This is a genomic window from Candidatus Pelagibacter sp. HIMB1715 (assembly GCF_052047595.1).
GTDB lineage: Bacteria > Pseudomonadota > Alphaproteobacteria > Pelagibacterales > Pelagibacteraceae > Pelagibacter.
The window spans coordinates 56,525-114,195 of the sequence record NZ_JBNAJY010000015.1; the positions used below are offsets into that span (position 1 = coordinate 56,525).

The window sequence follows — 57,671 nt, forward strand, 5'->3', positions numbered from 1 at the left end:
CACTTACACAGTAATGGACAACAATGTTCTTACCGCTGTACCTTTATTTTTATTCATGGGCTACCTTGTTGAAAGAGCAGGAATTGTAGCTAAATTATTTTTTGCAATTAGATTAGCTGCACACAAACTTCCAGCATCAATGGCAGTTGCAGCTTTAATTACTTGTACATTATTTTCGACTGCGACAGGAATTATTGGTGCCGTTGTAACTTTGATGGGATTATTAGCTTGGCCAGCTATGGTTAAAGCAGGTTATGACAAAAAATTTGCATCAGGAATAATTTGTGCTGGTGGATGTTTAGGAATTTTAATACCACCAAGCATTATGTTAATTGTTTATTCCGTAATAGCTCAACTATCACCCTTAAGACTTTTTGCAGCAGCAATATTTCCTGGTTTACTTTTAGCAGGTCTTTATATTGCGTATGCAGTGTTTAGAGCGTGGCTAAATCCATCGATTGCTCCTAGACCTCCAAAAGAAGATATTCCGCCAACTGGTGAAATTCTAAAAGAAGTTTTAGTTTCTTTTGTTCCTCTGTTTGGTTTAATTATGCTTGTTTTAGGAACTATTTTAGCAGGTATTGCAACTCCAGCTGAAGCAGCTGCAGCAGGAGCTTTTGGAGCAATTCTTTTATCCTGGTTTTATAAAACTCTTAAATGGCAAAACTTTAAAGAGTCTGTTTTTTTAACTGCTAAGACAACTGCAATGATTATGTGGTTGTTTATCGGTTCCTGGACTTTTTCATCAGTATTTTCTTATTTAGGTGGACACGAAGTATTTGAGCATTTCTTTACTTCTATAAATATTACTACGTGGCAGTTTTTAATCATCACTCAAATAATCATTTTCCTTTTAGGATGGCCTTTAGAATGGACTGAAATTTTGATTATTTTTGTTCCAATATTCTTGCCATTGTTAGAGGTATTTGGTGTTAATCCGTATTTCTTTGCAATGTTAATTGCTTTAAATTTGCAAACTTCTTTCTTAACTCCACCAATGGCAATGTCAGCCTATTATTTAAAAGGAGTTCAAAAATCTAATGTAGAACTTTTGGATATATTTAGAGGAATAATGCCTTTCTTAGCAATTGTAATTTTTGCAATGTTTTTAATGTACATGTTCCCAGGAATAGCACTTTGGTTGCCGGAAACTTTATTTGCACAATAAAAAAAAATGACAGATGTTTTTTCGTTAAAAGTTGAAGAACTTGCTGGAAAAATTAAAGATTCTCAAATTACTTCAGTAGAGTTGTGCAAAATTTATATCGACAGAATAAACAAATTTGAAAAAGACGTAAAAGCATGGGCGCACTTTGACAAAAAACTTTTATTAGAAAAAGCAGCAGAGGCGGATGATCATAGAAATTTAGGAAAACCTCTTGGCCCACTTCATGGAATTCCTGTTGCAGTAAAAGATATTGTCGGAACTCTTGATATGCCTACAGAATGTGGAACATCAATAAGGAAAGGTAAATCATATTCTCAGAATGCAGAAATAGTTGATTTATTAATTTCAGCTGGTGCGATTGTGATGGGAAAAACAGCAACATCTGAATTAGCTTTTTTAGGTCCCCCAAAAACTACAAATCCTCATGATTATTCTAGAACTCCAGGTGGATCATCTAGTGGATCTGCTGCAGCAGTAGCTTCTTTTATGGCTCCGCTTGCAATTGGTTCTCAAACAGGAGGTTCGGTTATAAGACCTGCATCTTATTGTGGAGTTGTTGGTTATAAGCCCAGTTATGGATTAATAAGTAGAAATGGAGTTCTTAAAACATCTGAAAAATTAGATCACATTGGTGTTTTTGGAAGATCGGTAGAAGATGTTGCTCTTCTTGCTAAAACTTTAATCAAAAAAGATAATTATGATACAGCAACAGTTCATTACTCTAGTGATGAAATGTTAGTAGAAACAAAAAAAGGACCTTTGTTTGATCCTAAATTTATTTTTTACAAAACTGATCATTGGAAGCTTCTTGGAAAAAAATCAAGAGAAGCATTTGAATACTTTATAAAATCATTCAAAAATAATATCGAAGTTTTTGATACACCTTCGTACTTTAAAGATATTCATAAATACCATCAAATAATTCATGAGACAGATTTAGCTAATAATTTTTCACTCTATTATAAAAAATATAAGAAAAAATTATCTAAGTATATGCAAGATGCAATTTCAAAAGGTAACAAACATTCCGCAAAAGAATATGCAGAAGCTATAGATTTTATGAAAAGAAGTTATGAATCTTACAAGGAAGTTTTTGAGGATTATCATGGAGTTTTATCCCCATCTAGTCCCGGAGTAGCACTGAAAGGTTTAAAAAGCACAGGAACGGCAGAATTTAATAAAGTATGGTCTTATTTAGGTACACCTTGTATATCATTACCTATACTTCAAGGTGAAAACAATTTACCTTTAGGTGTTCAATTAATTGGTGCAAAATATGATGATCAAAGATTTTTAGGTGTTGCTAATTGGTTAGAAAAGGAATGTAATAATTAAATGCAAAAATTTACAACATTTTTAGGTTCTCTTCTTGCAATTGCTTTTTTAGTAGGGCTTGCAACAACGTTGACTAGATCATCGATGATTGGATTTTTTGATGTTCTTCCTGTTTATATTTTGATGGGTGGAGCAATCTTTATGATGGTTTACGAAGCGTTTTTCGATAAAAAATAATTTTTCTTAATATACAATTGTCTAATCAAAATAAAAATTTATTAGCTTTATCTCTTTTATTTATTCAACCAATATTTATGGCATCTAATTTAATTGTTGCTAGAGGTGGTGTTGAGTTTGTGCCCCCAATTTCATTGGCTTTTTGGAGGTGGACGTTTGTATTTTTACTTCTTTTACCTTTCACATATTCATCATTAAAAAAAAATTTCAAAGTTGTTAAAAACGAATACTCAAAATTATTTTTTCTAGGAGCAATGGGATGTGGAGTTTGTGGGGCTTTTCCTTTTTTAGCAGGTAAAACGACAACTGTTACAAATATGGGAATTATTTATACCTCATCTCCTATTTTTATAATTATAATTTCTGCAATATTTTTTAAAGAGAAAATTAATTTATTAAAAATTATTGGTTTGATTTCGTGTTTAGTTGGAGTTTTAGCAATTATTATTAAAGGAGATTTAAATTTACTTTTAAATTTAAATTTCACCATTGGAGATTTATGGATGTTGGCAGCTGCGATCGGCTGGGCCTTATATTCGATTTATTTATTTTACTGGAAATCTCAATTATCGATTTTTACTAGATTTTCTATGATATCTTTTTTTGGTGCAGTAAGTTTATTTCCATTTTATTTGGCAGAAGAAATTTATTTTGAACAAACTATATTTAATTCTGATTTTTTATTGTGGACTATATTTGCAGCCGTTTCACCAGGAATTATAGCATTTACTTTATATACTAAAGCTCAAGAAAGCTTAGGAGCTTCACTTACTGGTTTTACTTTGTATGTATTTACTATCTATGCAGCAATTTACGGATTTATATTGTTTGATGAAAATTTAGAAACATTTCATTATATTGGTACTATACTTGTTTTTATTGGAGTTTACTTAGCAAAGAAAAATTATGATACCAAAACCTAGGAAATTAATTTTGCAAATTATATTTTGGATCTTAGTTATATATTTTATTTTACTAGCTTATCTTTTTATATTTCAAAGAAATCTAATGTATCATCCTCAGGAAAATAATTATTCAGGAGATAAAATAGAAGTAGAAATAGAAAAAGTTCAAATTCAAACAGCAGATAACATTAGCCTTTTAGGATGGTTTCATAAAAAAGATTTGAAAAAATTTAAGACCGTTGTTTATTTTCATGGAAATGCAGGAAGCCTAGAAAATAGAATTCATAAATTAAATCATTTTAAAAATATGGATGTAAATTTTTTAATTATCGCTTGGCGTGGATTTAGTGGAAATTTAGGAAAACCATCTGAAAATGCTTTATATGAAGATGGAAAAAGCGCAATTAACTGGCTTAAAAATAAAGGTTTGAGTGACAGTGATTTAATAATTTATGGAGAGTCGCTTGGCACAGGAATTGCAACTGAGGTTTCTCAAAATAAAAAATATGCTGGTTTAATTTTAGAAACACCTTTCACTTCAATGATTGCTGCAGCTAAGAATTTTTATCCATACATTCCTGTCTCTCTAATATTGAAAGATAAATATAAAAATGATGAAAAAATAAAAAATATTAATATTCCAGTTTTAGTTATGCATGGCGAAAAAGATCAAATTGTACCTTTTTCAATGGGAAAGAAGATGTTTGATTTAGCAAATGATCCAAAGTCATCTTATTTTACCAAACATGACGATCATATGATGGAATTTGATAATAATATGGTTTTCCAACTAAGTTCATTTATAAAAAGTTTAAATTAAGCCACAATCAAAACAATTTTATTCCAAAAATTCTAACTAATTTCTAATCATGAAGAAATTATTCATTTATATTTTTTTGACTTTTCTTATTTCAGGAACTTCTTTTTCTAAAGAAAATTTGTCTTCAATTGAAAATTTATTTTTTATTGATCAAATGAACTCGCATGATGAAAATTTTGCTTTGTATTTTAAACCAAGAGAAAAGGCTATATTAGCAAAAGGGGAAGTAAGTAATTACATCAATGATTACCCTAAAGATCTCTATATATATGATTATAAAACAGAAGTATCATCACCATTGATTTCTTATGAATGGTTTCCAAGAAAAGCAAAAAATTTTTTAAAGGAATATAATTTTCCAGTTTTTCCAGATGATTTTGCTTATTATCTATTAAAGGATAACAAAACATTGGTAATGATTAGTGCTGTTAAAAGTTTAAAAGTAAATTTCAAATACGATATTCTTGAAAAGAAATTAGATTTATATCCAACTAATGGAAAGTTTGATTTCATTATTTCCTCTATTGCAAAGGACTGCGGACACTACAAATTTAAGGACAATTATAGATGTAGTTTCTATAAACCTTTAATATCTAGTAATTTAATTAAGTAATTTGTGTAAAGGCATCAGCAAATTTTTCAGCTTCAAAAATTTGCAGATCATCTTCCTTTTCACCTAAACCAAGTGCAATAATTGGTATTTTATACTTTTTGGCTACAGCCAGAAGTATTCCTCCCTTAGCTGTTCCATCTAATTTTGTCATCACTAAGCCAGTAATTGGGATAATTTTATTAAATTCTTCAACTTGATTTAAAACGTTTTGGCCTGAAGTTGCGTCTAAAACTAAAATCACATCATGAGGTGCACTTTCATCTATTTTTTTTGTAACGTTTGCTATTTTTTTATATTCTTCCATTAGGTTTTTTTTATTTTGCAGTCTTCCAGCAGTATCAATTAAAACTTGATTAAAATTGTTTGATATAGAAGTTTCTATTGCCTTATAGGCTACAGATGCAGGATCAGATCCTTGTGAAGATTTTGTAATTTCAACATTAGTTTTTTTTGCCCAATTTTCTAATTGCTCTATAGCAGCAGCTCTAAAGGTATCTGATGCTGCCAACATAACCTTATTTCCATTTTCTTTTAATATTTTACTGATTTTGCCAATAGTTGTTGTTTTGCCAACACCGTTAACTCCGGATACTAAAATGGCATTAAGTTTTTCTTTATTTTTAAAAAATTCATTGTTTTCTAAAGGTTTCATAACTGAGATAATGTAGTCTTTAAGAATATTATTTATCTCAGCAGTTAAATCTTTGTTTGGATCTATTTTTGTTTTTGAGATTATCTCTCTAATTTCTGAAGCAGAAGCTACACCAACGTCTGATTGAATTAAATAATCTTCAATTCTGTCTAAAGTTTTGTCATCAATTTCTTTTTTGACAACTATATCTCTTAGGCCCGATGTAAAAGCTGAAGCACTTTTTTTAAATCCTGATTTAAATTTTTCGAAAATTCCCATTAAATTTCTATATCGATTTCTTTTATATCAGAAACAGGACCTTTCATGTGGATACTATTTTTTTCATCTATAGATATCGTCAATCTTCCAGTAGAAAATTCGATGTTAACTTTATCGCTAGCAAGTCCAGCCTGCTTAGCAGCAAAGGCAGTAGCACAAGCTGCAGTTCCACATGCTTTTGTCAAACCAGCTCCTCTTTCCCAAACTTTTACCTTTATTAACTCTTTATTTATTATTGTAGCTATTGTGACATTACATTTTTTTGGAAACAGTTTGTGGTTTTCTATTTCTGGGCCAATTTTTTCTATATCGAATTGTTCGTTGTCTTTTACAAAAAAAATTATATGAGGATTTCCCACATTAACAGCCGTTCCTCCAAAAAATTCATTATTATTTGAATCAACAATTTTAATATTTAAGTTTTTAGTTTCTAATTCTTCAGATAATGGAATTTCATTCCATTTAGTTCTGCCCAAACCAATTTCAGTAGATACTAATTTTTCTCCTAAAATATGAGATTTTAAATGGCCAGATAAAGTTGTTAATATAATCGTGTCTTTATTTTTTTCTTTTCCTAATAACTCAGCCACACACCTTGTACCATTTCCACATGCACCAGAAACCCCACCATCAGAGTTAAAAAATTCTATTGAAGCATCGTATTCTTGGTCTTTATTAATTAATATAAGTTGGTCGCATCCTATAAAGTTTCTGTCACAAATTTTAATTATTTGGTCTTTGGTAAGATTTGTAACTTTTTCTCTATTATCAATAATTACAAAATCATTGCCTAAACCGTCCATTTTAAATGCTTTAATATTCATAATTAGATATTTAACTTATTTATTGACTTTTTGAACCTCTATTATAGGTTGTTGCCGTTTCCGCAAAAACATTAACTTTGCGGTGTCTTTGGAAACAAAGAGATCGACACTAGTCAGCGAGAGTTCGCCCACTAGTGCGTTACTGCTATGCGTAACAAAAAAATATATGTTTGAAAATTTAACAAATAAATTTGAAGAAATTTTTTCTTCTTTAAAAAAAGCACCCTCTCTGAATGAAGCTCAGGTAGATGAGGGCTTGAGAAGTATTAGGCAAGCATTGCTTGAGGCAGATGTTTCTTTAGATGTTGCAAAAGAATTTGTTGAAAACGTAAAACCTAAAGCTTTAGGACAAGAAATCATAAGATCAACCTCTCCTGGAGACATGGTTGTAAAAATTGTCTACGATGAGCTAGTAAACTTATTAGGTTCTAGCAATGCAGATATAAATTTAAATGCTGTACCACCAGTTCCTATGATGATGGTTGGTTTGCAGGGTTCGGGTAAGACAACTTCTACTGCAAAATTAGCTAAATATTTAGAAGATAACAAAAAGAAAAAAGTGATGATGGTCAGTTTGGATATTTATAGGCCAGCAGCACAAGAACAGCTTAGATCTTTAGGTGAACAGAATAATATTTTGACACTTCCAATTATTGAAGGTCAACAACCAACTGATATTTGCCAAAGAGCAATGAGTGCAGCAAATCTAAATGGAGCAGATATAATTTTGTTTGATACAGCTGGTAGAACTCAAATTGATTTACAAATGATGAGCGAAATCAAACAAATTGAGAGCATAATTAATCCAGCAGAAACTTTTTTAGTAGCGGACTCTCTTACAGGTCAAGTTGCTGCCTCAGTTGCAAAAGAGTTCAAAAACACAGTTAACTTATCTGGAATAATATTAACTAGAGCTGACGGTGATGCAAGAGGTGGAGCTGCCGTGAGTATGAAATATGTATCAAATGTTCCAATAAAATTTTTGGGTATAGGGGAAAAAATAGAAAATTTTGAGGTATTTCATCCAGATAGAATAGCAAATAGAATTTTAGGAATGGGGGACATTGTTTCTCTTGTAGAAAAAGCTGCTCAAGATTTAGGTGAAGAGAACATTAAAAAAGCTGAAGAAAATTTAAAAAAGGGTCAATTCTCTATGGAAGATTACCTTTCTCAATTAAGACAAATGAAAAAAATGGGAGGCATTGAGGGAATCATGTCTTTTATGCCGGGAGTATCTAAAATTAAATCTCAGATGGATTCAGCAGGGATTGACGAAAGTATTATAACAAAAAACGAAGCTATTATTTTATCAATGACAAAAAAAGAGAGACAAAATCCAAAAGTAATTGATGGTTCAAGAAAAAAAAGAATTGCTAATGGCTCTGGCACAGATCCAGCCACTATCAATAAATTGCTTAAGCAATTTAAAATGATGTCTGAAATGATGAAAAAGATGTCAAAAGGAAATCTGAAAGGTATGTCTGATCAAGGGATACCACCAGAGCTATTTAATAAACTAAAATAATAAAATAAGGAGAACAAATGTTAAAACTTAGATTATCAAGGGGAGGCTCTAAAAAGAGACCAGTTTACAAAGTTGTTGTAGCTGATAGTCGTTTCCCAAGAGATGGAAGATTTATAGAAAAAGTTGGTTTTTTTAACCCACTACTTCCTAAAGATAAAAAAGAAAGAGTAGGTCTTGAAGCTGAAAGAATTAAATATTGGCTAGGTCAAGGCGCTAAACCAACAACAAGAGTTGCAAGAATTTTAGGTGAAAATGATTTAATCCCTATGCCAGCAGCTGGAAATAATCCAAATAAAGCTGTTCCTAAAAAAGAAAGAAATAAAAAAGAGGAAGATGGTGCAGAAGCCCCTAAAGCTCCAGCAGCAGAAGCAGCTCCAGCAGCAGAAGCAGCTCCAGCAGCAGAAGCAGCTCCAGCAGCAGAAGCTCCAAAAGAAGAAGCTCCAGCTGAGGAAAAAAAATAAACTGAGGACAGTATATGTGGCAAGCTCAAGTGTTTACACTTTATCCAGATATTTTTCCTGGTCCTTTGTCTAAAGGTCTATATGGAAAAGCAATGTCTAAAAATATTTGGAATTTAAAAGTAGTAAACATTAGAGATGCTGCTGATGATAAACACAAAACTGTAGATGATACTCCTTATGGAGGTGGTTCAGGTATGTTGATGAAAGCTGATGTATTAGCAAAATCATTAGATCAAAATAAAAATGAGGGAGAAAAAATATTATATTTATCTCCAAAAGGAAAAAAATTTGATCAAAATTACGCTAAAGAACTATCAAAGGAAAAATCGGTTTCGATAATTTGTGGACACTTCGAAGGAGTTGATGAAAGAGTGTTAACCACGAGAAATATAGAAGAAGTTAGTATTGGAGACTTTATTTTATCAGGAGGAGAGTCAGCAGCATTTGTGGTGATTGATAGTATTTTGAGACTTTTACCCGGTGTTCTGGGAAATGAGAATTCTACGGTAAACGAAAGTTTTGAAAATGGATTATTAGAGTATCCTCAGTTCACAAAACCTCAAATTTGGGAGGAAAAAGCGGTTCCAGAAGTACTTTTGTCAGGAGATCACAGTAAAATTAAACACTGGCGTTTATCTCAATCTGAGGCTATAACACGCGTCCGAAGACCAGATTTATGGGAAAAATATAAGAAGAATTAATTTGATAAATATAACTATGAAAACAATTGAAGAGATAAATCAACATAACGTTAAAAAAATACTTTCAGAAAAAAAGATACCTGAATTCTACCCTGGAGATGTAGTTAAAGTAGGTGTTAGAATTACAGAAGGAAAAAAAGAGAGAATTCAATATTTTGAAGGCGTTTGTATTGCAAAAAAAAGCAGAGATTTAAACTCGTCTTTCACAGTTAGAAAAATTTCTTTTGGTGAAGGTGTTGAAAGAACATTTCCACTTTATGGAACTCTAATTGACTCAATTAAAGTTATTAGATCAGGAAAAGTAAGAAGAGCAAAATTATATTATCTAAGAGATAGAACAGGTAAATCAGCAAGGATTGCAGAAAAAATTAGAAAAAAAATTGGTATTGATGTTGATGCAAAACCTGAAACAGTTACTGAAGAAAATGTAGCACCACCAACAGAAGCTCCAAAGGAAGAGGCTCCTAAAGTAGAAGCAGCATCAGCTGCAGAAGCTCCAAAAGAAGAAGCCCCTAAGACAGAGGAAGCTACTGCCGAACAATCAACAGAAAGTACTTCAGAAAAAAAATAATTTTTTTTTCAATGTCCACTACTCTTTACGATAAAATTTGGAATGATCATTTAGTAGATCAGCAAGAAGATGGAACAGCTTTATTGTTTGTCGATAGACACTTAATTCATGAAGTTACTAGTCCACAAGCTTTTGAAGGTTTAAGAAATTCAAATAGAAAAGTTCGTCATCCTAATTTAACTTTAGCTGTTGCTGACCATAATGTTCCAACGACAGATAGAACTAAAGGGATATCAGACCAGGAATCGAAAATACAAGTTGATACATTAGAATCAAATTGTAAGGAATTTGGTGTGCAGCTTTTTGGTATGGATGATAAACGACAAGGAATTGTTCATATTATTGGACCAGAACAAGGCTTCACTCAACCAGGAACAGTTATTGTATGTGGAGATAGTCATACTGCAACTCATGGAGCTTTTGGATCATTAGCTTTTGGTATTGGAACATCTGAAGTTGAACATGTTTTAGCAACGCAAACACTCGTTCAAAAGAAAGCAAAAAATTTTAGAATTAATGTTAATGGAACACTTCCATTAGGAGTAACATCTAAAGATGTAATACTTCAAATCATCGGAAAGATTGGTACTGCAGGAGGAACAGGTTGTGTAGTTGAATATGCTGGAGATTTAATAAGATCTTTGAGTGTTGAACAGAGAATGACTATTTGCAATATGACCATTGAGGGTGGTGCAAGAGCTGGATTAATTGCTCCAGATGAAAAAATATTTGAATATTTAAAAGGTAAACCCATGTCTCCAAAAGGAGAAAATTGGGAAAAGGCACTTGAATACTGGAATAGTTTAAAAACAGATGCTGATGCAAGTTTTGATAAAGAAATAAATCTTAATGCAAATGATATTTTACCAATGATTACTTGGGGGACTTCACCTCAAGATGTAATTACAATCGATGGAAAAGTACCAAATCCTCAAAATGAAAAAGATGAGGATAAAAAGAACTCAATTGAAAGAGCATTAAAATATATGGGACTAACACCTGATATGGCAGCAACTGATATCAAGATAGATAAAGTTTTTATTGGAAGCTGTACAAATGGAAGAATTGAAGATTTAAGAGAAGCTGCCAAAATCTTAAAGGACAAAAAAATATCATCTCATGTAAATGCCATTGTAGTTCCCGGATCAGGATTAGTTAAAGAACAAGCTGAGCAAGAAGGTTTAGATAAAATATTTGTAAATTCGGGATTTGAATGGAGAGAGCCAGGCTGTTCTATGTGTTTAGCAATGAATGCAGATAAATTAAAACCAGAGGAAAGATGTGCATCTACTTCAAACAGAAACTTTGAAGGAAGACAGGGAAGAGGCGGCAGAACCCATCTAGTAAGCCCTGGGATGGCAGCTGCAGCTGCAATCTCTGGTAATTTAGATGATGTAAGAAAGTATCAAAATTAAATGCAAAAATTTAATACATTAAAAAGTATTCCAGCTTATTTACCAATCGTAAATATCGACACAGATATGATTATTCCTAAGCAATTTTTAAAAACAATAAAAAGAACTGGACTTGGAAAAAATTTGTTTTTTGAAATGAGATATGACGATAATGGAAAAGAAATTAATGATTTTGTATTAAATCAGGAACCATTTAATAACTCAAAAATTTTAATTGCAGGAAACAATTTTGGATGTGGTTCATCAAGAGAGCATGCCCCATGGGCATTGTTAGATTTTGGAATTACTTGTGTAATTAGTTCAAGTTATGCTGATATTTTTTATAGTAATTGTTTTAAAAATGGAATTTTACCAATAATTCTCGAAGAAGAAAAAATAAAAGAACTTTCTGAATACGCAAATAGAAAAGAGGAAATTTCTGTAGACTTAAATGATCAAAAAATTATTTATGGAAACAATGAAATTAAATTTGAAATAGATCCATTTAAGAAAAAATGTTTGCTAGAAGGATTAGATGACATTGCTCTTTCTTTAAAAAAATCTGACAAAATTGAAAATTTTGAAAATCAATTAAAAGATAAAAAACCTTGGATTTTTAATGATTAAAGTTAAAAAAAGAAAAATTCTATTATTACCAGGAGATGGTATTGGACCTGAAGTAATTGGAGAAGTTAAAAAAATAATTAACTGGTTCAATGATAAAAAATCCTTAGACTTTGAAATAGATGAAGATCTTGCTGGTGGATGTTCTTACGATAAACACGGTACACCAATAACAGATGAAGTTTTTTATAAAGCTTTAGAGAGTGAAGTAGTTATGCTTGGTGCAGTGGGTGGACCCAAGTGGGATAATATTGAGTTTTCAAAAAAACCTGAGAGAGCTTTATTAAAATTAAGAAAAGAATTAAAATTATTTGCAAATTTGAGACCTGCAATATGTTTTGAACAATTAGTTGGCGCATCAACACTTAAACCAGAGGTGGTTTCTGGTTTAGATATAATGATTGTAAGAGAATTAACAGGTGGAATTTATTTTGGTGAACCAAGAGGTATTAAACCAATAGAAAATGGTGAAAGAAAAGGAATAAACACTCATACTTATACTACTAGTGAAATTACTAGAGTTGCAAGAGTTGCTTTTGATCTTGCTAGAAAAAGATCAAACAAAGTTACCTCTTGTGAGAAATCTAATGTAATGGAAGCTGGACAACTATGGAAAGAAGAAGTTCAGGAACTTCATGAAAAAGAATACAAAGATGTTGAGCTAAGCCATATGCTTGCAGATAACTGTGCAATGCAATTACTTAGAAATCCAAAACAATTTGACGTAATTGTTACTGATAATTTATTTGGTGATATGCTTTCAGATCAAGCTTCAATGTTAACAGGATCTTTAGGATTATTACCTTCTGCATCTTTAGGTGCAAAAAATAAAGATGGTGAAATGAGAGCAATGTATGAACCCATACATGGTTCAGCTCCTGATATTGCAGGAAAAGGGCTAGCAAATCCAATAGCAACAGTATTAAGTTTTGCAATGGCTTTAAGATATTCTTTAGATCTTGATAATGAAGCTGATGCTTTAGAAAATGCAGTACAAGCTGTGTTAAATGATGGTCTAAGAACGAAAGATATCCTTTCTGAGGGTATGAAAGAAGTATCTACTTCGCAAATGGGCGACGCGATAATTTCAAAATTGCAATAAACCTCTAAGTATTCTAAGCTTTTCAAATGCCAAGTTATTCTGCACCTGTAAAAGATATGATGTTTCTCTATGAAAAATTAAGAGATAATAAAAATTATAATGATCTTGAAAGATATAATGAAGTTAGCTCAGATTTGGTTAAAGATATTTTAGAAGAAGCAGCTAAAATCAATCAAAATTTAATTTTACCACTTGCTAAAGCAGGCGATGAAAATCCAGCAGTTCTAGAAAATGGTGTAGTTAGAACACCACCAGGATACAAAGAAGCTTATCAGAAATATATTGAGGATGGATGGACTTCATTGTCATGTGATCCAAAATATGGTGGTCAAGGAATGCCAAAAACAGTAAGTGCTTTTTTTGACGAAATGCTGTCCTCTGCGAGTTTATCTTTTAAACTTTATAGTGAATTAAGTATTGGAGCATACAATTGTATTAATCATCACGCTACTGATGAAATAAAAGATAAATATTTACCTAAAATTGTAGAAGGTAAATGGAGTGGCACGATGTGCTTAACAGAACCTGTTTGTGGTACCGATTTAGGTTTACTTAAAACAAAAGCAGTTAGTCAATCTGATGGAACTTATAAAATAACTGGCCAAAAAATTTTTATCACATCAGGTGATCATGACTTAACAGAAAATATTGTCCATTTAGTCTTAGCAAGATCTACCGACTCTCCTCCTGGAACAAAAGGAATAAGTTTATTTTTAGTACCCAAGTTTTTAGTAAATCAAGATGGATCGGTTGGACAAAGAAATGGTATTTCAACAGGATCTATTGAAACAAAAATGGGAATTAAAGGTTCGGCAACTTGTGTCTTAAACTTTGATGATGCAACAGGATACATGATTGGTCCTAAGGACAAAGGTTTAAATGCAATGTTTACCATGATGAATCTTGAGAGAATTGTAGTCGGTATTCAGGGATTGGGTATTTCAGAAATTGCTTACCAAAATTCACTTGCTTATGCAAAAGAGAGAAAACAAGGAAAAACTAATAATTCTAAATCTACAAATGGTGCAGATTTTATTATTGACCATGCAGACATAAGAAGAACTTTATTAAACATGAAATCAATAATTGAGGGAGAAAGAGCTTTATGCTTTTGGTTGTCTCAACAAACTGAAGTTAGTCTTCATCATCCAGATGAAAAAATTAAACAGGAAGCTTCTGATTATGTTTCTTTGATGACACCTGTAGTGAAATCTTTATTTACTGATTTAGCTATGGAGATTACGAGTGATGCCATGCAGATTCATGGAGGGTACGGTTATACCAAAGACCAAGGTATTGAACAGTTATATAGAGATAATAGAATTACACCGATATATGAAGGAACCAATTCAGTTCAAGCTGCTGATTTAGTATTTAGAAAATTAATAAATAGAAATGGTGATGTAATTTCTAAATTTTTAGAAATGATAAAATCTGAATGTGAAAACAAACATGAAAAAGTAAAATCTTTTACAAAAGATCTTACATATTATCTTGATATTTTATCAAAATTCACTGGTTGGATTGTAGACAAAAGTAAAATAGAAAAAGATGATGTTTCTGCAGCTGCAAATGACTATTTAAAAACACTTGGTTATATTTCGATTGCTTTTTCATGGATAAAAATCTTAGAAATCAGTTTTAAAGATTATGAGGAAAATAAAGAGTTTTATTCAGATAAAATTAATACAGCCACATTCTACTTTGAAAAAGTGTTACCAAGAGCAGAATATCATTATAAATCTGCAGTTTCAGGTAGTTCAAATATAATGAAATTTAAATTTAATTAGTAATGAACCACTACGATATTAATCTAGATAAAAATAATGCAAATTATGTTCCATTAACACCACTAACATTTTTGCAAAGAGCTAAAGATGTTTATCCTGATTATGAGGCTATAGTATATGAGGATAGAAGTTATACTTGGAATGAAGTTTATAAAAGAGCAGTGAAATTTGCTAGCGCACTTTCTAAAATTGGTATTCAAAAAGGAGATACAGTATCTTTTTTAGCTTTTAATACTCCTGAAATTTTTGAGGCACACTACTCAGTTCCAATGACAGGAGCTGTTTTAAACACAATAAATATAAGATTAGATGCTAATACAATTAATTATATTTTAAATCACAGTGATGCGAAGGTATTGGTTGTAGATAGACAATTACATGTAGAAGTAAAAAAAGCTTTAAAAAATTTAAATAAAAAAATCACTGTTATAGATATTAACGACAAACATGCTGATCAATCGAAATTGGAAAAAATTGGAGATTTAGAATACGAAAGTTTTTTAAATACTGGAGATGAGAATTTTGATTGGAAAATGCCTGATGATGAATGGCAGGCAATATCTTTAAGTTATACTTCAGGTACAACTGGCAACCCTAAAGGTGTTGTTTACCATCATAGAGGCGCGTATTTAATGTCCACGGGAAGTACTGTTGCCTGGAACATGCCTAATCGTTTAAACTTTTTAACAGTTGTGCCCATGTTTCATTGTAATGGCTGGTGCTATCCATGGACAGTTCCAATGTTAAATGGAAGAACAATTTGCTTAAGAAATATTGATGTTAAGAAAATTTTTGAGCTTATTGATAAATATGACATTACTCATTTTGGAGGAGCACCAATAGTTTTAAATATGATAACTGGAGCTCCCGAAAGTGATAGAAAAAAATTAAAGCATAAAGTTTATGTCTTAACTGCTGGAGCACCTCCCCCAAGTATTATTTTTAAAAAAATGAAATCTCTTGGATTTGAAGTTATGCATGTTTACGGTCTTACAGAAACATATGGTCATGTTACACAATGTGCGTGGAATGATGGATGGAATGATTTAGATGAAGATAAACAAAATGAGATTAAAGCAAGACAAGGAGTAAGGTATCCTAATACAGAAGGAGTAACAGTTTTAGATCCAGAAACGATGAAAGAAGTTCCTAAAGATGGAAAAACTATCGGAGAGATCATGATTAGAGGAAACGTAGTAATGAAAGGTTACTTTAAAGACAAAGAAGCTACCAATAAAGCAATGAAAGATGGATGGTTTCATAGTGGCGACTTGGCAGTTATGTTTCCTGATGGATATGTAAAAATTCAAGATAGATCTAAGGATATTATTATCTCAGGGGGAGAAAATATTTCATCAATAGAAATTGAAAATACCTTATCTAAACATCCTTCAGTTTCAATAGCAGCAGTAGTTGCTAAACCAGATGAAAAATGGGGAGAAGTACCTTGTGCTTTCATCGAGATGGTTCAAGATAAGCCTGTTACTGAAAAAGAATTAATTGATTTTTGTAAAGAAACTTTGGCTGGATTTAAAGTTCCCAAAAAGGTCGTTTTTTGCGAACTACCTAAGACATCAACTGGAAAAATACAGAAGTTTGAACTGAGAAAAAAAGTTTAGGAATCTAATTGATATTTGAAATCGAAAATAAAAGTATTTTTGCTTCAGACAATGGCAAAGGTATAGATAAAAACAGAGACACCATTGTTTTTCTTCATGGAAGTGGCTTATCCCATATTGTTTGGTCATTAAGTGAGCAATTTTTTTCAAATAATAATTTCAATGTATTATCTATTGATTTACCAGGACATGGAAATTCTGAGGGGCCATGTTTAAAAACTATTGAGGAAATAGCAGAATGGTTGGAACTTGTATTTGATGCCTTAGATCTTCAAAATTTAATTTTAGTTGGTCATTCACAAGGATGTTTAGAAATACTTGAGTATTCCCATAGATACAAAGATAGACTAAAAAAAATAGTCTTTGTAGGTGGATCTAACAAAATGCCTGTTCATCCTGATTTGATTGAACTTGCGGAAAATGGAGATTCTGATGCAGTAAAGTTAATGATGAAGTGGGGATATGAAGGCTCAAAAAAATTTATAGGTGGAAATCCAGTTGAAAGAATTATTCAATCTCCAAAAGATATTAGTGAAATACTTGCTGTAGATCTTATAGCCTGTAATAATTACAAAAATGGCTCAACCGCAGCTAGGTCAATTGAGGTTCCATCAATGTTTGTTTTTGGTTCTCTAGATAAAATGGTTAATTTAGAGTCTGGAAAAAAATTCTCTCAATTGATTAAAAATTCAACTATTCATGTAATCGAAGGATGTGGGCATATGATTATGATTGAAAAAGCATTTGAAATGCGGGACAAGGTTTTAGAATTTTTAAATAAATGAAAAATTATTCAATAGCAAAATCTAGAAGACTTAGAAGTACACCATATACTTCAAGAATAGAAAAACAAGGTGTAACAGCTTATACAATCTATAATCATATGTTGCTTCCAGCAGCGTTTGGATCTGTAGAAGATTCCTATCATCACTTAAAAGAGCATGTTCAAATTTGGGATGTCGCAGCAGAGAGGCAAGTTGAAATTTCAGGAAAAGACTCAGCTAAATTAGTTCAATTAATGACTTGTAGAGACTTATCTAAATCTAAAGATGGTAGATGTTATTATTGTCCTATTATAGATGACCAGGGTGGATTAATTAATGATCCTGTTGTGCTGAGATTAAGTCAGGAGAAATGGTGGATATCTATTGCAGACTCTGATGTAATTTTATTTGCAAAAGGATTAGCAATTGGAAATAAATTTGATGTGAAAATCTTTGAACCAAATGTAGACATCATGGCTGTTCAAGGTCCAAAATCATTTAAGTTAATGGAAAAAGTATTTGGCGAAAAAATAACTAAATTGAAATTTTTTGGATTTGATTATTTTAATTTTGAAGGAGTTGACCATTTAATTGCACAATCAGGTTGGTCTAAGCAAGGTGGTTATGAAATTTATGTTCAAAATACTGTGTCTGGTCAAAAGTTATATGATCATTTATTTGAAGCTGGTAAAGAATTTAATGTTAAGCCTGGATGCCCTAATTTAATAGAGAGAATTGAAAGTGCTCTATTATCATTTGGAAACGATATGGATAACAATGATAACCCGTTTGAGTGTGGTTTTGATAAGTATGTTAACTTAGATAGTGATGCAAAGTTTTTGGGTAAGGAAAAATTAATCAAAATAAAAGAAGAAGGAATTACTAAAAAATTGATGGGTATAAAAATTGATATTAATGAAATCAGTGTAACAGGTTCTCTAGATTTGACAGATGAAAACAACAACCTAATTGGAGAATTAAGATCTGCTTGCTATTCACCTCACTTCAAAAAAGTAATTGGTATAGCTATGATGCAAAAAGGATACTGGAATCCTGAGCAAAATGTAAAAGTTGTTGTAAATGGACATAATTGCGCTGGAAAAGTTTGCGATTTACCTTTCATTTAGTATAACAACCCCATCATGAATATAGCTATAGTCGGAGCCACGGGCAATGTTGGAAGAAAAATACTAGAAGTACTTGAGAGGAAAAATTTGCCTATTTCAGAAATTTTTTTAGTTGCATCTGAAAGAAGTGCGGGTTCAAAAATTAATTTTAAAGGAAAAGACATAGAAGTTGAAAATTTAGAGACTTTTGATTTTTCAAAAGCAAAAATTACTTTTTTTGCAGCAGGTGGAAAAATTTCAGAAGCTTATGCCTCAAAAGCAGCAAGCGAGAGCATTGTAATAGATAATTCTAGTTTTTATAGAATGGACCCCGATGTTCCTTTAATTGTACCTCAAGTAAATGCGGATGACTTAAAAAATATAAAAAAAAATATTATTGCTAATCCTAATTGCTCAACTGCACAATTAGTCTTACCATTAAAACCAATCCATGATTTATTTAAAATAAAAAGAGTAGTTGTAGCTACATATCAATCAGTATCTGGTGGTGGTAAAGCACCAATGGATGAATTAGTAGAACAGACTAAGTTAGCACTAGAAAACAAAGCAATTGAATCAAAAAATTTTACAAAACAAATTTCATTTAATTTAATTCCACATATTGATGTATTTGCTGATGACGGATACACAAAAGAGGAATTAAAAATGACCAATGAGACTAAAAAAATTCTAGATCAAAATATTGAATTATCAGCAACTTGTGTAAGAGTACCAGTTTTAGTTTCTCATTCTGAAGCAGTAAATTTAGAATTAGAAAAAGAATTTACAATTGACCAAATTAAAGAATGTCTTGAGAAAATGGAAGGCTGTAAAGTTATTGATGAGAGACAAGATGGTGGATATTCAACACCACTTGAAGCGGCTGGAAAAGATGAGACATTCATTTCAAGAATTAGAGAAGATAAGACTAAAAAGAATTGCTTAAATATGTGGATTGTCTCAGATAATTTACTTAGAGGTGCAGCTTTAAATGCAGTTGAAATTGCCGAAACATTAATAAAAAATAATTTTTATGGAAAGTAAAAGACCTCTTTCTCCTCATATACAAATTTATAGATGGCACATATCCTCACTAGTATCTATTTCTCATAGAATAACTGGAATAATAAATATCTTAGCAATAACTTTAGTTTGCGTCTGGGTTTCTTGGCTAATTTTAGGAGAACCAAAATATGATTTGATAAACTTTTTTTTTAATTCATTTCTTGGAAAATTTGTTGCAATAGGGTTAACGTGGTCTTTTAGTTTTCAGATACTTAGTGAAATCCGACATATAATAATGGATATGGGTTATGGCTATGAACTGAAGACTACTCGTATAACAGGTTTGATGGTGATCTTTGGTTCATTGATTTTAACTATTTTATTTTACTTTATTGGAAAAAACTTTTTTTAATATGAATTTAGCTACCAAAAAATGGATGTTTTTAAAATTATCATCAATAATTTTAGTCCCTTTAATGTTTTGGTTTATAATTAATTTCATATCAGTTTATGATGGAGATTATTCTGAAGTAGTTAGTTTTTTTTCAAACAAAACAAATAAGTTTTTATTTAGTATATTTTTAATTTTTGCTTATTTTTTTTCTGCACTAAGTATTAGTGAGGTTTTTGAGGACTATATTTCTAATGAAAAAACCAAATATGTCGCAAACAGACTTCTCTATATTTCTGCTATAATCATCCCATTATTAACAATAATAATTTTACTTAATCTAAAATAATGAGCGCTTATAATATTATAGATCATGAATATGATGTAGTTGTCTTAGGAGCTGGTGGATCTGGCTTGAGAGCCGCTGTTGGATTAAGCGAAGCTGGATTGAAAACAGCCTGTATTTCAAAAGTATTTCCAACTAGAAGCCACACATCTGCTGCACAAGGAGGCATCTCAGCTGCACTTGGTAACATGGGAGAAGATGACTGGAGATGGCACATGTATGATACAGTTAAAGGTGCAGATTGGTTAGGAGATCAAGATAGTATTGAATATTTATGTAAAGAAGCTCCAAAAGCAGTTTTAGAGCTAGAAAAATATGGAGTTCCATTTAGCAGAACTGAAGAAGGAAAAATATATCAAAGACCTTTTGGTGGAATGACAAAAAATTATGGAAATGGAATTGTGCAAAGAACATGCGCTGCTGCAGATAGAACTGGTCATGCAATTCTTCATACGCTTTATGGACAAGCCTTAAAACATAACACTGAGTTTTTTATAGAATATTTTGCATTAGATCTCTTAATGAAAGATGGAGCGTGCAAGGGATTAATTGCGTGGAATTTAAACGATGGAACAATACATAGATTTAGAGCACACACTGTAATAATAGCCACAGGTGGATATGGGAAAGTCTATTATTCAGCTACATCTGCGCATACTTGCACTGGAGATGGAAATGCAATGGTATTAAGAGCTGGATTGCCTCTTCAAGATATGGAGTTTGTTCAATTTCATCCAACAGGAATTTATGGTCATGGCACGTTAATAACAGAAGGTGCTAGAGGTGAAGGTGGTTATCTAACTAACTCTAAGGGCGAAAGATTTATGGAAAGATATGCTCCAAATGCAAAAGATTTAGCATCAAGAGATGTTGTTAGTAGATCAATGTCTATTGAAATAAATGAAGGAAGAGGAGTTGGAAAAGATCAAGATCATGTTCATTTAAACTTAAGTCATTTAGATAAAGATATTATTGAAAGTAGACTTCCAGGAATTACTGATGCTGCAAGATTATTTGCAAATGTAGATGTAACTAAAGAGCCTATACCTGTTGTTCCAACAGTTCATTATAATATGGGTGGTATTCCAACAAATTACAAAGCAGAAGTTTTAACTGTTAATGGTTCAGAAAAAACTGTTCCAGGTCTGATGGCTATAGGAGAAGCAGCATGTGTATCTGTTCATGGTGCGAATAGACTTGGCTCTAATTCATTAATTGATTTAGTAGTGTTCGGAAGAGCAGCAGCAAAAAGAGCAGCAGAATTGGTTAAACCTGGAACTCCTCATGAAGAGTTACCTGAGTCTGAGACACAAAAATGTTTAGATAGATTTGATAAGTTAAGAAATGCAGATGGAAATAATAGTACCGCAGAACTTAGACTTTCAATGCAAAAAACAATGCAATCTAAATGTGCAGTATTTAGAACAGAAAAAAATTTAAAAGAAGGCGTTGATGATATTAGAAAAACTTATGATGGAATGGACTCTATTTCTGTTAAAGATAGATCTTTAGTATTTAATACTGATTTAGTTGAAACTTTAGAATTTGATAATTTAATTAGACAAGCAGTAACAACAGTAGAATCTGCTTATCACAGAAAAGAAAGCAGAGGAGCTCATGCCAGAGATGATTATCCAAAAAGAGATGATGATAAATTTATGCAACACACTCTTGCTTGGTGTGATGGAAAAAATACAAAAATTAGTTATAGACCAGTCCACAAGTCAACTTTGACAAATGATGTTCAATATTTTCCACCACAAGAGCGGGTATACTAATGGTACAATTGAATTTACCAAAAAATTCTGAAGTCAAAAAAGGTAAATATTTTAAAGATAAAACAGGCTCTAAAAATCTTAGAAGAGTAAATGTTTATAGATGGGACCCTTCTACTGAAGAAAATCCAAGAATTGATACTTATGAAGTTGATATGGATAATTGTCCTTCAAAAGTTTTAGATATTTTAAATAAAATTAAAAACGAAATTGACCCAACATTAGCTTATAGAAGATCTTGTGCTCATGGAGTTTGCGGTTCTTGTGCTATGAACATGGGTGGCAAAAATGGTTTAGCGTGCACAACTCCACATTCGGAAATTGATGGAGATATAGACATATATCCGCTACCGCACTTGAAAGTTAAAAGAGATTTAATTGGAGATTTGGATGGTTTGTATAAACAGTATCAATCTATTGAACCTTGGTTAAAAAATAATTCAAAAAAAGAAACAACAGAAATTTATCAATCTCAAGAAGATAGAGCAAAACTTGATGGCGCTTATGAATGTATTATGTGTGCATGTTGTTCAACATCTTGCCCAAGTTATTGGTGGAATGGAGATAAATACTTAGGTCCAGCAGTCCTTCTACAAGCTTACAGATGGATCGTTGATAGTAGAGATGAAGAAAGAAAAGCAAGATTAAAAAAAGTTGCTGATGAATTAAAACTTTACAGATGTCATACTATTTTAAATTGTACAAATGCTTGTCCCAAAGGCCTAAATCCAGCAAAAGCAATTGCAGAAATTAAAAAAATGTTAGCTACGGCCAATGTTTAAATAGACTATTAAGTTTTTTTGATTTAAAAGACCGTATTCATGAAATTAATAGAGCACTTCGTTAATGGAAAAATAATTCCAGGTTCATCTGATAGAAAAGGAAAAGTATTTAATCCTGCAACTGGAGAACAAGAATCTGAGGTTAGACTTGCAAGTAAATCTGATTTAAATCAAGCTGTAGAAGCAGCTAAAAAAGCATTTGAAACTTGGTCTGCGAAACCTCCCTTACAAAGAGCAAGGATAATATTTAAATTTAAAGAATTAATAGAAAAAAACTCTGATGAGTTAACAAAGCTAATAGTATCAGAACATGGAAAAGTTTTTGAGGATGCTAGAGGATCTTTAACAAGAGGGCTTGAGGTAGTTGAGTTTGCTTGTGGAATTCCTCATTTGTTAAAAGGTGAATATTCAGAAAATGTTGGAACAAATGTTGACAGTTGGTCAATGAGGCAACCTTTAGGGGTAGTAGCTGGAATCACTCCATTTAATTTTCCAGCAATGGTACCAATGTGGATGTTTCCAATAGCAATTGCTTGTGGGAATACATTTATATTAAAACCTTCAGAAAAAGATCCTTCATGTGCAATTAGATTAGCTGAGCTACTAAGTGAGGCTGGATTGCCAGAGGGAGTATTTAATGTAGTTAATGGCGATAAAGAAGCTGTTGATGCAATTTTAGTAAATAAAGATATTAAAGCTGTAAGCTTTGTTGGATCCACTCCAATTGCAAAATATATCTACGAAAATTCAGCTAAAAATGAAAAAAGAGTACAAGCACTTGGAGGTGCAAAAAATCACTTAGTAGTCATGCCAGATTGTGATTTGGATGGTGCAGTAAATGGATTGATGGGTGCAGCTTACGGATCTGCAGGTGAGAGATGTATGGCTCAATCTGTTGCTGTTGCTGTTGGAGATATTGGTGATGAACTAGTTTCAAGACTTTCAAAAAAAGCAGAGGCCTTAAAAGTAGGACCTGGTATGGATAAAACTTCAGAGATGGGACCTCTGGTTACAAAAGAGCATTTAGAAAAAGTAAAAAGTTATGTTGATTTAGGAGTTGAAGAAGGTGCTAAATTAGTTGTCGATGGAAGAAACTTAAAACTTCAAGGTTATGAAAACGGATTTTATATAGGTGGTTGTTTATTTGATCACGTTAATAAAGACATGAGAATTTATAAAGAAGAAATTTTTGGTCCAGTTCTATCTGTAGTTAGAGTTAAAACTTTTGAAGAGGCTGCAAAACTAATCAATGATCATGAATACGGAAACGGAGTAAGTATTTATACTAGAGATGGTGATGCAGGCAGAACATTTGCTAGTAAAATTCAAGTAGGAATGGTTGGTATCAATGTTCCAATTCCAGTTCCTATGGCCTTTCATAGTTTTGGTGGTTGGAAACGATCATTATTTGGAGATAGTGGCATGCATGGCATGGAAGGAATAAAATTCTATACTAAACTTAAAACTGTAACATCACGATGGCCTTCAGGTGTGCGTACAAACGCAGAATTTGTAATGCCAACAATGAAATAAGAGGAAATAAATGAAAAAAATATCTTTAATTGGCGCAGGCCAAATAGGTGGAACACTAGCACATTTAATTGGAATAAAGGAGCTTGTTGATGAAGTTGTTTTATTTGACGTTGCAAGTGGAATAGCTAAAGGAAAGGCTTTAGATATAGCTCAATCATCATCAGTTGATGGATTAAATGTAAAATTATCAGGTACAGACGATTATAAAGATATTAAAGATTCTGATGTTATCATAATTACAGCAGGAGTTCCTAGAAAGCCAGGAATGAGTAGAGATGACCTTCTTGGTATAAATTTAAAAATTATTAAACAGGTAGCTCAAGGGGTAAAAGAAAACGCACCGAACGCCTTCGTAATTTGTATCACCAACCCTTTAGATGTGATGGTTATGGCGTTTCAAAAGTTTTCAGGTTTGCCTGCAAATAAAGTTGTCGGCATGGCAGGAATTTTAGATAGCTCAAGATTTAAACTGTTTTTATCATTAGAGTTTGGTGTGCCTGTAAGAGAGATTGAAGCAATGGTTATGGGTGGTCATGGAGATACTATGGTTCCAATGCCAAGATTTACAAAAGTATCTGGCAAACCTTTATTGGATCTTGTGAAAGAGGGAAAGATCTCTCAAGAGAGAGTTGAAGAAATTAATCAAAGAACTAGAGACGGCGGAGCAGAAATCGTCAAGTATTTAGAAAAAGGTTCTGCTTTTTATGCACCTGCAGCATCGGGAGTTCAAATGGCTGAATCATATTTAAAAGATGAAAAAAAATTATTACCTTGCGCAGTGCAGTTAAATGGTGAGTACGGAGTAGAAAATGTTTATGCTGGAGTACCAGTTGTAATTGGTAAAGATGGAGTTGAGAAAATTGAAGTAGTGGATTTAGATGAAAAAGAAAACAAAGAGTTTATGCACTCTATTGATGCTGTAAAAGCTCTTTGGGAAGCTGCTTCTAAAATAGATCCAGATCTTTCAAAATAATAATGAACATTCACGAGCATCAAGCAAAAGAAATTTTAAAGAAATATGGAGCAATAGTTCCAGCAGGATTTTTTTCAACAAGTGTTGATGACTTGATTGAAAAAGCAAAAAATTTAAAAACTGAAAAGTATGTTTTAAAGGCCCAAATTCACGCTGGTGGCAGAGGTAAAGCTGGAGGAGTTAAAATTCTTAATACACTTGAGGAATTAAAAAATTCAGCAAATGAGTTGCTTGGAAAAACACTTGTAACTCATCAAACTGGACCAGAAGGAAGAGAAGTTAAGCGATTATATGTTGAAGAATCCTCTAATATAGAAAAAGAATTCTATTTATCATGTTTAGTTGATAGAGCGAGCTCAAAGATTGCATTTATTTCAAGTGATCAAGGTGGAATGGATATCGAAGAAGTAGCAAGCTCAAATCCAGAAAAAATTATTACAACTAAAGTTGATATAGCTGACGAAATATCAGATGCAGATTGTGAGTCAGTAATTAAAATTTTTGATTTGAACAGTGATGCAAAAGATCAGGCAATTTCATTAATCAAATCAATTTATAAAATGTTTATTAGCACAGATGCAAATATGGTTGAGGTAAATCCTTTGATTTTAACAAAAGAGGGAAAGATTGTTTGTTTAGATGCGAAAGTTAATTTCGACTCTAATGCATTATTTAGACACCCTGAAATACTAGAATTAAGAGATCTAAATGAAGAAGATCCTACTGAGATTGAAGCTAGCAAACATGATTTAGCTTATATCAAGTTAGATGGAAGTATTGGATGTATGGTTAATGGTGCAGGTCTAGCGATGGCAACTATGGATATCATAAAATTATACGGCAAAGAACCAGCTAATTTCTTAGATGTAGGAGGTGGAGCCTCAAAAGAAAAAGTTTCTGCAGCATTTAAAATCATTCTTTCAGACAAAAATGTTAAGGGAATTTTGATAAATATTTTTGGAGGAATAATGAGATGTGATGTGCTTGCACAAGGAGTGGTGGACGCTGCAAAAGAAATTAATATTAGCGTACCTTTGGTAGTTCGACTCGCAGGGACAAATTTTAAAGAGGGAAAAGAAATTTTAGATAATTCGGGTTTAAAATTAATTTCAGCAGAGAACTTAGATGATGCTGCTAAAAAAATTGTTGAGGCTATTAAATAAATGTCAGTCTTAGTTAATAAAGAAACAAAAGTAATTTGTCAGGGTTTTACAGGTGTACATGGAACTTTCCATTCAGAGCAAGCAATAAAATATGGAACAAATTTAGTAGGAGGTGTTACTCCTAAAAAGGGAGGTCAAAAGCATTTAGATAGACCTGTATTTAATTCTGTGGCTGAAGCTAAAGATGCAGTTGGGGCAGATGCTACTATGATTTATGTGCCTGCAAAATTTGCTGCAGCAGCAATTATAGAAGCTATCGATGCGTCTGTTGAATTAATTGTTTGCATTACCGAAGGTATCCCAATTCAAGATATGCTTAAGGTTAGAAAAAAATTAGATGGATCTAATAGCAGACTTATAGGTCCAAATTGTCCTGGAATTATAACTCCTGATGAATGTAAAATTGGAATTATGCCTGGTAATATTCATAAAAGAGGTTCAGTTGGAATTGTATCTAGATCTGGAACTTTAACATACGAAGCGGTTGCTCAAACTACTGAAAATGGATTAGGACAATCAACATGTATTGGAATTGGAGGAGATCCAATAAATGGTACAAATTTCATAGATTGTTTAGATCTATTTTTAAATGATGAAGAGACACAATCAATTTTAATGATTGGCGAGATAGGGGGTTCTGCAGAAGAGGAAGCAGCAGAATTTTTGAAAAACCATAAGATTAAAAAACCAACAGTTGGATTTATAGCTGGAATTACCGCGCCGCCAGGTAGAAGAATGGGGCATGCAGGTGCAATTATTTCTGGAGGTAAAGGTGGTGCAGAAGATAAAATAAAAAAAATGGAAGAATGTGGAATTACAGTCGCAAAATCACCATCAATAATTGGTAAAACTTTATTTGATAAACTGTCTAATTGAAAAATATTTTTTAGAGGGATATATTAAATAAAAAGATGTCATCATCAAAAAATCTCGATTTCGAAAAAAATTCATTTTTACATAAATCGAATAGTGCATTTATTGAGCAAATGTACTTAAAATTTATCAACAAAGATAAAGATCTCCCCGAAAGTTGGTTAAATTATTTTGAAGGAATTGGTGATGAAATAAAAGTTATTGCAAATGAAATAAATGGACCATCATGGGGACCAGAAAAAACAAAAATAAATATTGATGAGCTTCAAAAGAAAATAGATGAAAATGAAATTACTAATTTAAATAATGAAAAAATAGATACTTCAGAAAAATTTAATTTTCAATTACTTGCAGATTCTAACAAAGATTCAATAAGTGCTGTTGCCTTAATCAGAGCCTACAGATTAAGGGGGCATTTGTTAGCTGATCTTGATCCTTTGGGAATGAGAGAATCTGAATATTTAGATGAACTTCATCCAGAGTTTTATGGTTTTAAGAAAGAAAACTATGAAAGAAAAATTTTCTTAAACGGGGTGATAAATAAAAAGTATGCCAATATTAAAGAAATTTTAAAATTTATGAAAAAAACCTATTGTGGAAAAATAGGTTATGAGTTTATGCACATTTCTAATCCTGACGAAAGAAAATGGTTTAGAGATAGAATTGAGCAAGATGATAAAGCTCTTCAGTTTACTAAAAATGGTAAGGAAGCAATTCTAAATAAATTAGTTCAAGCAGAAGGTTTTGAAAAGTTTTTAGCAACTAAGTATGTTGGTACAAAAAGATTTGGATTAGATGGAGGAGAAAGTTTAATTCCTGCACTTGAGCAAATAATTAAAATTGGTGGTCAACAACAAATTAAAGAGGTTAAAATTGGAATGTCTCATAGAGGCAGACTAAATGTTTTAGCTAATGTTTTGCAAAAATCTTATAAAAGAATATTTAATGAATTTGCTGGTGAATATAGTGACGATTCCGAGGATAGTGCTGGTGATGTAAAATATCATCTTGGTGCATCTTCTGATAGACAATTTGATGGAAATTCTGTTCATGTTAGTTTGACAGACAATCCATCTCACCTTGAAGCAGTAAATCCTGTCGTTTTAGGACAAACTAGAGCAAAACAATTTTTTCATAAAGATAAGGAAAGAAACAAAGTTATACCAATACTAATTCATGGTGATGCAGCATTTGCTGGACAGGGTGTTGTAGCAGAATGTTTTGCTATGTCAGGACTACCAGGACACAACACGGGTGGAACTATTCATATAATTGTAAATAATCAAATTGGTTTTACAACGAGTCCTCGATTTGCAAGATCATCACCTTATCCTTCTGATGTTGCTAAAATGGTTGAGGCTCCAATTTTACATGTTAATGGAGACGATCCAGAAGCAGTTGTTTATGCAACTAGAATAGCTACAGAATTCAGATTAAAATTTAATAGAGACGTTGTAGTAGATTTAATTTGTTACAGAAGGTTTGGTCATAATGAGGGGGATGAGCCATCGTTTACTCAGCCATTGATGTATCAAAAAATTAAATCTCACCCAAGTGTATATAAAATTTATGGAAATAAACTTGTTAATGAAAAATCAATTACTCAAGAATTATTAAACCAAAATGTTAAATCATTTAAAGATTTATTAGATGATCAATACAAAAGTGCAAAAGACTACAAGCCTAAAATAGAATGGTTTGAGGGTACATGGTCAAGATATAAACCTGAGAAAGGAAAAGATAAAAGAGGAATATCAGGTTTTGATGAGGAGAAATTAAAAATAATTTCAAAAAAAATAAATACAGTACCATCAGAAAAAAATATTCATAAAACTATTAGTAAAATATTAAATGTGAGAAGAGACTCGATTGAAAAAGGAGTGGGAATTGATTGGTCTTCAGCAGAAGCTCTTGCATTTGGATCTTTGTTAGTTGAAGGATATCCAGTTCGTTTAGTTGGACAAGACTCTGGTAGAGGAACTTTTAGTCAAAGACATTCTGTACTAAGAAATCAAATTGATAATTCTAGATATATTCCACTAAATAATATTGTCAAAGGTCAAAAGCAATTTGAAGTAGTTGATAGTTTTTTATCTGAACTTGCTGTTTTAGGTTTCGAATATGGTTACAGTTTAGTTGAACCAAACACTCTAACAATTTGGGAAGCTCAATTTGGAGATTTTGCAAATGGAGCTCAAGTTGTGATTGATCAGTTTATAGCTTCAGGTGAGAGAAAATGGAATAGAGCATCAGGCCTTGTAATGTTATTACCTCATGGATATGAAGGTCAAGGTCCTGAACATTCATCTGCTAGATTAGAAAGATTTTTACAGTTATGTTCAAACGATAATATGCAAGTTATGAATTGTACAACTCCAGCCAATTATTATCATGCATTAAGACGTCAGATGCATAGAGATTTTAGAAAACCACTAATTATAATGACTCCAAAGTCATTACTCAGAAATAAATATTGTGTTTCTAACTTAGAGGATTTTAACAAACAAAATACTTTCCATAGAGTTTTGTGGGATCATGCGATCGATCCAAAATCAAATGGTTTTATTAAACTTAAAGAAAGTTCTGAAATTAAAAAAGTTATCTTGTGCTCAGGCAAAGTTTACTTTGATTTACTTGATGCTAGAGAAAAATTAAAAAGAGATGATGTAATTATGTTTAGAATAGAACAACTTTATCCTTTCCCGGCAAAAGCTTTAGTAAACGAACTTAAACCTTATGCCAAAAATGCTAAATTCTTTTGGTGTCAAGAAGAGCCAAAGAATATGGGAGCATGGTTTTCAGTGAGAGATTATATTCAATGGACATTAGATACTTTAAAGGCTAAATATAATGAAATTTCTTATATAGGAAGAAGCCCTGATGCAACTCCAGCAACTGGATATGCAAAGAGGCATAATTCTCAGCAACAAGAAATAATTAGTAAGGTGTTTGGTTAAATTATAATGAGTGAAAAAATAGTAGTTCCAGTACTTGGTGAAAGTATTACAGAAGCAACAGTTGCAAAATGGTTAAAAAAAACTGGAGATACGGTTGAAGCTGATGAACCAATTGTAGAACTTGAAACTGATAAAGTTAATTTAGAAGTTCCATCACCAATAACTGGTGTTTTAACAGAAATTAATTCACAAGATGGTTCTACAGTAGAAGTTGGAGCATTATTAGGCTCTGTTTCAGAAAATGGCGCAGCAAAAGTGACACCAACTAAAAAGAAAGAGGAACCTAAAAAAGTCGAAGAAACTCCTACTGAAAATAATGTAATAAAATTAGATACAAATAAAAAAGAACCAGAAATTTTTGAAGATAAAAAAACAGAAATTCAAAAACCTAAACCCTTAGTTTTGACAGAGGAAGTAGCACCAAACCCAGAACCAGTAAGAGAGAATAGAAATGATACTTTGTCTCCTGCAGTCAGAAAAATTGTTACTGAAAATAATATTGATATCGGTTCTGTTCAAGGTTCAGGAAAAAATGGTCAGGTTTTAAAAGGAGATTTAATTGGTTTAATGGGAGCAAATCCAAAACCATCAGAGAGAAAAATTCAATATGGTCAAGAAGAACGAATTAAAATGACTAGATTAAGACAGACAATTGCTAAGAGATTAAAACAAGCTCAAGAAAACGCTGCACTACTTACAACTTTTAATGAAGTTGACATGGCAAATATCATGGAAATGAGAAAAGAAAATCAACAAGACTTTCAAAGTAGATATGGAATTAAATTAGGCTTCATGTCATTCTTTGTTAAAGCATGTGTGGTGGCATTGAAACATTTCCCTGCTGTTAATGCTGAAATTGATGGCGATGAAATTATATATAAAAACTATTATAACATTAGTTTTGCTGTAGGTACGGATAAAGGTTTAGTTGTTCCAGTTTTAAGAAATGCAGATGAGCTTTCATTTGCAGATATTGAAAAAAATATCAAAGATATTTCTGAAAAAGCTAGAGATGGAAAATTAACAATTGAAGATCTACAAGGAGGAACATTTACCATCAGTAATGGTGGAGTGTATGGTTCAATGTTATCAACTCCAATTCTAAACTTACCCCAATCTGGTGTTCTAGGCATGCACAACATTGTAGAGCGACCAGTGGTAGTAGAAGGTGAAATAAAAATAAGACCTATCATGTATTTAGCTCTTTCTTATGATCACAGAATTATTGATGGTAAAGAATCTGTTTCTTTCTTAAAAATGATTAAAGAAAATCTAGAAGATCCTAGAAGATTATTTTTGGATATTTAAATGTCAGAAAAATTTCAAGCTGTAGTTATTGGAGGAGGGCCTGGTGGTTATGTTTGTGCAATTAGGCTTGCACAATTAGGTTTGAAAACAGCATGTATAGAGTCTAGAGGTTCACTAGGTGGAACTTGCTTAAATGTTGGCTGTATACCATCAAAAAGTTTATTAAATCTTTCTGAAGAATTTCATAAAGTAAAAAATTTATCCAATAAGGGTATCGAGATAGGTGAGGTGAAACTTAATCTTGAAAAGATGATGAAAAGTAAAGATAAAGCTGTAACAATATTGACCAAAGGTGTTGAATTTCTTTTAAAAAAAAACAAAGTTACTTATTTTAAGGGTCACGGAAGCTTTAAATCAAAAAATCAAATCTTAATTAAAGATGATAAGAATAATGAGACAATTATTGAGTCAGAAAAAACAGTAATAGCAACCGGATCTGTACCAGTTTCATTACCTGGAATTGATATTGATGAAAAAGTAATTGTTTCCTCTACAGGGGCTTTAAAATTAGAAAAAGTACCAAATAAAATGGTTGTAGTTGGAGGTGGCTACATTGGTTTAGAGATGGGTTCAGTTTGGTCAAGATTAGGTTCAGAAGTTCAGGTCGTAGAATTTTTAGATCATATTACACCTGGAATGGATAAAGAAATTTCATCTGAGTTTATGAAAATTTTAAAAAAACAAGGCATTAAATTTAATATGCAAAACAAAGTTGAAACAATTCAGAAAAATAACAACGGAGCAGTTGTTTCAACAGTAGACAAAGACGACAATAAAAACAATTTTGAATGTGATGTGGTATTAATTTCTGTTGGAAGAAAGCCAAATACCGATGGATTAAATTTAGATGCAGTAGGAATTGATTTAGATGAAAGAAAAAGAATAAAAACTGATAAAACTTTTAAAACAAATGTCGAAAATATTTTTGCTATTGGTGATGTAATAGTTGGACCAATGCTTGCGCATAAAGCTGAAGATGAAGGAATTGCAGTTGCTGAAAATATTGCAGGGCAATCTGGACATGTTAATTATGATACGATACCTGGTGTTGTGTATACAACTCCAGAAGTTGCATCTATAGGTAAAACAGAAGAACAATTAAAAGAACTTAATCAAAAGTATAAAGTTGGTAAATTTTCATTTATGGCAAATTCTCGTGCTAAAGCAATTGATGATGCTGAGGGATTTGTAAAAATATTAGCAGATGACCAAACAGATAAAGTATTAGGAGCTCATATTATAGGCCCTCATGCAGGAGAGTTAATCGCTGAAATAGGTGTAGCTATGGAATTTGGTGCAAGTTCAGAAGATATAGCAAGAACATGTCATGCGCACCCAACATTTTCAGAAGCAGTTAAAGAAGCTGCATTATCAGTAGATAAAAGAGCAATACACTCTTAATGATAAGTGATATCAATTAAATAAAAAATTGAGGTATATTTGATAGATTAAATTATGCTAAAAATTTTCTCGTTTTTAATTATTTTTTTATTAATAAATATTAATATTTCAGCTGAAGAAATTTGTTCAGATTATACACCAGAGTTAATTTTAAATATTGGAGGTACCTCGGATCCTGAGAAAATAATTTATGCAAAAAATAACTATGAATGTAAAAAGAAAATTGATTTGTGCGAAATAAATGGCTGTTTACTTGAAATATTTGATCATAAAGGAAATTTGTTAAAGTCATTTGCTGTTAAAAATGATTGGTTCGTCAGGCCTAAAAATGACTTGAGTACAGAAACAACTTACGAGTTGGTTATTCCTATAAAAAATCATATTCAAAAAATACTATTTATAGAAAATGCAAAATTATCATACAAATTAGAGAGAACTTTTAAAGGTTATCGTGATGATTTTATAAATAATTATCAAGTCAAAACTGGAATAATTCAAAGATATAAAAAAATGTTACTAGACACAGATGCTAATATTAATCTAAAGTCTCATAGATGGTCAGGTAAATGTTTTGTAATGTGGGAAAATGAAATTTTAGTTGATGATCAGAAATGTTTTATGCAAACAAATCATGGTCCTATAGAACTTTTTGATGATTTCATAGTTGTAGTAATGAAAGATGATATTATCTGTGAAGATGTTACGTCAAAATCATGTAATTTTTTTTTTAAAGTACAACAGTATAAGCATGAAGGCTCTTTTTATTGGAATGTATATTTTCAAGGAAAAACAATTGGCAGTGATGCACATATGTATATTCCGCTAAGAAGTCATCAAACATCTGAAAACGGATCTTGTTTTTTTAGAAAAACAAAAAAAGATCAAAATAAAAAAGACACTGAAATAAAAGATAAGTTTTGCTTTGTTCATGATGGTGACTCAATTTCAAATATTTTTTGAATTAAAAACTTATTTTAAAAAATTTAATTGTAAATGAAAAAGTAATATTTATATACAATAGGTCTTAGATAGAAAAACATTTTTGTAATTAATTACTTTCACGATATAAAGATATGAAATATCCAATTCTTTTACCTAATATTTTTGATCATCCATTTACTTATGAAAGTAGTATTTATCTCAAATTAGGAGACTACGTGGAAGTTCCTTTTGGTAAATCAAAAATTACAGGTGTAGTTTGGGATGAATTTGAAAAAAATAGCAACAAAAAATTTAAAATAAAAAAAGTTTTGAGGAAGTTAGATGTGACTCCCCTAAAAAAAAATACTATTAAATTTTTAAATTGGTTTTCAGAGTACAATATTATTCCAAAAGGAATGGCTCTAAAGCTTATTTTATTAAGTAGTCATGCAATAGAAAATAAGGAGTTAGGTTCTTATAATAATTTTAAAAGTGAAATTAAAAATACATCTATAAAATTAACCAAAGATCAAATTAAAGCATATGAAGAAATGGTAAGCACTAACCAAAATTTTAGAGTGCACGTATTACAAGGGACAACAGGATCAGGCAAAACTCTTGTATATTTTGAAGCTTTTAAAAACCTTATAAAACAAGGATATCAGGGTTTAATTTTGTTACCTGAAATAGGTTTAACAGGTCAATTTGAAAAAAAATTTAATGAATATTTTGGTTTTAACGCAGCAGTGTGGCACTCAGGAGTTTCAAAAAAAAAGAAAGAATTAATTTGGAGCGGAATATCAAATGGAGAAGTTAAAGCAATTATAGGAGCAAGATCGTCATTATTTTTACCTTTTAAAAATCTAGGTATGATAATTGTAGATGAGGAGCACGATCAATCATTCAAACAAGATGAGGGTGTAACTTATAATGCACGAGATATGGCAATCTCTAGAGCTTCATTTGAAAATATACCAGTTAATTTAGTTACAGCCGTTCCATCAATTGAAACTTTTGAAAATATTCAAAAAGGAAAATATTCCTTATCAAGACTTACAGAGAGATACAAAAATGCTTCATTACCAAATTATGAAATTATAGATCTTAACAAAACCAAACTTGAAAAACAATCGTGGTTATCAGATAAGATAATTGAAAAAGTTAATTTTCACCTTGAGAGAAAAGATCAGGTTTTATTTTTTTTAAATAGAAGAGGTTTTTCACCTCACGCGCTGTGCAAAAATTGTTTAACTAGTTATTCTTGTCCAAATTGTACTATCAACCTTGTTTATCATAAAAACAAAAATAATTTATTATGTCACTATTGCGGTTTTAAAACTGATTTAAAAAGAGATTGCTCAAAAGAAGGTGAATGTAATTTTGTCTTTAGTGGACCTGGTGTAGAGAGAATATCTGAAGAGGTTAAAAAAAAATTTCCAAATAAAGAAGTTGAAATTTTTTCAAGTGATACAATGAATAAAAAAGACTCATCAAATAAATTAGAAAGAATTATAAATAATCAAACCGAGATATTAGTTGGTACACAATTAATTTCTAAAGGATTTCACTTTCCAAGTTTAAATTGTATTGTTGTTGTTGATATTGATCTATCAGCTAACGGGAATGATCTGAGAGGTGCTGAAAAAAATTTGCAGTTATATCATCAGTTATCAGGAAGAGCTGGAAGAACAGGAAAACCTGCAACAGTATATTTTCAAACCTATAACAATAATAAGAATATGATTTTAGAAATTACAAATAAAAATCCTGATATATTTTTAAAAAGAGAACTCGAAATTAGAAAAAAAAATAAACTTCCACCTTATCAAAGATTTATTTCTTTGATCATGACTGGTGAAAATCAAAAAAAATTAGAAAAAGAGGCTTATGACTTTAAAAATTATTTAGAAAATAAAATTGAGGGAAATATATTGGGTCCAGTTGAGGCTCCTATATTTAGACTAAAAAGAAATTTTAGGGTCAGATTTTTAATTAGAGGTTCAAAATCTATGAAACTACAAAATGCTATTGCAAAATTGGTTCCAAAATACAAATTTTCAAAAGGAATAAAACTTTCAGTTGATGTTGATCCAATTAACTTCAATTAGGCCCAAAAAAGAGGACTTTTTCGTCAATCAGTCACTTGAAGACATAAAGGTCATATGCTAATTAGAGCGTGATTTTTAAATAATCTTCAACATTTTAGAGGTATCAAGTTGAGCAAAGACACAGGATTTCCAATTACTTCAGCAGAAAGGTATTCACTTGCGCTTTATGAATTATCTACTGAAAGCAATGTTACATCCCAAATAGAAGAGCAGTCACTCTCAGTTCTAAAATTGCTAGAACAAAGCCAAGATTTTTCAAATTTAATAAAAGATCCAACTACAAGCCAAGATGATTTATTAAAAGTAGTTAATACAATCTCAGAAAATTATAAATTTGATCAATTGTTAAAAAATTTTTTAAGTTTTTTAATTCAAAAGAGAAGGTTCTTTTTTGTAGAAAGAATTCTTAAAAGTTTCATCGAGATCTGTTCAGAAAAAAGGGGAGAACTAAAAGCCGAATTAAGATCTGCTAAACAATTATCTAATGAAGAAATTAAACAAATTACGGAAGAATTAACTAAAAACTTTAGTTCAAAAATAAAATTAAACTACAAACATGATGAAAGTTTAATAGGAGGTTTAGTAGTACAGGTAGGGAGTACTATGGTTGACACCTCAATTAAAAGTAAATTACAACAAATTGAAAATAGAATGATAGAGGCATAAATGGAAATAAATCCTTCAGAAGTTACAAAAATATTAAAAGAACAAATAAAAAATTTTGGAGATAAAGCAGAGGTTACTGAGGTAGGTCAGGTTTTATCAGTTGGTGATGGTATCGCTAGAATTTACGGTCTTGACAATGTTCAGGCTGGAGAGATGGTTGAATTTTCTGATGGCTCTAAAGGTATGGCCCTAAACTTAGAGAGCGAAAACGTTGGTGTTGTAATTTTTGGTGATGACAGAAATGTTAAAGAAGGTGATGTTGTAAAAAGAACTGGAAAAATTGTTGATACGCCAGTTGGAAAAGAGTTACTAGGTAGAGTAGTAGATGGTTTAGGAAATCCAATTGATGGCAAGGGTGCATTAGATAAAAGTGTACAAAAGAGCAGAGTAGAGGTTAAGGCTCCTGGAATTATCCCTAGACAATCAGTTAATGAACCAATGCAAACAGGTTTAAAATCAATTGATAGTTTGGTTCCAATCGGAAGAGGACAAAGGGAATTAATCATTGGTGATAGACAAACAGGAAAAACTGCGGTTGCAGTTGATGCAATCATAAACCAAAAAAAGATTAATGAATCAGGCGATGAAAAACAAAAATTATATTGTATTTATGTTGCTGTAGGTCAGAAAAGATCAACTGTTAGACAAATTCAAAAAACTTTAGAGGAAGCTGGTGCAATGGAATACACAACAATTGTTGCTGCAACAGCATCAGATTCAGCACCACTTCAGTTTTTAGCTCCGTATACTGGTTGTGCGATGGGTGAGTATTTCAGAGATAATGGAATGCACGCGTTGATTATCTACGATGATTTATCAAAACAAGCAGTTGCTTACAGACAAATGTCACTTCTACTTAGAAGACCTCCAGGACGTGAGGCTTATCCAGGAGATGTATTCTATTTACACAGTAGATTATTAGAAAGAGCTGCGAAATTGAGTGATGAACATGGTGGAGGATCTTTAACAGCACTTCCAATTATTGAAACTCAAGGTGGAGATGTATCTGCGTTTATACCAACAAACGTAATTTCAATTACGGATGGTCAGATTTTCTTAGAAACTGAATTATTCAACCAAGGAATAAGACCTGCAATTAACGTTGGTTTATCAGTTTCAAGGGTAGGTTCATCTGCACAAACTAAAGCGATGAAAAAAGTTTCAGGATCTATGAAACTTGAGCTTGCTCAATATAGAGAAATGGCAGCATTTGCTCAATTTGGTTCAGATTTAGATGCTTCTACTCAACAATTATTGAATAGAGGATCAAAATTAACTGAGCTTCTAAAACAAAAGCAATATTCTCCAATGACAGTTGCTGAACAAGTAATTTCGGTTTTCTGTGGTGTTAAAGGATATCTTGATGATATCGATTTAAAAGATGTTGCAGGTTTTGAAAGTAAAATCATTGAGAAATGTAAATCAGAAAAACCTGAGATTATTGAGTCGATACAAAGTTCAGGAAAACTTGAAGAGGATAAAGAAAAGTTATTAGTTGAACTGATTAGTCAATTAAAGGAAACCCTTAAATCTTAATTTGATATGGCAAGTTTAGATGACCTAAAAAAAAGAATAGCCAGTGTAAAATCTACACAAAAGATTACTAAGGCTATGAAAATGGTTGCAGCTGCAAAATTAAGAAAAGCACAAGAAAGTGCTGAAAAAGGACGACCTTATTCAGAAAAAATGAACAATGTAATTTTAAACCTTTCTAGTGGAATTTCAGATAAAGAAAATGCACCAAAGTTATTAGCTGGTACAGGACAAGACAAAGTTCATCTTTGTGTTGTTATGACATCAGATAGAGGTCTATGTGGTGGGTTTAATTCCAACATAATTAAGAAAGCAAAAAGTTACTTTTCTAAAATTTTAGATGAGAATAAAGAGCTTAAAATTATCACTGTAGGTTCAAAAGGTAATGACCAGCTTAAGAGAATTTATGGTGATAAAATAATTGAAAATATTTCATTTAAAGAATCAAAAAATGCAAATTATTTTGATGCAGATAAAGTAGGAAAAATTATTATTGAAAAATTTGAAGCAGGTGAATTTGATGTTTGTACAATTTTTTACAATAAATTTAAAAATGTAATTACACAAATCCCACAGGCTCAACAAATAATTCCCTTAAATGATGAGGGAAGTGAAAATAGTTCAGATGAAAGTTACGAATTTGAACCAGATGAAGATGAAATTTTAAGCAATTTGTTGCCAAAAAATATTTCAACACAAATATTTAAGGCAATGTTAGAGAATTCAGCTAGCGAACAAGGATCCAGAATGAGTGCAATGGATAATGCAACCCGAAACGCAGGTGAAATGGTTGACAAACTTACTATCGAATATAATAGAAGTCGTCAGGCAGCAATTACTAAAGAACTAATAGAAATCATATCAGGAGCAGAAAGTTTATAATTATGAGCAAAGGAATAATCACACAAGTTATTGGAGCGGTAGTAGACGTAAAATTTGAAGGAGAATTACCGGAAATTTTAACAGCATTAGAATGTAAAAATGGTGACAATAGATTGGTTTTAGAGGTTGCTCAGCACTTAGGAGAAACTACTGTAAGAACTATTGCAATGGATGCTACTGAAGGATTAAAAAGAGGAGATGAAGTTGTAAATACGAATGCTCCTATCCAGGTACCTGTTGGACCAGAAACACTAGGTAGAATTATTAATGTAATTGGTGAGCCAATTGACGAAAGAGGTGAGGTTAAAACTAAAGAAAGCTGGCCTATTCACAGAGCTGCGCCTGAATTTAATGATCAATCAACTGAAACTGAAATATTAGTTACTGGTATTAAAGTTATCGACTTATTAGCACCATATGCCAAAGGAGGAAAAATTGGACTATTTGGAGGTGCTGGTGTTGGTAAGACAGTTTTAATTATGGAATTGATTAACAACGTTGCTAAAGCACATGGTGGATTTTCAGTTTTTGCTGGAGTTGGAGAAAGAACTAGAGAAGGAAATGATCTTTACCATGAGATGATGGAATCTGGAGTAATCAAGCAAGATGGCCCTGGTTCTAAAGCTGCATTGGTTTATGGACAAATGAATGAACCCCCAGGAGCAAGAGCAAGAGTTGCTTTAACTGGATTAACAGTTGCAGAATATTTTAGAGATCAAGAAGGACAAGACGTTTTATTCTTCGTTGATAATATTTTTAGATTTACTCAAGCTGGTTCAGAGGTATCTGCTTTATTAGGTAGAATTCCTTCAGCTGTAGGATATCAGCCTACATTAGCTACTGATATGGGTAATCTTCAAGAAAGAATTACAACTACAAACAAAGGATCAATTACTTCTGTGCAAGCGATTTATGTTCCAGCTGATGACTTGACTGATCCAGCGCCTGCAACATCATTTGCTCACTTGGATGCTACTACTGTACTTTCAAGACAAATAGCTGAAATTGGTATTTATCCTGCAGTAGACCCATTAGATTCTACTTCAAGAATTTTAGATCCAAGAATAGTTGGTGATGAGCACTATAGAGTTGCGAGAGATGTACAAAGAATTTTACAATCTTATAAATCACTTCAGGATATTATTGCTATCCTTGGTATGGATGAATTATCTGAGGAAGATAAATTAGTTGTAGCAAGAGCAAGAAAGATTCAAAGATTTTTATCTCAACCATTCTTTGTTGCGGAAGTATTTACAGGTTCACCAGGAAAATTAGTTGATCTTGAATCTACAATCAAAGGATTTGATGCAATCTGTAAGGGTGAATATGATCACTTGCCAGAAGCAGCTTTTTATATGGTCGGTACAATTGAAGAGGCTATTGAAAAGGCTCAAAAAATGGAAAAAGAAGCTGCAGCTTAATGAGTGAAGAATTTAAAATTGAGATAGTAAATCCTGAAAAATCTTTTTTGGTCAAAGAAGATGTATCGGAAGTAGTAGTACCTGCTTTTGAGGGAGAAATGGGGATATTAAAAGATCATATTTCAATTATCTCATTTTTAAAACCAGGTATTATTAAAGTAAGTTCAAAATCTGGTGATGAAAATTATTATGTTGAAGATGGTATAGTAGAGTTTAAAAATAATAATTTATCTATTCTAACAAGCTCAATTTATAATTTGTCTGATATGAATAAATCTGTTCAACAGGATTTACTGAAAAAAGCTGAAGAAGAGGCAGGGAAGTCAGATATTAATGATCAAGCTAAATATTTAGTAGATCAAAAAATTGAAGTTTTAAAAACTCTTAATTAAGAATTTTTTTTACTTTATCTTTAACTTCTTTGTAAACGTGTAGTTTAAAATCAACCACTAAATCTGTGATTTTGTCTAGCTCTACCCATTTCCACTCTAAAAACTCAGGGTGTTTAGTTTTGATATTTATTTCATTATCTGACCCAACAAATCTCATTAAAAACCATTTTTGTTTTTGACCTCTGTACTTTCCTTTCCAAATCAAACCAAGCAATCTATCTGGAAGTTCATAAGTTATGGTTCCATCTAATTCTTTTACTAATTCAACATTTTTAATACTGGTCTCTTCCTCAAGTTCTCTGTAAGCAGCTTTTAAAAAGTCCTCACCTTCATCTACACCACCTTGCGGCATTTGCCAAAAATTTTTGGGGTTATCTATTCTTTTGGCAACAAACACTTTGTTCTCTTTATTTAACACAACAATTCCTACTCCACTTCTTAGTGGAAGATTATTTAAATCTTTTTTCATTTTAGCCGTTGAGCAATTTAATTGCGTAATTTAGTTGATTATCAGTTTCAGTTCTTATTTTAAAATTATCACCTTCTTCATTCACTTCAATGTCTGGACGTACACCAACTTCAGATATAGATTTTCCAGATGGAAGATAATATTTTGCAACAGTTAAACGTATTGCGCCTCTATTTTTAAGAGGAATAATAGATTGAACTGAACCTTTACCATAACTGTTTTCACCTACAACAATTGCTCTTTTGTGGTCTTTTAAAGCTCCTGCAACAATTTCTGATGCTGAAGCTGATCCATAATTTATCAGTACTAATAATGTTTTTCCGTCAGTTATGTCTCCTTTTTTTGCAAACCATTTTCTATTATCAGATTTTTTTCTACTTTTAGTGGAGACAATTTCACCATTTTCCAAAAAGAAATCAGATATTCTTATTGCTTGGTTTAGTAATCCACCTGGATTATTTCTTAAATCCAAAATAAATGAATTAAGATTTTTATTTTTTTTTAATTTCTTTATTTGTTTTTCTATTTGATCACTACTATTTTCATTAAATGAAGTTAATCTAATATAGCCAATATTTTCTTCTAATAACTCTGACTTAACTGATTGAATTTCAATTATCTCTCTAGTGATATTAAATGTTAGTGCTTTTTTTTCTCCTCTTCGTCTAACTGTTAATTCTATACTTGAACCTACTGGGCCTCGCATTAAATCAACAGCTTCACTTAGAGATTTCCCTTGAACTTGGGTATCATTAATTTTCACAATGTAATCACCAGCTTTTAATCCAGCTTTTGACGCTGGTGTGTCATCAATAGGTGAAATAACTTTAACAACTCCTGCTTCCATACTTACCTCAATTCCAAGGCCACCAAATTCACCGCTAGTTTCAGTTTGCATTTCCTCTAGAATTTCAGGAGACATATAAGAGGAATAAGGGTCTAAAGATTGAAGTAAGCCATTGATAGCAGAGTCCATGCTTTCAGATTGATTGATCTCATCAATATATTCTCTATTTATTTTTTCTAAAACCTCGCCAAATAAATCTATCTTTTTGTAAATATCTACTTCAGAAGAGTTTGCTGAACTTAAATAAAAAAATGATAAAAAAATAATTGAGTAATATTTAATCATTTTCATATCATTACTTTTTCTTTAGGAATAAATTCTGACCAGATTTTTTCTAATTCATAAAATTTTCTTTTCTCTGGATGAAAAATATGAACGATTAGATCTATACCGTCTACCAATTTCCATTCACCACTTTCTTTACCCTCAATTTTAGAGTCTTTAATTCCATTATCTTTAAGCTTTTCTAACACTTGTTCAGATAAAGATTGTATATGTCTAGATGATGTACCGCTTGCTATTATCATATAATCTGCCATCGAACTTTTATCTTTAAGATCAATAGTTACTATGTCCTCAGCTTTGTTAAGATCTAATGTGGTAATTACAATTTCTTTGAGATCTGAAATTTTATCCATTAATTAAATTTAGACTATCAAATTTTTCTTAATTGAGAAGATGAAATGTTGACTTTATTAAACTCTATAAATTTGAGGGTGGTATTACTGAGAGCCTTAAATGTCTTTGATTTTAATGAGTTTTTTTTATAGCCATGTCTATCGAAAACTAAAATATTACACTTTTGTGAAATAGATTTTGATTTATACCATTTGTGAAAATTTATTAAGTTATCTGCTCCCATTAAAAAATAGATTTCAATATTTTTATTTTTTTTCAAATGATTAATTAAATCGATTGTTTTATTTGAATTAATTTTATTTTCGTAAAATCTCACTTTTATAAATGAATTTTTACCAATAATTTTTTTACAGAATTTTATTCTTTCAGTAACTGAGGTTTTGCTCTGGTTTTTAAATGGATTTTTTTTTGTGATTGCCCAAATAATGTTTTTAAGCTCAAATCTTTTTTTTGCTTCTTTTGAAATTGCTAGATGACCTTTATGAGCAGGATCAAATGATCCTCCTAAAATTCCAATTTTTGTCTTATTTGATTTCAAATTAATTTCTTATTTTACCGTTACTTGTAATTTGATATTTGTATGAAACAAGTTGATTAAGTCCTACAGGCCCTCTTGGTGGTAGTACATTGGTAGAAATTCCAACTTCTCCTCCGAACCCAAATTCACCTCCATCTGCAAATTGAGTTGAAGTGTTATGCATAGCAATAGAGCTTTTGACTTCTTTTAGAAATTGATTAGCTGTTTTTTTGTTTTTTGTAATTATTGAGTCTGTATGCATTGTTCCATACTTATTGATATGACTTATAGCTTCATTGAGGTTGTTTACTATTTTAACAGAAACTGCTGAGCTTAAATATTCTGTAGACCAATCTTTTTCAGTAGCTTTAAAAATTTTACCTTTATAAAATTTAGCCAAAGTCTTTTCTCCATAAATTTTGCAACCATTTTTTTCTAAATTACCCAGGATTGTATTGCTAAATTTTTTAACAATATTTTTATGTAGAATAATGGTTTCGGTCGCCCCACATATGCTGGTGTTTCTTAATTTTGCGTTAGTAACAACTCTATTTGCCATCTTTAATTCAGCGTCTTTGTCGACATATGTATGACAAATACCCTCAAGATGACCAATTATAGGAACCTTAGAAAGTTCTTGAACTTTTCTTACAAGATTTTTTCCACCACGTGGGATTATAACATCAATATATTCTTTCATTTTGGAAAGCATTACATCAACCATCTTTCTGTTTTTAGAGTCTATAAATTGTATAAAGTTTTCATCTACTTTATTTTTTTTGAGCGCTTTTCTAAAAAGTTTTGACAAAATTCTATTTGAATTGATTGCCTCAGAACCTCCTCTTAAGATTACTGCATTACCTGATTTGAAACATAAACCTGCAACATCTGATGTAACATTTGGCCTACTTTCATAAATTACACCAATAACTCCTATTGGAATTGATACTCTACTAATATTTAATCCATTAGGTCTTTTCCACTTTTCTAGAACATGATTAGTGGGATCTTTAAATTTAATAATACTAATAATAGAATTTCTGATGTCGTTTATTTTTTTTTCATTTAAATGAAGTCTATTAATTAAATTTTCTTTTAATCCTATTTTTTTTGCGTAATTAATATCTTTAGTATTTTCTTTAATTATTAAACCTTTGTTTTCGTTAAGCATTTTGGCATAGGAGGCTAAAACACTATTTTTAACTTTTGTGTCTATTTTATATTGATTTGCTTTTCTTGCTCTTTTACCGATTAAATTCATATAATTATTCATTTATACTTCTACCATATCATCTTTATGAATAACTTCAGATTTTGCAACATACCCAAGTAATTTTTGAATTTCATTCGAATGGTGTCCCATAATTTTTTTTACTTCATCAGAAGAAAAAGAACTTAAACCCCTAGCACATTCATTATTTTTTTTATCTAAAACTTTTATATGATCACCTTTGTTAAATCTTCCTGATACATTTTTAATACCTGCAGCTAGTAAACTTTTTCCGAGCTTTAACGCTTTTTTTGCTCCATCATCAATTACAATATTTCCTTTAGGTGCAATTGAGCTAATTATCCATTTTTTTCTAGCATGAAGTTTAGACACCTTTGGGCTAAACCATGTACAATTGTTTTTTTCAATAATTTTTGAAATAGGATTTGAATACAGTCCGTTTGCAATAATCATACTGCTGCCAGCTAATTGACAAATTTTAGCAGCTTCAATTTTTGTTTGCATTCCTCCACTTCCATATTCATTAATTCCTTTGATATTAATTTCTTTTAAGTCTTTGTTTATATCATTTACTATTTTTATTAGTTTAGCGTCTTTATTTACTTTTGGATTTTTTGTAAAAAGGCCATCTACATCTGAAAGTAAAATTAATGTATCTGCGTTTGTAATTTGGGCTACTCTAGATGCCAATCTATCATTATCACCATATTTTATTTCAGTTGTTGCAATTGTATCATTCTCATTAACAACTGGGATAAATCCAAGTTCGAATAAATTTTCGAATGTTCTTTTGGCATTTAAGGATCTTCTTCGTTCCTCCGTATCTTCTAGAGTTAACAAAATTTGTGAAATATTTAATTTGAATTTTGAGAAGGTCTGAGAGAATAAATTCATTAGTTCAATTTGGCCAATAGAGGCAATTGCTTGACTTTTATCTAACTTAATATTTTTTTTGTTAAAATTCATTTTTTTACATCCAAGAGCGATAGCACCTGAACTAACAATGACTATTTTTTGATTTTTATCTTTTAGTTTTTTGATGTCCCTCGCAAAGCTTGAAAGCCATTTTTTTCTAATTTTTTTATTTTCATCAACTAATAAAGATGAACCAATTTTAATAACAATAATTTTCGAGTTTTTAAGATACATAGGATAATAATTTTGCCTTAATTTTTGAAACCGACTCTTTATTTAAAGTTGTCATTGTCATTATCTCACAATTTTTATCTTTAGAGAAATCCTCAATTACATCTTTAGCTGTGTCTTCATCAATTAAATCTATTTTGTTAAACACAATTAATTCTCTCTTTTCAAGCATTTTAGAACTGTAATTTTTAATTTCATTTTTAACCTGATCATAAGATTCTTTAAGATCAAGATTAGTAATATCAATTAAATGTAATAAAGATTTGCATCTTTCTATATGTTTTAAAAACTGTATCCCAAGTCCAACACCCTCATGGGCACCTTCTACTAATCCTGGTATATCAGCTATTGTGATTTCTTTATCATCATAACTAGCAACACCTAAGTTAGGATTAAGTGTTGTAAATTTATAATTAGCAATTTTAGGATTTGCGTTTGTAAGTGCTGCCAACAAACTTGATTTTCCTGCGTTAGGTAATCCGATAATTCCGATATCAGCTATTGTTTTAAGTTGTAACCAAATTGTAAACTCTTCTCCCAACGTTCCTTTCGTAAATTTTCTTGGAGCTCTGTTTGTAGAACTTTTAAATCTAGTATTTCCCAAACCACCTTTGCCACCATTAGCAGCAATGTACTCTTCTCCTTTTTTATTAAAATCAAATAATAGAGTTTTGTTATCTTCTTCAAATACCTGGGTTCCAAGAGGAACTTTTAAAACCAAATCATCACCACTTTTACCTGTTCGATTTTGACCAGAACCATTCTCTCCACGCTGAGCTTTATGATGTTGTTGATATCTGTAATCAATTAAAGTGTTTAAGTTTTCCTCTGATTTTAAAATGACAGAGCCACCCCTGCCTCCATCGCCTCCATCAGGTCCTCCAAACTCAACATACTTTTCTCTTCTAAAACTTGGTGAACCATCACCACCGTTTCCAGCCTTAATATAAATTTTAACTTGATCGAGAAATTTCATAATACAACATTTTCTTGGTTGTACTATTAATTGGGTTTTACTGAAACGTAAGTTCTATCTAATTTAGATTTTTTGAATACAACTTTTCCTTTGATAACAGAAAAAATTGAATGATCTTTTCCCATTCCAACATTTTCGCCAGGAAAAATTTTTGTTCCTCTTTGTCTAACAATTATATTTCCAGGTATTACAGTTTCTCCACCGTATTTTTTAACACCAAGTCTTCGACCAGCACTATCTCGTCCGTTTCTCGATGATCCACCTGCTTTTTTTGTTGCCATAATTTACCTAATAACTATTTACTTGCAGCTTCCTTAACTTCTTCTTTTTTGGGAGCTAGTTTAATTTTTTCAGCTTCAGATAATACTTTACCATCTTTTGAAAAAATTTTGTTAATTCTTATCAAAGAAAATTGTTGTCTGTGTCCATTTTTTCTTCTTGAATTTTGTCTTCTTCTTTTTTTGAAAATTAGAATTGTTCTATTTTTACTATTTTTAATTAAATCTGCCTCTACTTTAGCACCTTCAATATTAGGAGTTCCAACCTCAATATTTTTATCATCCCCATATGCTAGGATTTCATTAAATTCTATTTTAGTTTCAGGCTTTGAATCTGGTAATTTTTCAATTTTTAATATCTCACCAGATTTAACTTTGTACTGTTTACCACCTGTTTTTATTACTGCGTATGACATAATATGAATATTAAATTTAAGTAACCGCAATATAGTTACCGGAAGCCTATAGTCAAGCTGAATTAGTTAGAAATTATCCTTTAAATCCCTTAATTTTGAAAAGGATTTTAGGTCATTAGCTCTTAAAAAAATATTACAATCAATTTCATCTTGTAAGGTTGATGGAATAGTAGGTAAATTATTATTTCTTTGTTGTTTTATAAATTCTATTTTCTTTAACAAAGAAGAGTTTTCAGAATCATGTTCCAAGCAGAATTTTGAATTATTTAAAGTATATTCATGGCCACAATAGATTTTTGTTTCTTTAGGTAAAGATTTTAATTTATTTAAAGAGTTATACATTTGTTCATATGTACCCTCAAAAATTCTACCACATCCAAGTGAGAAGAGAGTATCTCCAGTGAATAGTAAGTTTTCTTCAAAAAAATAAAAACAAATATGTCCTGTTGTGTGTCCAGGAATATGAATAATTTTAGCTTTAAAATTTCCGCTATTCCAAATTTCGTTATCTTTTAACAAGATATCAATCTCTGGTATCCTTTTTGCATCTCCATTAAATCCTAAAACAACAGATCCAAATTTTTTTTTTAATTCAGTATTACCCCCAACATGATCATAATGATGATGAGTATTTAAGATATATTTTAATTTAATATTTTTATCGTTTAAGTAATTGATTATTGGTTTAGCTTCACTTGGATCAACAACACATGCTTCCTGTTTGTCATTATCAATAATTAAATAACTATAATTATCTTGTAGGCAGGGTATAATTTCAACTTTCATTTATTTTTCTATTAAAAATATTCCAAGATCAGCAAATAAATTTTTAGTTCCTAAATTACTATTTGTTATATTTGAAGTGTTGTTACTATTTAAAGCTAAAGTTTTTATCATTTTAATTTCTTTAAATTTTATAAAATTTACAAAATCTTTAATTGTACACATATGTAAATTAGGTGTACTGTGCCATTGTTCTGGCAAAGATTTTGTTATTGGCATTGTGCCTTTAAATAATAGATGCAATCTAACTTGCCAATTACCAAAATTTGGTATCGTTACAATTGCTTTTTTTCCAACTCTTAAAAGTTCATCTAAAACAATTTCAGGGCTTAAAAATGCTTGGAGTGTTTGACTCAATACTACATAGTCAAACGATTTATCGGGAAATTGTTTTAAGTCTTTCTCTGCGTTACCTTCTATTACAGTTAATCCTTTTGCAATACATTCTTGTACTTTTTCCTTAGAAATCTCTAGTCCTCTTACATTTATATTTTTATGTTCTTTTAAAAATTGCATCAAAGTTCCATCTGCACAACCTACATCTAGAACTTTTTTATTATCTTCAATTAAATCTGATATTACTCTAAATTCATTTTTCATTGTTTAACTCTGCATAAGATTTGTCTAAGAAATTCTTTAGTGCGTTTAAAAAATCAGGAACATCTAATAAAAAAGAGTCGTGACCTTTATCAGATACAATTTCTACGAAACCAACATCTGCTCCAATAGAATTTAAAGCTATAACAATATCTTTATTTTCTTGGGTTGGATAAAGCCAATCAGAAGTAAAAGAAATAACAAAAAATTTAGCTTTTGTATTTTTAAATGCATCAGACAAATTTCCATTAAATTGTTTAACTAAATCAAAATAATCCATAGCCCTAGTTATGTAGAGGTAACTGTTTGCATCAAATCTATCTACAAACACAGATCCTTGGTATCTCAAATAACTCTCAATTTGAAAATCTGCATCAAAACCAAATTTCAAATCTTCTCTTTCTTGCAATTTTCTCCCAAACTTTTCCTGCAAACCTTTTTTTGAGAGATAAGTTATATGAGCTGCCATTCTTGCAACAGCAAGCCCTTTACCTGGGTTGGTGTTATTAGCTTCATAATTTCCATCTTTCCAATCGCTGTCAGCAGTGATTGCTTGTCTTCCTAGTTCATTAAAAGCAATATTTTGTGCTGAATGACTTGAGGTTGTAGCAATGGGTATAACAGTTTTAGCTTTATCAGGAAAGTTGGTGATAAATTGAAGAACTTGCATACCTCCCATGGAACCTCCGGTAATTGCAAATAGTTTATCAATTCCAAAGTGTTCAAGTAAATTATATTGTGCATTCACCATGTCATTAATTGTAATAACTGGAAAATCAGTTCCAAAAGTTTTCTGTGTTTCAGGATCTTTATGGCTTGGTCCATAAGATCCCATACATCCACCAATTACATTTGAACAAATAACAAAATATTTATTGGTATCTATTGCTTTGTCTGGACCTACAGCAAAACTCCACCAACCGTCTTTTTTAGTAACAGGATTTAAACCAGTTACAAATTGATCTCCAGTTAGTGCATGAAATACTAATATAGCATTGTCTTTATTCTCATTTAAAGACCCATAAGTTTCGAATGCAATTGGAAAATTGTTTATAGTTTTACCACAATCCAATTTAAGAGGTTTCTTTATAATTAATGTATTAATATTTTTTTCTGTATTCATTTTAAGGCCTTTAGATGAATTGTGAGAAAAAAAACTATTTTAGCGGTTTTTTTTAAGCGCTCGCAATTCAGTTAAATCAGCGCATAAATTTTGTACAAGAACTTGTAATTTATGTCAATTTTTTAAAATAAGATCATATTCTCTATAAATATTTGTTTTTTTATCTATAAAGAGCTCATAAAAATAAAAAAAATGAGCACACCTAAATTTAAAAAATTTAACATAGAAGCTTATAAGCCTGGCAAATCTAAAATTAACAAAATTAATAAGGTCATTAAATTGTCAGCTAATGAGTCTGCTTTAGGGATGAGCCCGTTAGCAAAAAAAGTAATATCTCAAAAAAATTTAGTATTAGATAAATATCCAGATGGAAAATCTACTAATCTTAAAATGGCAATATCTAAAGCATATAAATGCAATTTCGATAAAATAATATGTGGAGCAGGTTCTGACGAGGTAATTCAAATGTTATGTCAATTATATCTACATCCAAAGGATGAAGTGATTGTTCCTCAATATAGTTTTTTAATGTACAGGATTTATGCAAAAATTGTTGGTGCAAAAGTTGTATTTGCAAAAGAAAATAATTTTAAAGTTTCAATTGAAGAAATATTGAAAAAAGTATCTAAGAAAACCAAAATAGTTTTTATTGCAAATCCAAACAATCCAACAGGAACATATTTAACTAAAAAAGAGACTTTAGAACTTAGAAGAAAGTTGAATAGAAATATTTTATTAGTAATTGATGACGCGTACTCAGAATATATGAAAAATGATGATTATAGCTCTGGTTTAGAATTATTTAAAAATAAAGACAACGTATTTATATTACGAACATTTTCTAAAATGTTTGGCTTGGCCTCATTAAGAATTGGCTGGGGATATGGATCGAAACAAATAATTAGAGCGTTAAATGTAATTAAACCACCTTTTAATGTAAATGGTTTGGCCCAAGTTGCGGCCGCAGAGTCTTTGAATGATAAGCAATTCATTCAAAAGTCAATTAGACATAATTTAAATTATGCAACTAGACTAAAAAAATTTCTCGAAAAATATAATATTTTTTCAAATGCTGTATCGGCAAATTTTTTACTATTAAATTTTGATGACTGTAAATATTCAGCAAATTTTCTTTACCAAAAATTAAAAAATAAAGGAATTATATTAAGATCTACTGAAGATGGTTATCATATTAAAAACAAATTGAGATTAACTATTGGCTCATCTAGAGAAAATTTAATATTCATGAATGCAGTGAGAAAGATTTTTAATTAAATGAAAAATATTTTAATCATAGGTTGTGGTTTACTTGGATCTTCAGTTTTAAGATCTATAAACAAAAATAAATTAGCAGATAAGGTGTATATTTATGAAAAGTCAAAAAAGAATATATCAAGAATTAAAAATCTTAAATTACCTGGAAAAGTAGTTAGTTCATTAAAAGAAGCTGTAACAAAATCTAATTTTATTATTTTTTGTACACCCATGAGTGAATACAAAAATATTATTATGAAAATAAATAATTATATTTCTCCTAACACATTAATTACTGATGTTGGTTCTTCAAAAATTGAATCATCAAAAATAATAAAAAAATTTTTAAAAAAAGGAATTGCATGGACTTCCAGTCACCCAATTGCTGGTTCTGAAGTAAGTGGACCACAGCATGGAAAGAGTAACATGTTTGAGGGTAGATGGTGTATTTTAATTAAAGAAAAAAATACAATTAAAAAAAATTTAAATTTTCTGAAAAAATTTTGGGAGAAGATTGGATCAAAAGTTACAATCATGTCACCAGAAAAACATGACAAAATATTTTCAATAACTAGTCATTTGCCTCACTTAATTGCATATAATTTAGTTAAGTCAGCTCAAGATTTTGAGAAAAAACAAAGCTATGATTTAATCAAATATAGTGCAGGAGGATTAAGAGATTTTTCAAGAATAGCAGCTTCTAATGAGATTATGTGGCGAGATATTTTTTTCAATAACAATAAAAATATTTCAAATGCTATTGATTTATTTATTAAAAATTTAAAATCATTTAAATCTGATATTAATTCAAAAAATAATAAATCTATTATTAACAAGCTTACTGAAACTAAAAAAGTCAGATCAAAAATAATCAAACTCAAACAAGATATTAATAAGCCAGATTTTGGAAGAAGCTAAATTTTAATTTTAGCTATTTTTTTAACTTTAAGTTTTGCTGTATTTTCAATTCTTCTAATTGTCTTAATTATAGGCATGATCAATACTTTCTTTTCAGGTCCATATGCATGTATTAATTGCTTGGAATTTAAACACATTGCGACATGCCCTTTCCAAAAAATGATATCTCCCTTTTGATAATTTCTTTTTATGTTTCCTTTTAAATATTTAATTTGATCTTTGGTATCTCGAGGAAAAAACTTATTATTATAATAGTAAAATATTTGTAATAGGGCTGAGCAATCTATTCCCCCGTAACTTTTTCCACCCCAGATGTATTTTATGTTCAAAAATTGTTTAAAGATTTTAATAAAGTTGTTTTCTTTATAATTTATTTTTTTTATATCTTTTTTTTTAATCCATTTATTTTTATCAATTCTGGCAAAATTTTTATTAGTTTCTTTAACTGACAACTTTGATCCAAAAGACAGAAAAGTATTAGTTTTTAAATTTGGTTTTTTATAGATATTTGCTTTTAAACTACTTACCTTATAATTAGCTTTAAATTCTTTTGAATAATTTTTATTTTGAATGTACCCAGTATAATTATCAAAACTAGATTTTATTTTTATCCAATTTTTAGTTTTAGATAAAATTTTAAATTTTTCTCCATACAATATTTGTGAGGTTACTTCTGAAAATTTAGAGGATTTCTTGTAAATATTAGAAAAACTACCTGTAAAATAAAATTTATTTTGCACCAATTTTAATTTTATTTTTTATCATCCATAGGCATATTAGTGAAGGAATAACCATAATAGTTGTTAAGACAAAAAATGTTCCCCAATCTCCGTTTAACCAATCTACTAAAGCTCCTGATGATGATGCTAAAGTTGTCCTCCCAGCAGTCCCTATAGACGCAAGTAATGCGTATTGTGTTGCTGTATATGTTCGATCAACCAGTAAAGATATAAATGCTACAAATGCAACAGTTGCAAAAGCTGCAGTAATATCGTCAGCAATAACTGCTATTGCAAATAATAGTTCAGATTTACCAGTCCATGCTAAGACAGCAAATAACAGATTTGTAACCGCCATTAAACCTCCTGCAAAGAACATAGTTTTTATAGTTCCAGCCCTCATGGCCATTACGCCACCAATTAAAGTAAATACGACAGTTGTGATCCAACCCAATCCTTTTGAATAGATTGCTATTTGTCCTTTTGAAAAGCCTATTTCTTTATAAAATACAATCGACATTCTACCCATGAATGCTTCTCCAATTTTAAACAAAAAGACAAACCCTAAAATTCCTGCAGCTATGGCGAAACCATTTTTTTTAAAGAAGCTAATAATGGGCCCACCAATTGTTCCAGTTATATAAGCAACAAAAGTAGTGATAATATTGTTAGATCCTAGTTTACCTTTAATTAAATTATCAGTTTCCTTTTGCTTTGATTGTCTGTCAGTTTCTACTGGCTCGTGAACAAACATCAGAGCAATATTCATTAAAATAATTAAAATACCTAATATTAAAAAAGTTGCTTGCCAGTAATCTTGGATACCAATATTTTCAAAAAACTCTGCAGTAAATAAAGCAACTACACCACCTAATTTGTAACCTGTCCACCAACCAACTACAGCCATTGCAGCACCTGCTGCCATTGATTTTCCCTCATTTTCATTAATTTGTTCGATTCTTAATGCATCTACCGTTATATCTTGAGTTGCTGATGCTATAGCGATGATTAATCCAACTGTAATTATCAACGCTAAATTTTCTGTAGGATTTATAATACTCCAAACTAGTAAACTTAATAGAATTACTAATTGCATTAAAACAATCCAACCTCTTCGGTGACCTAATTTTTTAGTTAGGAAAGGAATTTGAATTCTATCTATAATTGGTGCCCAAAGATAATTAAAAGCATAAACCCCAAAAATAAGTCCTGCCCATCCAATAGTAGATCTACTTAATCCTTCTTCTTTTAACCAAAGACTTAAACTACTAGCAATCAAGACCCATGGAAATCCACTGATTGCACCAAGTAATAAAATTCTTAACATCCGAATATCTTTGTAAACTGAAATCGATTCTAACCAGGATGTTTTATTTATTTCAGACATAATTAATTTTTCCAAAATGATGGTAAAAATAATACTAATATTGCAAATAGTTCAAGTCTACCCAAAATCATACCAACTGTTAAAATCCATTTAGAAAGATCTGGCAATGAAGAAAAATCTCCATTGGGGCCAATTATTGGACCAAGACCAGGTCCAACATTTGAAATAGATGTAGCGGCACCCGAGATAGCTGTAATAAAATCTAAACCAGTCAATGATAACAATGCAGTAAGAACGAAAAATATTACGATATAAAAATAAATAAATGAAATAATTGAAGCTATAAACTTTTCATCAACTGCACTTTGATCATACTTAATTACAAATATTCCTTTAGGATAAATTATTTTTTTTAATTGGTTTAGAATAAATAGATAAAGAATTTGAATTCTAAATATTTTTACACCACATGCTGTAGATCCTGCACATCCACCTATAAACATCAGGGCAAGAAACAGGGTTATAGGAAAACTACCCCATCTATCAAATTCTGCGTTTACATAACCAGTACCACTCAGGATTGATATAGTATTAAAAAATATTGATCTTAAACTAAAGTTTTCTTGGTTAGAAAATAATAAGTAAATAGATAAAATTATAACAGTGAATATTATTATTTTTAAAAAAGTTTTGATTTGAATATCATTTAAAAAAATTTTTTTGTTTCCATTTATAAATTTAATGTAAGCAATAAAAGGAATACTTCCCAATATAATAAAAAACATTGATGAAATTTCAATTGGTAAACTATTAAAGTATCCAATTGACTCGTTGTAGTTAGAAAAGCCTCCAGTAGCAATTGTAGTCATTGAGTGGGTTAAGCTGTCAAATTTACCCATACCAAATATCCAATAAGTGATTGCACAAAGGCCTGTTAATCCTGAGTAAATATAAATTAATCTAAGCGCTATTTCTTTTGACTTAGGGAGTATTTTTTCTGAAGAGTCATTACTTGAAATTCTAAATAATTGCATACCTCCAACATTCATTATAGGCATTAAAGTAATCGCCATTACAATTATTCCAATTCCACCTAGCCATTGTAAAATAGCTCTCCATAAAAGAAGTCCCTTTGGCGCTTTCTCTAAATCTGAGATTATTGTAGATCCAGTTGTAGTAATTCCTGACATGCTTTCAAAAAAAGAGTCTGTAATTGAAAGCTCAATACTAGAGAATACAAACGGTAAAGATCCAAATATTGCAATACTAATCCAAGATAGTGCAGTTAATAAGAAAGCTTGTTGTAGATTAAGTTTTTTATCGTGATCTAAATTTGATAAAAAAAATAAAGTTCCAAAGATTATGGTTACAATAGATGAGCCAAAGAATGACGAGTCTATCTCTGAGTAAAAGAATTGTACTATAATTGGGATGAACATTGATACACCCAATATTATTTGCAGAATTCCAAGCGTAAAAAAAACAGTTTTGTAATTAGACATTTTGAAAGAACAATATTTTATGGTAAATAAATTTCAACTCTATAAGAATTAATATAATCACTAGTTTAAGGTTAAAAAGAGCAATTCATGATTAAAAAAGATGTCCTAGAAAACACAAGTGCTTGGCCTTTTGTTGAAGCTAAAAAAATGCTTCGTGAAAGAAAAGCTTTTATTGAAAAAAAAGGTAAGATTACTCTCCAAACTGGTTATGGTCCAAGTGGATTACCTCACATAGGAACTTTTGGAGAAGTTGCACGAACTTCAATGATGGTTAATGCACTTAATCAACTCACAGATTTACCAACAGAAATTATTACATTTTCAGATGACATGGATGGCTTAAGAAAAGTTCCAGATAATGTTCCTAACCAAGAATTGTTGCAACAAAACCTTCACAAACCTTTAACACAAGTGCCTGATCCTTTTCAAAAATTTATTAGTTTTGGAGAACACAATAATGAAATGCTGAAGGATTTTTTAAACAGTTTTAATTTTAAATATAATTTTAAAAGTTCTACATCTTTGTACAAGGCAGGATTTTTTAATCCTACTTTGAAAATCATTTTAGAAAATTATGAGGGAATAATGAATATTATTTTACCAACACTTGGGAAAGAAAGACAAAAAACATACAGTCCTTTTTTGCCAGTATGTCCTGATACAGGTCATGTTTTGGAGATACCTGTTATAGAAATTGATCAGTCTAATTCTAAAATAATATTCGATAATAAAGGTAAAAAATTAGAGACCAGTATTTTAGACGGGAATTGTAAATTACAGTGGAAAGTAGATTGGGCAATGAGATGGTTTGCTTTAGATATTGATTTTGAAATGTATGGTAAGGATTTGATTGAAAGTGCAATTTTATCTACAAAAATCATTAATTTATTGGGTAAAAAGAATCCATCAGGATTTGCATATGAACTTTTTCTAGATGAAAAAGGTGAGAAAATTTCAAAATCTAAAGGTAATGGAATAACTATTGATCAATGGTTGAAGTATGCTTCACCAGAAAGTTTATCTCTATATATGTATCAAAATCCAAAAAGAGCTAAAAAACTTTATAAAGAAATAGTTCCAAAAGCAGTAGATGAATATTTGGATAACATTGAAAAATCTAAAAAGCAGACAGAGCAGCAATTAGTGATGAATCCAGTGTGGCATGTCCACAATGGGAGCATTCCAAAAGAAGACATGATTATGAGTTTTTCAATGTTATTGAATTTAGTCGAAACAAGTAATGCAGATAGTAAAGATTTATTATGGAAATTTGTAAAAAAATACAAACCCAATATTCAAGAAACTAATTTTCCTATTTTTGATGGATTAGTAGGTTACGCAATTAGATATTTTAATGATGTAATTAAGTCTCAAAAAAAATACAAAACACCTTCTGAAGATGAAAAAAAAGCTCTTGTGGCTTTAATTTCAACTTTAGAAAAATGTAATGACCAGATGCCACCAGAGGAAATTCAAACTTTGATTTATTCTACTGGAAAAGAAAATGGTTATGCTGAAAATTTAAGAGATTGGTTTAAACTTATTTATGAGGTGGTTTTTGGTGATGAAAATGGACCAAGAATGGGATTTTTTATAAGTTTTTTTGGTGTTAATGAAACAAAAGACCTTATAATGAGTAAACTCAAATAATGTATTCAAATTTAAGATCTTTAATTTTCAAATTAGATCCAGAAAAAGCCCATACTCTAGCAATTCAATCTTTAAAATTTAATTTGGTATCAAATGTATTTGATGAAAATAAAAATGATCCTATTTTTAAAACACAAATATTTGGTAAAGATTTAAGCAATCCAATAGGAATAGCGGCTGGTTTTGATAAAAATGCAGAGGTTTACAATCCTTTGTTTAAATTGGGATTTGGTTTTGTTGAAGTTGGAACTGTTACTCCTTTAAAACAATATGGTAATGAAAAGCCAAGAGTATTTAGATTAGTTGAAGATCAAGCATTAATTAATAGATTGGGATTTAACAATCAAGGATCTGAAACTATTTTAAATAGAATAAAATCAAATAAAAAAAATGGAATACTTGGAGTAAATGTTGGACCAAATAAAGACTCTGATAATCGA

The 57,671-nt window shown here is 30.8% G+C and carries 57 protein-coding genes (2 of these 57 running past the window's edge); 40 read left to right on the top strand and 17 right to left on the bottom strand.

Features of this window, described 5'->3' with window-relative positions; all coding sequences use genetic code 11:
• From ACTTAY_RS04560 to ACTTAY_RS04585, 6 genes are all read left to right on the top strand, one after another.
• A protein-coding gene (locus ACTTAY_RS04560; RefSeq protein WP_075505833.1) for a TRAP transporter large permease crosses the window boundary here: on the top strand, nt 1-1,168 show its 3' portion. Its footprint begins 194 nt before the window's first position; 1,168 of the gene's 1,362 nt are visible here — the last part of the coding sequence; its start codon lies off the left edge, out of view; its stop codon occupies nt 1,166-1,168.
• 6 nt (nt 1,169-1,174) lie between these two features.
• Nucleotides 1,175-2,503 carry an amidase gene (locus tag ACTTAY_RS04565; protein ID WP_440672540.1) on the top strand — a complete coding sequence of 443 codons (1,329 nt, stop codon included), beginning with the start codon at nt 1,175-1,177 and terminating at the stop codon, nt 2,501-2,503.
• Nucleotides 2,504-2,680, top strand: coding sequence for a hypothetical protein (locus ACTTAY_RS04570; protein ID WP_179850415.1), 177 nt, complete (start codon nt 2,504-2,506; stop codon nt 2,678-2,680).
• 17 nt (nt 2,681-2,697) lie between these two features.
• On the top strand, nt 2,698-3,603 hold the full coding sequence (locus ACTTAY_RS04575; RefSeq protein ID WP_440672541.1) for a DMT family transporter: 906 nt from the start codon (nt 2,698-2,700) through the stop codon (nt 3,601-3,603).
• Nucleotides 3,604-3,688: 85 nt separating this feature from the next.
• Nucleotides 3,689-4,405: an alpha/beta hydrolase gene (locus ACTTAY_RS04580; RefSeq protein WP_440619081.1), complete on the top strand. Its 717-nt coding sequence runs from the start codon at nt 3,689-3,691 to the stop codon at nt 4,403-4,405.
• Nucleotides 4,406-4,454: 49 nt separating this feature from the next.
• Nucleotides 4,455-5,018, top strand: coding sequence for a hypothetical protein (locus tag ACTTAY_RS04585; RefSeq protein WP_440672542.1), 564 nt, complete (start codon nt 4,455-4,457; stop codon nt 5,016-5,018).
• Here the strand turns inward: ACTTAY_RS04585 and ftsY are convergent.
• Together ftsY and dapF are read right to left on the bottom strand one after the other, a co-directional pair.
• A complete protein-coding gene (ftsY, locus tag ACTTAY_RS04590) occupies nt 5,011-5,928 on the bottom strand; it encodes a signal recognition particle-docking protein FtsY (RefSeq protein ID WP_440672543.1) in 918 nt (305 codons plus the stop codon). The two genes, ACTTAY_RS04585 and ftsY, sit on opposite strands and share 8 nt — an antisense overlap.
• Complete coding sequence (gene dapF, locus ACTTAY_RS04595; RefSeq protein WP_440672544.1) at nt 5,928-6,752, bottom strand: diaminopimelate epimerase; 825 nt, start codon at nt 6,750-6,752, stop codon at nt 5,928-5,930. Before dapF ends, ftsY begins: the two co-directional genes overlap by 1 nt.
• A gap of 166 nt (nt 6,753-6,918) precedes the next feature.
• On the opposite strand from dapF, the gene ffh reads away from it, so the two are divergent.
• From ffh to atpC, 30 genes are all read left to right on the top strand, one after another.
• A complete protein-coding gene (gene ffh, locus ACTTAY_RS04600) occupies nt 6,919-8,277 on the top strand; it encodes a signal recognition particle protein (RefSeq protein WP_440672545.1) in 1,359 nt (452 codons plus the stop codon).
• A 17-nt stretch (nt 8,278-8,294) separates the two neighbouring features.
• Nucleotides 8,295-8,738, top strand: a complete 444-nt coding sequence (gene rpsP, locus ACTTAY_RS04605; RefSeq protein ID WP_440672546.1) for a 30S ribosomal protein S16 — start codon at nt 8,295-8,297, stop codon at nt 8,736-8,738.
• A gap of 14 nt (nt 8,739-8,752) precedes the next feature.
• Nucleotides 8,753-9,439 (top strand): tRNA (guanosine(37)-N1)-methyltransferase TrmD, encoded by a 687-nt coding sequence (trmD, locus tag ACTTAY_RS04610; protein ID WP_440672547.1) that lies wholly within the window; start codon nt 8,753-8,755, stop codon nt 9,437-9,439.
• Between the two features lie 16 nt (nt 9,440-9,455).
• Entirely contained in the window at nt 9,456-10,010 is a 555-nt protein-coding gene (gene rplS, locus ACTTAY_RS04615) for a 50S ribosomal protein L19 (protein WP_440672548.1), read from the top strand.
• Between the two features lie 11 nt (nt 10,011-10,021).
• Complete coding sequence (gene leuC, locus ACTTAY_RS04620) at nt 10,022-11,425, top strand: 3-isopropylmalate dehydratase large subunit (RefSeq protein WP_440633091.1); 1,404 nt, start codon at nt 10,022-10,024, stop codon at nt 11,423-11,425.
• A complete protein-coding gene (leuD, locus tag ACTTAY_RS04625; protein ID WP_440613682.1) occupies nt 11,426-12,031 on the top strand; it encodes a 3-isopropylmalate dehydratase small subunit in 606 nt (201 codons plus the stop codon).
• Nucleotides 12,024-13,130 carry a 3-isopropylmalate dehydrogenase gene (gene leuB / locus ACTTAY_RS04630; protein WP_440613683.1) on the top strand — a complete coding sequence of 369 codons (1,107 nt, stop codon included), beginning with the start codon at nt 12,024-12,026 and terminating at the stop codon, nt 13,128-13,130. Before leuD ends, leuB begins: the two co-directional genes overlap by 8 nt.
• Before the next feature lie 26 nt (nt 13,131-13,156).
• Complete coding sequence (locus ACTTAY_RS04635; protein WP_440672549.1) at nt 13,157-14,920, top strand: acyl-CoA dehydrogenase family protein; 1,764 nt, start codon at nt 13,157-13,159, stop codon at nt 14,918-14,920.
• Nucleotides 14,921-14,922: 2 nt separating this feature from the next.
• The gene (locus ACTTAY_RS04640) at nt 14,923-16,539 is read left to right on the top strand and encodes an acyl-CoA synthetase (protein WP_440672550.1); all 1,617 of its coding nucleotides are present in this window, start codon (nt 14,923-14,925) and stop codon (nt 16,537-16,539) included.
• An 8-nt stretch (nt 16,540-16,547) separates the two neighbouring features.
• Nucleotides 16,548-17,324 carry an alpha/beta fold hydrolase gene (locus ACTTAY_RS04645; protein WP_440672551.1) on the top strand — a complete coding sequence of 259 codons (777 nt, stop codon included), beginning with the start codon at nt 16,548-16,550 and terminating at the stop codon, nt 17,322-17,324.
• The gene (locus ACTTAY_RS04650) at nt 17,321-18,430 is read left to right on the top strand and encodes a dimethylsulfoniopropionate demethylase (protein ID WP_440672552.1); all 1,110 of its coding nucleotides are present in this window, start codon (nt 17,321-17,323) and stop codon (nt 18,428-18,430) included. The genes ACTTAY_RS04645 and ACTTAY_RS04650 overlap by 4 nt, the downstream gene beginning before the upstream one ends.
• A 15-nt stretch (nt 18,431-18,445) precedes the next feature.
• Complete coding sequence (locus ACTTAY_RS04655; protein ID WP_440672553.1) at nt 18,446-19,453, top strand: aspartate-semialdehyde dehydrogenase; 1,008 nt, start codon at nt 18,446-18,448, stop codon at nt 19,451-19,453.
• Nucleotides 19,443-19,826 (top strand): succinate dehydrogenase, cytochrome b556 subunit, encoded by a 384-nt coding sequence (gene sdhC / locus ACTTAY_RS04660; protein WP_440672554.1) that lies wholly within the window; start codon nt 19,443-19,445, stop codon nt 19,824-19,826. Before ACTTAY_RS04655 ends, sdhC begins: the two co-directional genes overlap by 11 nt.
• A 1-nt stretch (nt 19,827) precedes the next feature.
• Nucleotides 19,828-20,154, top strand: a complete 327-nt coding sequence (gene sdhD, locus ACTTAY_RS04665) for a succinate dehydrogenase, hydrophobic membrane anchor protein (protein ID WP_440633083.1) — start codon at nt 19,828-19,830, stop codon at nt 20,152-20,154.
• Complete coding sequence (sdhA, locus tag ACTTAY_RS04670; protein WP_440672555.1) at nt 20,154-21,929, top strand: succinate dehydrogenase flavoprotein subunit; 1,776 nt, start codon at nt 20,154-20,156, stop codon at nt 21,927-21,929. The genes sdhD and sdhA overlap by 1 nt, the downstream gene beginning before the upstream one ends.
• Nucleotides 21,929-22,708, top strand: a complete 780-nt coding sequence (locus ACTTAY_RS04675) for a succinate dehydrogenase iron-sulfur subunit (protein ID WP_262589896.1) — start codon at nt 21,929-21,931, stop codon at nt 22,706-22,708. The genes sdhA and ACTTAY_RS04675 overlap by 1 nt, the downstream gene beginning before the upstream one ends.
• 39 nt (nt 22,709-22,747) lie before the next feature.
• Complete coding sequence (locus ACTTAY_RS04680; RefSeq protein WP_440672556.1) at nt 22,748-24,241, top strand: CoA-acylating methylmalonate-semialdehyde dehydrogenase; 1,494 nt, start codon at nt 22,748-22,750, stop codon at nt 24,239-24,241.
• A gap of 10 nt (nt 24,242-24,251) precedes the next feature.
• Nucleotides 24,252-25,214, top strand: a complete 963-nt coding sequence (gene mdh / locus ACTTAY_RS04685) for a malate dehydrogenase (RefSeq protein WP_440672557.1) — start codon at nt 24,252-24,254, stop codon at nt 25,212-25,214.
• Between the two features lie 2 nt (nt 25,215-25,216).
• Nucleotides 25,217-26,377: an ADP-forming succinate--CoA ligase subunit beta gene (sucC, locus tag ACTTAY_RS04690; RefSeq protein WP_440672558.1), complete on the top strand. Its 1,161-nt coding sequence runs from the start codon at nt 25,217-25,219 to the stop codon at nt 26,375-26,377.
• Nucleotides 26,378-27,253, top strand: a complete 876-nt coding sequence (gene sucD / locus ACTTAY_RS04695) for a succinate--CoA ligase subunit alpha (RefSeq protein ID WP_440672559.1) — start codon at nt 26,378-26,380, stop codon at nt 27,251-27,253.
• Between the two features lie 35 nt (nt 27,254-27,288).
• Nucleotides 27,289-30,207 carry a 2-oxoglutarate dehydrogenase E1 component gene (locus tag ACTTAY_RS04700; RefSeq protein WP_440672560.1) on the top strand — a complete coding sequence of 973 codons (2,919 nt, stop codon included), beginning with the start codon at nt 27,289-27,291 and terminating at the stop codon, nt 30,205-30,207.
• 6 nt (nt 30,208-30,213) lie between these two features.
• Nucleotides 30,214-31,515, top strand: a complete 1,302-nt coding sequence (odhB, locus tag ACTTAY_RS04705; protein ID WP_440672561.1) for a 2-oxoglutarate dehydrogenase complex dihydrolipoyllysine-residue succinyltransferase — start codon at nt 30,214-30,216, stop codon at nt 31,513-31,515.
• Nucleotides 31,516-32,916: a dihydrolipoyl dehydrogenase gene (gene lpdA / locus ACTTAY_RS04710; protein WP_440672562.1), complete on the top strand. Its 1,401-nt coding sequence runs from the start codon at nt 31,516-31,518 to the stop codon at nt 32,914-32,916.
• 54 nt (nt 32,917-32,970) lie between these two features.
• Nucleotides 32,971-33,876 carry a hypothetical protein gene (locus ACTTAY_RS04715; RefSeq protein WP_440672563.1) on the top strand — a complete coding sequence of 302 codons (906 nt, stop codon included), beginning with the start codon at nt 32,971-32,973 and terminating at the stop codon, nt 33,874-33,876.
• 113 nt (nt 33,877-33,989) lie between these two features.
• Nucleotides 33,990-35,945 (top strand): replication restart helicase PriA, encoded by a 1,956-nt coding sequence (priA, locus tag ACTTAY_RS04720; RefSeq protein ID WP_440672564.1) that lies wholly within the window; start codon nt 33,990-33,992, stop codon nt 35,943-35,945.
• Between the two features lie 108 nt (nt 35,946-36,053).
• Nucleotides 36,054-36,611: an ATP synthase F1 subunit delta gene (gene atpH / locus ACTTAY_RS04725; RefSeq protein WP_440672565.1), complete on the top strand. Its 558-nt coding sequence runs from the start codon at nt 36,054-36,056 to the stop codon at nt 36,609-36,611.
• Nucleotides 36,612-38,147 (top strand): F0F1 ATP synthase subunit alpha, encoded by a 1,536-nt coding sequence (gene atpA, locus ACTTAY_RS04730; RefSeq protein WP_440672566.1) that lies wholly within the window; start codon nt 36,612-36,614, stop codon nt 38,145-38,147. It abuts the gene before it with no gap.
• A gap of 6 nt (nt 38,148-38,153) precedes the next feature.
• Entirely contained in the window at nt 38,154-39,026 is an 873-nt protein-coding gene (locus tag ACTTAY_RS04735; protein WP_075506072.1) for a F0F1 ATP synthase subunit gamma, read from the top strand.
• A gap of 2 nt (nt 39,027-39,028) precedes the next feature.
• The gene (gene atpD / locus ACTTAY_RS04740; RefSeq protein ID WP_262589885.1) at nt 39,029-40,447 is read left to right on the top strand and encodes a F0F1 ATP synthase subunit beta; all 1,419 of its coding nucleotides are present in this window, start codon (nt 39,029-39,031) and stop codon (nt 40,445-40,447) included.
• On the top strand, nt 40,447-40,839 hold the full coding sequence (gene atpC, locus ACTTAY_RS04745) for an ATP synthase F1 subunit epsilon (protein WP_440672567.1): 393 nt from the start codon (nt 40,447-40,449) through the stop codon (nt 40,837-40,839). The genes atpD and atpC overlap by 1 nt, the downstream gene beginning before the upstream one ends.
• On the opposite strand, the gene ACTTAY_RS04750 is transcribed toward atpC, so the two are convergent.
• The 12 genes from ACTTAY_RS04750 to metX all read right to left on the bottom strand — a co-directional run bounded on the left by ACTTAY_RS04750 (nt 40,832) and on the right by metX (nt 49,861).
• Nucleotides 40,832-41,308 carry an RNA pyrophosphohydrolase gene (locus tag ACTTAY_RS04750; RefSeq protein ID WP_440672568.1) on the bottom strand — a complete coding sequence of 159 codons (477 nt, stop codon included), beginning with the start codon at nt 41,306-41,308 and terminating at the stop codon, nt 40,832-40,834. The two genes, atpC and ACTTAY_RS04750, sit on opposite strands and share 8 nt — an antisense overlap.
• Before the next feature lies 1 nt (nt 41,309).
• Complete coding sequence (locus ACTTAY_RS04755) at nt 41,310-42,446, bottom strand: S41 family peptidase (RefSeq protein WP_440672569.1); 1,137 nt, start codon at nt 42,444-42,446, stop codon at nt 41,310-41,312.
• Nucleotides 42,443-42,793: a ribosome silencing factor gene (rsfS, locus tag ACTTAY_RS04760; protein ID WP_075506496.1), complete on the bottom strand. Its 351-nt coding sequence runs from the start codon at nt 42,791-42,793 to the stop codon at nt 42,443-42,445. The genes ACTTAY_RS04755 and rsfS overlap by 4 nt, the downstream gene beginning before the upstream one ends.
• A 17-nt stretch (nt 42,794-42,810) precedes the next feature.
• Nucleotides 42,811-43,338, bottom strand: a complete 528-nt coding sequence (nadD, locus tag ACTTAY_RS04765) for a nicotinate (nicotinamide) nucleotide adenylyltransferase (RefSeq protein WP_440648382.1) — start codon at nt 43,336-43,338, stop codon at nt 42,811-42,813.
• Nucleotides 43,334-44,584: a glutamate-5-semialdehyde dehydrogenase gene (locus ACTTAY_RS04770; RefSeq protein WP_440672570.1), complete on the bottom strand. Its 1,251-nt coding sequence runs from the start codon at nt 44,582-44,584 to the stop codon at nt 43,334-43,336. Before ACTTAY_RS04770 ends, nadD begins: the two co-directional genes overlap by 5 nt.
• Entirely contained in the window at nt 44,585-45,691 is a 1,107-nt protein-coding gene (gene proB / locus ACTTAY_RS04775; RefSeq protein ID WP_440613704.1) for a glutamate 5-kinase, read from the bottom strand. It lies immediately after the preceding gene.
• On the bottom strand, nt 45,681-46,664 hold the full coding sequence (gene cgtA, locus ACTTAY_RS04780) for an Obg family GTPase CgtA (RefSeq protein ID WP_440672571.1): 984 nt from the start codon (nt 46,662-46,664) through the stop codon (nt 45,681-45,683). The genes proB and cgtA overlap by 11 nt, the downstream gene beginning before the upstream one ends.
• Nucleotides 46,665-46,690: 26 nt before the next feature.
• On the bottom strand, nt 46,691-46,945 hold the full coding sequence (gene rpmA, locus ACTTAY_RS04785) for a 50S ribosomal protein L27 (RefSeq protein ID WP_075506491.1): 255 nt from the start codon (nt 46,943-46,945) through the stop codon (nt 46,691-46,693).
• Between the two features lie 14 nt (nt 46,946-46,959).
• Nucleotides 46,960-47,358 carry a 50S ribosomal protein L21 gene (gene rplU / locus ACTTAY_RS04790; RefSeq protein ID WP_440672572.1) on the bottom strand — a complete coding sequence of 133 codons (399 nt, stop codon included), beginning with the start codon at nt 47,356-47,358 and terminating at the stop codon, nt 46,960-46,962.
• A gap of 66 nt (nt 47,359-47,424) precedes the next feature.
• Entirely contained in the window at nt 47,425-48,144 is a 720-nt protein-coding gene (gene gloB, locus ACTTAY_RS04795) for a hydroxyacylglutathione hydrolase (RefSeq protein ID WP_440672573.1), read from the bottom strand.
• Nucleotides 48,145-48,741, bottom strand: coding sequence for a methionine biosynthesis protein MetW (gene metW / locus ACTTAY_RS04800; protein WP_440672574.1), 597 nt, complete (start codon nt 48,739-48,741; stop codon nt 48,145-48,147).
• Complete coding sequence (metX, locus tag ACTTAY_RS04805) at nt 48,731-49,861, bottom strand: homoserine O-acetyltransferase MetX (protein WP_440672575.1); 1,131 nt, start codon at nt 49,859-49,861, stop codon at nt 48,731-48,733. Before metX ends, metW begins: the two co-directional genes overlap by 11 nt.
• A 192-nt stretch (nt 49,862-50,053) precedes the next feature.
• Here metX and hisC point away from each other — a divergent pair, with 192 nt between their 5' ends.
• Together hisC and ACTTAY_RS04815 are read left to right on the top strand one after the other, a co-directional pair.
• A complete protein-coding gene (gene hisC / locus ACTTAY_RS04810; RefSeq protein ID WP_440672576.1) occupies nt 50,054-51,136 on the top strand; it encodes a histidinol-phosphate transaminase in 1,083 nt (360 codons plus the stop codon).
• Nucleotides 51,137-52,033 (top strand): prephenate dehydrogenase, encoded by an 897-nt coding sequence (locus ACTTAY_RS04815; protein ID WP_440672577.1) that lies wholly within the window; start codon nt 51,137-51,139, stop codon nt 52,031-52,033.
• Here ACTTAY_RS04815 and ACTTAY_RS04820 read toward each other — a convergent pair.
• From ACTTAY_RS04820 to ACTTAY_RS04830, 3 genes are read right to left on the bottom strand one after another with little or no spacing between them, the layout of a single operon-like run.
• The gene (locus tag ACTTAY_RS04820; protein ID WP_440634799.1) at nt 52,030-52,773 is read right to left on the bottom strand and encodes a C40 family peptidase; all 744 of its coding nucleotides are present in this window, start codon (nt 52,771-52,773) and stop codon (nt 52,030-52,032) included. The two genes, ACTTAY_RS04815 and ACTTAY_RS04820, sit on opposite strands and share 4 nt — an antisense overlap.
• Nucleotides 52,763-54,139 (bottom strand): AmpG family muropeptide MFS transporter, encoded by a 1,377-nt coding sequence (locus ACTTAY_RS04825; RefSeq protein ID WP_440672578.1) that lies wholly within the window; start codon nt 54,137-54,139, stop codon nt 52,763-52,765. Before ACTTAY_RS04825 ends, ACTTAY_RS04820 begins: the two co-directional genes overlap by 11 nt.
• 2 nt (nt 54,140-54,141) lie before the next feature.
• Nucleotides 54,142-55,581 carry a TrkH family potassium uptake protein gene (locus ACTTAY_RS04830; RefSeq protein ID WP_440672579.1) on the bottom strand — a complete coding sequence of 480 codons (1,440 nt, stop codon included), beginning with the start codon at nt 55,579-55,581 and terminating at the stop codon, nt 54,142-54,144.
• Nucleotides 55,582-55,668: 87 nt separating this feature from the next.
• Here ACTTAY_RS04830 and ACTTAY_RS04835 point away from each other — a divergent pair, with 87 nt between their 5' ends.
• Nucleotides 55,669-57,231 carry a lysine--tRNA ligase gene (locus ACTTAY_RS04835; RefSeq protein ID WP_440672580.1) on the top strand — a complete coding sequence of 521 codons (1,563 nt, stop codon included), beginning with the start codon at nt 55,669-55,671 and terminating at the stop codon, nt 57,229-57,231.
• Nucleotides 57,231-57,671: the beginning of a quinone-dependent dihydroorotate dehydrogenase gene (locus tag ACTTAY_RS04840; RefSeq protein WP_440672581.1), read on the top strand. It continues 612 nt past the right edge of the window; the window shows 441 of its 1,053 coding nt (coding positions 1-441); the start codon lies at nt 57,231-57,233; its stop codon lies off the right edge, out of view. Before ACTTAY_RS04835 ends, ACTTAY_RS04840 begins: the two co-directional genes overlap by 1 nt.

Bases quoted from the DNA above. Each gene is read 5' to 3' on its own strand.
- leuB (WP_440613683.1), top strand. From the start codon at position 12,024: ATGATTAAAGTTAAAAAAAGAAAAATTCTATTATTACCAGGAGATGGT.
- rplS (WP_440672548.1), top strand. From the start codon at position 9,456: ATGAAAACAATTGAAGAGATAAATCAACATAACGTTAAAAAAATACTT.
- rpsP (WP_440672546.1), top strand. From the start codon at position 8,295: ATGTTAAAACTTAGATTATCAAGGGGAGGCTCTAAAAAGAGACCAGTT.
- ACTTAY_RS04655 (WP_440672553.1), top strand. From the start codon at position 18,446: ATGAATATAGCTATAGTCGGAGCCACGGGCAATGTTGGAAGAAAAATA.
- cgtA (WP_440672571.1), bottom strand. From the start codon at position 46,664: ATGAAATTTCTCGATCAAGTTAAAATTTATATTAAGGCTGGAAACGGT.
- ACTTAY_RS04585 (WP_440672542.1), top strand. From the start codon at position 4,455: ATGAAGAAATTATTCATTTATATTTTTTTGACTTTTCTTATTTCAGGA.
- atpC (WP_440672567.1), top strand. From the start codon at position 40,447: ATGAGTGAAGAATTTAAAATTGAGATAGTAAATCCTGAAAAATCTTTT.
- rsfS (WP_075506496.1), bottom strand. From the start codon at position 42,793: ATGGATAAAATTTCAGATCTCAAAGAAATTGTAATTACCACATTAGAT.
- metX (WP_440672575.1), bottom strand. From the start codon at position 49,861: ATGAATACAGAAAAAAATATTAATACATTAATTATAAAGAAACCTCTT.
- ftsY (WP_440672543.1), bottom strand. From the start codon at position 5,928: ATGGGAATTTTCGAAAAATTTAAATCAGGATTTAAAAAAAGTGCTTCA.
- ACTTAY_RS04700 (WP_440672560.1), top strand. From the start codon at position 27,289: ATGTCATCATCAAAAAATCTCGATTTCGAAAAAAATTCATTTTTACAT.
- ACTTAY_RS04830 (WP_440672579.1), bottom strand. From the start codon at position 55,581: ATGTCTAATTACAAAACTGTTTTTTTTACGCTTGGAATTCTGCAAATA.
- sucD (WP_440672559.1), top strand. From the start codon at position 26,378: ATGTCAGTCTTAGTTAATAAAGAAACAAAAGTAATTTGTCAGGGTTTT.
- ACTTAY_RS04640 (WP_440672550.1), top strand. From the start codon at position 14,923: ATGAACCACTACGATATTAATCTAGATAAAAATAATGCAAATTATGTT.
- sdhC (WP_440672554.1), top strand. From the start codon at position 19,443: ATGGAAAGTAAAAGACCTCTTTCTCCTCATATACAAATTTATAGATGG.
- hisC (WP_440672576.1), top strand. From the start codon at position 50,054: ATGAGCACACCTAAATTTAAAAAATTTAACATAGAAGCTTATAAGCCT.
- odhB (WP_440672561.1), top strand. From the start codon at position 30,214: ATGAGTGAAAAAATAGTAGTTCCAGTACTTGGTGAAAGTATTACAGAA.
- sdhA (WP_440672555.1), top strand. From the start codon at position 20,154: ATGAGCGCTTATAATATTATAGATCATGAATATGATGTAGTTGTCTTA.
- ACTTAY_RS04770 (WP_440672570.1), bottom strand. From the start codon at position 44,584: ATGAATAATTATATGAATTTAATCGGTAAAAGAGCAAGAAAAGCAAAT.
- ACTTAY_RS04565 (WP_440672540.1), top strand. From the start codon at position 1,175: ATGACAGATGTTTTTTCGTTAAAAGTTGAAGAACTTGCTGGAAAAATT.
- sdhD (WP_440633083.1), top strand. From the start codon at position 19,828: ATGAATTTAGCTACCAAAAAATGGATGTTTTTAAAATTATCATCAATA.
- ACTTAY_RS04735 (WP_075506072.1), top strand. From the start codon at position 38,154: ATGGCAAGTTTAGATGACCTAAAAAAAAGAATAGCCAGTGTAAAATCT.
- metW (WP_440672574.1), bottom strand. From the start codon at position 48,741: ATGAAAAATGAATTTAGAGTAATATCAGATTTAATTGAAGATAATAAA.
- ffh (WP_440672545.1), top strand. From the start codon at position 6,919: ATGTTTGAAAATTTAACAAATAAATTTGAAGAAATTTTTTCTTCTTTA.
- ACTTAY_RS04755 (WP_440672569.1), bottom strand. From the start codon at position 42,446: ATGAAAATGATTAAATATTACTCAATTATTTTTTTATCATTTTTTTAT.
- mdh (WP_440672557.1), top strand. From the start codon at position 24,252: ATGAAAAAAATATCTTTAATTGGCGCAGGCCAAATAGGTGGAACACTA.
- ACTTAY_RS04580 (WP_440619081.1), top strand. From the start codon at position 3,689: ATGTATCATCCTCAGGAAAATAATTATTCAGGAGATAAAATAGAAGTA.
- leuD (WP_440613682.1), top strand. From the start codon at position 11,426: ATGCAAAAATTTAATACATTAAAAAGTATTCCAGCTTATTTACCAATC.
- ACTTAY_RS04635 (WP_440672549.1), top strand. From the start codon at position 13,157: ATGCCAAGTTATTCTGCACCTGTAAAAGATATGATGTTTCTCTATGAA.
- ACTTAY_RS04815 (WP_440672577.1), top strand. From the start codon at position 51,137: ATGAAAAATATTTTAATCATAGGTTGTGGTTTACTTGGATCTTCAGTT.
- rplU (WP_440672572.1), bottom strand. From the start codon at position 47,358: ATGTCATACGCAGTAATAAAAACAGGTGGTAAACAGTACAAAGTTAAA.
- trmD (WP_440672547.1), top strand. From the start codon at position 8,753: ATGTGGCAAGCTCAAGTGTTTACACTTTATCCAGATATTTTTCCTGGT.
- ACTTAY_RS04715 (WP_440672563.1), top strand. From the start codon at position 32,971: ATGCTAAAAATTTTCTCGTTTTTAATTATTTTTTTATTAATAAATATT.
- ACTTAY_RS04750 (WP_440672568.1), bottom strand. From the start codon at position 41,308: ATGAAAAAAGATTTAAATAATCTTCCACTAAGAAGTGGAGTAGGAATT.
- dapF (WP_440672544.1), bottom strand. From the start codon at position 6,752: ATGAATATTAAAGCATTTAAAATGGACGGTTTAGGCAATGATTTTGTA.
- leuC (WP_440633091.1), top strand. From the start codon at position 10,022: ATGTCCACTACTCTTTACGATAAAATTTGGAATGATCATTTAGTAGAT.
- ACTTAY_RS04570 (WP_179850415.1), top strand. From the start codon at position 2,504: ATGCAAAAATTTACAACATTTTTAGGTTCTCTTCTTGCAATTGCTTTT.
- ACTTAY_RS04825 (WP_440672578.1), bottom strand. From the start codon at position 54,139: ATGTCTGAAATAAATAAAACATCCTGGTTAGAATCGATTTCAGTTTAC.
- proB (WP_440613704.1), bottom strand. From the start codon at position 45,691: ATGTATCTTAAAAACTCGAAAATTATTGTTATTAAAATTGGTTCATCT.
- priA (WP_440672564.1), top strand. From the start codon at position 33,990: ATGAAATATCCAATTCTTTTACCTAATATTTTTGATCATCCATTTACT.
- atpA (WP_440672566.1), top strand. From the start codon at position 36,612: ATGGAAATAAATCCTTCAGAAGTTACAAAAATATTAAAAGAACAAATA.
- gloB (WP_440672573.1), bottom strand. From the start codon at position 48,144: ATGAAAGTTGAAATTATACCCTGCCTACAAGATAATTATAGTTATTTA.
- rpmA (WP_075506491.1), bottom strand. From the start codon at position 46,945: ATGGCAACAAAAAAAGCAGGTGGATCATCGAGAAACGGACGAGATAGT.
- lpdA (WP_440672562.1), top strand. From the start codon at position 31,516: ATGTCAGAAAAATTTCAAGCTGTAGTTATTGGAGGAGGGCCTGGTGGT.
- ACTTAY_RS04680 (WP_440672556.1), top strand. From the start codon at position 22,748: ATGAAATTAATAGAGCACTTCGTTAATGGAAAAATAATTCCAGGTTCA.
- sucC (WP_440672558.1), top strand. From the start codon at position 25,217: ATGAACATTCACGAGCATCAAGCAAAAGAAATTTTAAAGAAATATGGA.
- ACTTAY_RS04835 (WP_440672580.1), top strand. From the start codon at position 55,669: ATGATTAAAAAAGATGTCCTAGAAAACACAAGTGCTTGGCCTTTTGTT.
- ACTTAY_RS04675 (WP_262589896.1), top strand. From the start codon at position 21,929: ATGGTACAATTGAATTTACCAAAAAATTCTGAAGTCAAAAAAGGTAAA.
- atpD (WP_262589885.1), top strand. From the start codon at position 39,029: ATGAGCAAAGGAATAATCACACAAGTTATTGGAGCGGTAGTAGACGTA.
- ACTTAY_RS04650 (WP_440672552.1), top strand. From the start codon at position 17,321: ATGAAAAATTATTCAATAGCAAAATCTAGAAGACTTAGAAGTACACCA.